Raw genomic sequence first — 51,303 nt, forward strand, 5'->3', positions numbered from 1 at the left:
TGACGTCATCAAAAGACATAAGGCCCTTCTTCTGAAGGTAGTAAAAGAACTGCGTTGCTTTTGATGCTGAACTGCGAATTGAGGAATCGGATAACCTTTCCGCATCTTCTTCGGAAGAACAGAAAAAATCCACAATCTCGGCGAATTGGGGATTCAATTTGGAGTAGTTGCCTCTTTTAGCCCCTACCGGTTGAATGTGTCTTGCTTCATTAGCCATATTTAATGACCCTCCTTCGTTTTTTAACGAAGCATAACACACCCAAAATAAAATCCGAACCTTTAAAGATACAATTCTTCCTTCAGAGAGGAATGTACGTCAAGGGTTCGGATTTTTCAAAGGTTCGGATAATCATAAAAGGCCTGTCTATATGCTCTCTCATATTGTCCAAGTGTCCATGTTCCTTTCAGCCGGTCACTCTTAGAAACGCTTAACTGATATCTCGTGAAAACCTCTGAGCGTCTTGTTGTATCTCCGTTTCCCACGCCGTTTTCCTGCAGGAAATGCCTCTTTGTCTCGTCAAACATATCCTGCCTTGACTTTTCGGAAACACTGATGATTTTGTGCCTCTGCGACTGTGGAATCCCTGTTGCATCCATGCCGGCCACACCAAAAGCATTGATGCGATCCCCATCCTTATCAAACCCTGACATTACATTCTTAATAGCCTGGGGATTAGTGTAACCAACTCCGCCTCCTGCGCTCTGAGACATCTGTTTCATGGCAGCCTTATACTGGGCGCTGTTGGTATCTATGCCGTATTTTTTCAGCATAGCCTTTCCACCCTTGCTGTTTATTGGCATACCGGACATCTGCTGGAACATGTTGCTAAAATCCCTAATCATTATCATGATCTATACCTCCTTGTATCAAGCGGCTTTCAACAGAAACCGTCCCTATCACGTTCTCTTCATCAGGCATAACCTTCATCTGTGTCTCAAATGTTTCCCATTTGAAATCAGACCATTCCACTCCATATAGCATATCTTCCTTTGTCCGTTTCTTTTCAGCATCATCTGACGAATCCAGTAATTTCATTAGCGGATCATTTGTACTGTCAAAAGCATGACTTAGTGCTTCAGCCTGCTGCCTAGCAACAGCCGCCTCATGCTCCATCACATACTGCTGATATGCTGCAATTCTTTTCTTTTCCGCCTCCTTATCTGCCATGCTAAGTGCTTCTTTTTGATTATCAGACAGTTCAAGTTTCTTTCCATTCACGGTAAGATGCCCATGGGAAACTGTACGATTCACCATAGCCGAATCAGAGAAATGTATGATGTATTCTCCTTCCTTATCACCCAGGCTGATTCCCAATTCATCTTTTCCAGATGACGCGCTTAATTTCTGTTGCTTCTGCATTGCATATCCTTCTTTTGAAATCTGAAGAATGTCATTTTTTGCTGACACCTTCTGACTATTATCTGATGCATGTCCAGCTACAGGCTTGATATTTTTAGCTTCCCAGGATTTGTTTGTCTGCTGATATGCAGACACTCCATACATTCCAGCCATGTTTCCTATCTCCTTGTAGTTTTGATCTGTGCTATCCTCCCTGATAAGCACAAAAAGATATAGTTATAGTTATCTCAATCTTATTATCGCCATTACCTCATGATAACTTTATGCCCTTTCCATTTTTTCAATCTCTTTTTTAATCTTGAATTACTTAATGCTTACCGTTCTCGCTATTTTTTCTGCCTCTTCCTGCGTAAATTCCTTTGCTGAAAGTGTGAGGAGATAATACGTATCCTCTCCCTCTTTCACAAACCAGAAGCTCCAATAGTCACTGGTTAGTTCCTTTCTCGTAAGATCAATGCCCTCGTCTTTCATCTCTGACAACTGCGAAGCCGTATAAAGATCATGGTTCTCCTTAAGCATAACCGCAGACCATTGTGTGTTTGATCGTTCAAGCCCTATTGTTTTCAAATATTCAGCATCCGTATGATTATCGCGAGGCATACTTGAGGGATCCGGTATCCCATTGTCGAATGTAACAGTTGCCATTCCACTATCTGCTGGAAGTCTGCTGATAAGCCCGGAATACTGCCATTCCAGCGGACCATATTCGGAATCCTCTGCATAATATGACCTTGGAAGGATAAGGGAGCCTCCCATATACCCTATGGCATCGTCAAAACTGCTGATGCTGTATCCACTGGGAAGTGTGATATCCATCCAATCCGTAACACTTTCAGTAGATGTTGTGTTGTCTCCGATATCGAATTCAGCATAGACATCATACTCGTCATAATCCCCGGCTCCCCGGAAATCTGTTATAGTTTTATGAATCCTGTAATGACCATCCTGTAACGATCCATATATTGATTCCCACTCAAGCGGCAACTCAGTAATTCCTTCTTTATTGATCTTATATGCAATATCTATCCATTCGACTATCGCATAGGATTTATTGATCCATTCTTCATTTTTTATTTGTATTTCGTAAAATGCACCGGTTTGAAGCTCACCTGTTACATCGCCGCCAGTTTGAGAAAAAACTAAGGTGCATCCAGTAGGTGTAACATCCTTAACATACATCTGTAGTCCGATTGGATTATCAACTTCTCCCCGACCAAGTGCTGGTATGTCCGTCATACTGACAATATTCCCCTGTTCATCGATCAGATGCATTCCTATCACAATAGTATCTCTTAAGAAATCCGCCGAATTACTGCTATAGAAGCTTCTGTCTACCTGCTCAAATGTGATATCCTCATTATTTGTAAGCACAATATATTTGGTATCATATGCTGCATTGGGAGTTCTCCCGGACAACTCCTTTTTATACGCAAAAACCATATCTCCTTCAACAACATAACTGCCACCAACGTATTCATATTCAATACCCAGATTCTCTACCGATTCATCTGTATTGGTATTCTCTGTAGTGATATTTTCATTTGCCAGAAAAGATACCTTCTCTTCTGAATCAATTACAGAAAAGGTTATGCTTCCGAGATTTCCAATTGATTCAAATGCCCTGTTCGCCGCCGTTTGAAACTGCGTGGCATCAATAGAAGGTTTTCCTTTTAGAAATACCGTCAATCCATATGGCTCTTCACCGGACTGTATTTCAATATGATCATACTGGTAATCGTCAGGATACGGAAGACGTCTTGCAATTTCTGTGACCGTAGGTACATCACCAACATAATCCGTATATGGTATATTCCACTCATACTCCGACTCCCATCCCTCCGGCACCTTCTTTACATTGATCTCTCTCATGATCATGCCGGCCGTATGACCATTCACTGTTTCAGAAGAGACATCGCATATCCATTCCGTTTCCGATAATCCCTTCACCTTGCATACATAGCTTTCAAGTTCACCCTCAAGCTCATCATATCCTATACAGTCGCCTGCAAGTTCCGGATCAAGAGGCATATACGGAACATACACAAGCCCCTTCTCTTCCCAATGATATTCAATATATCCATCCGGATTGTCATGGACGGAAAAAACAACCGGGTCGTCCGGCAATGTTATTCTCTTCGCGGGGTTAGTCATAAAACATACCACCACAACAATACAGGCAATAACGGCTACAATGATCACCCAAAAAGCCGGCTTCTTATAATTCAGCACTCCCCTGACCCGCTCTTTTACTCCTGTTTCACCAAATGCCAAAGGGCACGCAGTGATGATCCTGCGATTAACACTGCAATCGAGCAATGCCTGTGAATACGCTACCATATACTCCCTGTCCTTATCCTTTATGACCTTTTCATCACAGGCAGCTTCTATATCCCGGCAAAGCAGAATATACGCCACCCAGCACAAAGGATTGAACCAATACACCGCCAGCAATACAAATCCAAAAGGCTTCCACCAGTGATCGTGCCTTTTCAGATGTGCCTCCTCATGGGCTATCACAAGCTCAAGAGTATTTTCGTCTATACCTGACGGCACATAGATTTCCGGTCTGAATATCCCAAGGATAAAGGGCGAATCCACCTCATCGCATTCCTTAACACTGCCGTTCAGAGAAACGGAAGCCCGCACTTTTCTCCTTAATAAAATGTAGCTGATAAGCGCATACAAAAGCATCACCACCATCCCGGTCAGCCAAAGGATACTGCCCACAAATACAACTACCTGCATCGGGTTCACGCTTGAAGCAGCATCCGGCGAAAAAGATTTCTCAATAACCGGATTCACTGCATTATCAATGATCCTGACTCCGGAATCAATATGCGGATTCTGCACCATCTCGATATTATCCGGAACTACTTTTGCACTTGGTAAGATGCTGAGCACACTCTCCAATGAGATAGGACAAAGGAGTCTCACAGCAACAAGCCCCCATAACAGGCACGATATCCATCTGGGAGCTTTTTTAAGCAGCAGTCTGGCTGCGATCACAGCCAATATCAGCCAGGATGCGTTTATGGAAAGATTCAGGATTTTTAAGAATAAAGCACTCATGGCTCTTACCCCTCCTTCTTAAAGGCATCTATCATCTTCTGGATCTCATCAACCTCTTTTTTTGACAGTTTCTTGTGTGAGGTGAAGGCCGCAATAAACGCCGGAAGCGATCCCTCATAAGAATCTTCGATGATCTGTTCGCTCTTAGCCGAGTAAAACTCTTCTTTACTGATACGGGAAGAAACGATACCGTCCACATTCTGAAGCAGACCTTTCTCACATAGCTTCCTAAGAACTGTGTATGTGGTTGGCTTCTTCCAACTCAGCTCTTTCTCGCATACCTTCACCAGATCTCCCGAAGATATCGGTTCATTCGCCCAGACGATATCGGCAAAACGCTCCTGTACTGCCGCTAATTCAATGCTCTTCATCTATTGTTTCCTCCTTGGTTTATAGCTATAAACTCACATTTAGTTTATAGCTATAAACCAAGCTTGTCAAGAAACATTTAATAAAAGTGTCAGATTTCCATGCCGATATTCGTTTTATAAGTGAAGGCCTTCAAAAAGAAGCGGGGTAAAGTCAATGCCTTATATGAACAGAGACAACGCAGATTACTTGGTAAACAAATATGCAGACACGATCTTAAGGATGTCGGCATCTGAAATCAAGTGGAAATTGTGATTATCATTTTTATATATCTTATCCTAAAACAAACGGAGACTACCAATGACTGGCAGTCTCCTTCTTCTTTTGAAATTACACTCTAATGAAGTATTATTATTTTGATGAAGCTTTCTTATTTGTGGTTTTTTTAGATGTTGCAGACTTTGATGCTGTTGCAGGCTTTTTTGCCTCCGAAGACTTTTTATTGACTGTTGCTTTTAAAACATCCGAAAGAACCAGAGCCTTTTCTATATCTCCATCAACGCTGATCTTTCCATCCTCAAGTGCCTTTACGGCATCAATCTTTCCGGTTACAAGATCTATGAGCGTTTCTGCGCCTGTGCGTATCCGGCAGTCATTGTCATAATACTCGTAAGGTTCTACTGCGACTTTATCCTTATCGAGTTCAACATAGAACGCCCCTTCGCCCTCTCCTTCAATGTCGATCTCAATGGCAGCGTGTTCCTTTACAGCTCCCTTATCAATCTTTTCAACCACCTTTTTTACTTTCTTGACTAACTCTTCGTAAGTCATGTTCGTTGCCTCCTTTAAATTCTTTGTTAATATGTATCATTAAATTTTGCGTATCTTTGTTAACCTTTGCCCTTCATTTTTTTCATTCCTCCTAGCAAGTAAATGTTTGCTCTTTATTTTCAAAACCCGCTTTTACGGATTTTTAAAGCACATCTCTCCCAATTCCGATTTCAAACCGGAAATAATTGTCCCCAACTCAACCGGCTTGGAATAAAAGTACCCCTGAAAACTATGTATGCTCATCTCCTTCAGTATATTTCGCATTCCGGATGTCTCTATCCCCTCCACGCAGACATCGGAGCCAAAAATACTGGCTGCATCGGTGAAATTATAAACAAGTCTTCGTTCCCTATCATCTTCCTCAATTTTCTGTACAAAGCCCCTATCAACCTTTATCGTGTCAAACGGCAGATTCTTAAGAAGTCCTATTGAAGAAAATCCCGTGCCGAAATCATCAAGTGCTATGCGAATCCCACCTGCGCGCAGCGTTGTCATGACATTATTTAAAAGCTTCATGTCAAGCAGTCTGCATCTTTCCGTTATTTCAAGACAGAGCCTTTGCGGATCAAATCCCGTATTCTTAACTATATTCCAAACGCTGTCCGTAAAATCAGGCCGTTCAAGCTGCGCATAGGATAGGTTGACATTGATAATAAAATCGGGCAGGATCTCCTGTATCTTTTTTGCATCAGTCATTGCCGTATGAAGTATCCACTCTCCAAGCACCGGAAACAATGGATCTTTTTCCAATACCGGGATGAACTCATCCGGAGGGACCATGCCATACTTATCATTTTTCCAGCGAAGAAGTGCCTCCGCTCCTATCAGTTTTTCTGTTTTGGCATCAACCACAGGCTGATACAAAAGATAAAACCCATCAAACTCATTATTGATCGAATTACGTATGGAATGCAGTTTTGCCGTGCTCTTTATGTTATCAGCCCTTAGATTATTGCAGAATTCCACGATATCGCCCTGCTTATTGAACTTTGATTCATCATAAGCATATGTCAGACAGGAATACACCGTCTGATCATCCGTCGTAAAATCATCTAAGGCAAAAGTTCCTGCGTGTAATTCTAAAGGAGCATACTCATCTCCAAGCTTTATGCCTTCCCGAAAGTGTGCTCTGAGACCTTCATATGTACTCTCCATATCTTCATATGTCTGAGTCTCGGTAATGATGGCAAATTTAGAACCATCCATGCGGAAGGTGCCGCCTCTGTTGCCTACGTGATCCATCAGGTAACGACCTACACCCTGAAGGACAGAGTTCCCTGCAGCATATCCATATAGCTCATTGATCTCTGCAAACTTGCTGATTCCTATCAAGCAGACCCTCATAGGTACCTTACTATCTATATGGCTACGAATGTCCTCGAAAAAACCGTACTGATTCCTTAAACCTGTCAATCGGTCTATATGGCTCTGCTGACTGTGGTTTCTTATTGCACCGCCGAAATACTCAGGCTGACCGGATACATCCTTGATCACAATCCCCCGGCAGGTGCATACATCGTACTCGCCATCTTTTCTTCTAGCACGGTACTGCATATCATGTCCGCCTGATTTCCCGCTGAATATGTCATCTATTCCATGATGGAATGCATTTCTGTCTTCGGGATGTATGTGTTCCTCCCATATGGCTCCTGCTCCATACATATATTCACCGGGCAATCCAAAAGCATCTGTCAGCACCTTTGACCATCTTGAAAAATCATACTGCATGTCACACAGATACACATAGGTGTCATCACCTATTACGGAAAATGCTTCAAACAGCTCATCCAGCCGCCTCTTCCTTTCCTCGGGGATCTTGTCGAATCCGTTCATATCATTCCTCCAATGCTGATAGATCCTTTTTATACTACGGGTTTCATTCTACTTCCGCCTTTACTACGCTGTATATGTTCTCAATGGCCTGATTTGTGTTCTGCACATGCAGAAAGTGAAACGGTATCTCTTTACTTCTGACAGTTCCCAACATCTTGTAATACATGGCATAGTCTGCCTTTTCCAAGGTTTACTCCACCATTTTAATTGTAATACACATATCAAAAAAACTGTTAAATATTAACGAAAAATTATTTATTTTTTATTATTTATAAATAATAAAAGAGTAGACAATTAGCCTACTCTTTGCAAAAAAAATATAATATTCGTTTATTTCTGAACTGCTGTTACTCTTTATCCATGTCTTTATGGCAAAAGCCAAGTCCTCCTGGGTCAGATTCAATCTCTCACGATATTTTCTTATACGCTTTCCAACCTCTTTATAATCGATTTGCATTGTGCCGCTCCTGATATGACCGGTTAATTGCAACTATCAACATTTACAATAAAATCGTATTTTCCTTTTCACTTTAAAACAAGGATGTCAAAATTATATGTATTTCAGGCTGCTGGATAAGCAGCCTTTGTTCTCATCATGAATTTTTATTCCAGCGCTTTCTGTTCATCTCCTTCATTCTCCTACTGGCATCTTTCCTTGCTTTGCAGGAATTTTGATCAGGATTATGAAACCTGACGTAGCCCTTCGGAATCTGATAGTACTTATCAATATCGGTTTCTTTTGTAAGCTCATAGGTATCCGGATACCTCCTGCACATCTGATCCAGCTTTTTCATAACATCTTTGTCCCTGGTATAGACCACTGCAAAAGGCTCTTCCTTATTCCAGTTCACAATGGTCTCACATTCTATCTTCTCAAGCTTACCCATAGTCCCTCCAATTCGTATTTTTCGAGTATAAACAATCATCAGCTGACGATGAAAATGAACACAGAAATTTATGGACATAATAGATATCCATGTCATAACCAGTGTCTCAAAAGCATCATCAGCTGATGATAAAATCATATTGCCATTTCCATCGAGTGCTTGGCTTTCACAGCCTTATCGGTCGATATGTCTTTATGCTCCGCAGCGTGCCTTTCCACAAAATTCTGCTTTTCCTTGCCTATCTCCTCTATGCCAAGCTCAGAGTTAAGCTCTTTGATCATGGTTGAAGCAGTTTTTCTGATTGTCTCCATAGATGCCTTGAGCTCTTTTGTATCCTTACCCTCACTCCAGGACGCTATATAGCCGAAGGAATAGTCAGATGTGTCGATGCCATAATGCTGGCATACAGTAAAAGCCACAGACTCCGCAATCTGTTCAGAGTCATTTCGCGATCTCTTTTCAAGACCTTCTGCTGAGATTTTGTCCCGGTCGTCGAGCCTGCTGTGGACCTGCTCATGGATCAGAGTTTTGATTGTCTGGACCTCTGACATATTATCCTGAACAACTATTTTTTTATCGGTCATGCTGTAAAGACCTTTGGCACCGCTATCTATGTTTCCAAATTCGACCGGAACTATAGATATAGCCTTGAGAGCATCAATCATCTTTTCGTAATTTTCAACCTGGCCGCCGAGTTCTTTAACGCCAATTGCAGGAAGTTCTTTCCCATCAGTATCAGACACATCGAATACGGTCGATACCTTAAAGCCCGCAGAAACATATTCCGGCTTTTTATCAGGATGCAGGATTTTGTAATCCTCCATGGTCTGCCCGGAAGCCAGTACAGGAATCATATTATCCTTTTCCGGTTCCTCTTTCTTTTTGACCACAGGAGAAATAATCTTTATACCCTTAGCGCCCTTCTTAACATATCTTCCAAAATTTCTGTTCCAGGCATGATATCCGGCGACCAGCGTCGCATCAGGCCTCTGCAAGGCTATAAGCAAAGTGTTATTAAAACTGTAGGTGTGGAACTTCGCCATGGTACTGAGATAGTTCTTATAATTCTCGGAATTAAAAAGATCATGGACACCCTTCTCAAGTTTATCCATGACCGCATCCATTTTGGACTTCTCAAATTCTTCGTTCATAAACGCTCCTCCCAATATCGCTGTTCTTTACGCCTCAAATGAAACATCCATTCCACTCTCATAGCTCTGAAGAATGATTTTCTGGAGCTTCTCCCTGAATTCCTTTGTCACAGGATAAGCAATGTCCTTAAACTGCGCCTTTCCATTTTCATCAACAGTCTTCGTCTTGTAACTGGGCATGGACATGAAAAGGTTACCGGCCTTGCTCTCTACAATAGAAATATTCCTGACAGCAAAGCTGTTTCCAAAAGTTACTGTTGCAACTCCCTTTACTCCGTTATTTGAGTTCTCAAGTGCTTTTGTTCTTACATCGATCCTCATAATTGTTATCCCCCTCTTTGTTGAAAAATATAGTTTTTGTGTTTTTTGTTTTTTCTCCGGGTAACATCCCGGGACGACCTCAGCCTTTGGCTGGGTCGCATGCAAGCAGTGCATTTGTCAGACAAATGCATTTTGTGGCTTTTACAACGAGGTCTCCGACCTCGAGTCTCGGCTTGTCTTCGACTTCGCCTTTTCTCGCTCTTCTGTTTCCCTATCAGTAATCAGAAGTTCGAGGTTCTTCCTTGCAACAAGGTAATCTCTGGTGTCTTTCTTAAGCTTTACATATTCGGCAAAATCAGTTTTATTCTCTGCAAGGAGCTCTCCGTACTGATCTCTTAGGTCTTTCATTTTTGGAGGTTCCCCATCTGCATACATCCTGTAGATTCCTCTGGCCCACTCATGTTCCTTTATGGCATCTTCATGTTCTTTGTAGTAATCACTGCTGTATTTGCTATTCTTATAGCCGGTATAGGTTTCTTTCGTCTTGGCATAGACCATGATAGCTTTCTGCATTTCTTTGTTAGATGCCATCTGTTCTTGACGCTTTTTTATCCTTGCATTCAGATCATCAAGTTTGGGTTGCATCTCATCTGTGATTTTCACAAGTTCCTCAAAAGATGAAATGCCATGTTCTTCCAAAAACAGCAGAACCTTTGCACGCTGTTTTAAGTTAAACTCCCTGGCCCAGTTCTCATAACCTCTGCCTTTTCCTTCACGCATTTTCTTTTCGACATCCACAAGGAACTTTAAGCTGTCCGGTGATCTGTCTTTCCATTTCGGCTTGTTATTTTTTGCTTTAAGCTTTTCTTCATAACGACTCTGAATGACAGAGAGGTTGTTCTCAATACATAAAGTGTCTGAAATCCTGCCAAGAGCAAGTCCAGAGAAATAAAAATTCCTGAATCGGCTCTTTCCATCAATCGATACAGAGTTGAACACCACATGATTGTGAATATGATGCCTGTCGGTATGTGTGGTAACGATAAATGCATGCTTTCCTTTGGTAAACCTCATGGCAAGCTCATACCCTATCTCATTTGCCTTTTCCGGTGTTATCTCTCCGGGCTTAAAAGCCTGCCTGATCTGATAAGCGACCACATCATTTTTATGTGGTCTTCGGATATTGTCCTCATAGTCTCTGCGTGAAAGAAGGAACTCACCAAGTATGGTATTGGGATCACAGCCGTAGGTACTGACATACTTTTCATCCTCAGTCTTGCGGGAGTCCCTCACATAATCGATGCTTCGTTTAAGGCACTCTGCCACAGTTTTTGTTTTCACATGATGCAGTGCTATCAGTCTTGTTGCAGCCATGACTCTCCTCCGTTTTTATTTTTGGGCACTTTAAAAGCAGCCCATATTTCAAAATACAGACTGCTCTCATACGCCATATTTTAGTTGTCACCTCATATCAGAAATCCTGATAAAGCTCAACCGCCATATCAAGAAGATGCTCTCCAAATCCAATTGCAAGCATTACCGCCGACACTATAACACCGGCAACGAATACCATCAGGATTCCAAAATATATGTGAGATGCAATGCAGTAGATTATAAGGCCGGCTCCTATAAGGAACATAAGTCCTGCTACAACTCCTGATATGTTCATGAACATCTTAGCAAACATATTTGCAGTAAATACTATCAGAAATAACGGAAAAAGCATGATCTTAAGTGCGATTTTTATTATAGTCATATGATGCCTCCAATCCCCTGTTACTCAGGTTTACGTTTCCTTTGCCATAATGATATGTCTGCAAAAAATATCTGCCAAGTTTGCCGATTGTAAAGCTACCTGATCTGAGAAAAAGCTATCATCATGTTTTTGGTATGCTCCCATATCTCATCGAGCCTCATCTTTAAGTCTTCCATATCTGCAGCATATACATCACCAAAAGCATTGGCTTTTTTTGCATACTGATTCAGATTGTTGGAGCACATCCTCAGAAGATAAACGATTTCACTAAAGTCGTCTGTCTTTAGTCTCACGCAGTAGCCATCTAGGATCATCTTGCGGATATACATGCTCATACAGCTGACACCAACCTCATCCATCTTGGCAAGAAGCCTTGCGTACTCCTCATCTGTCAATCTCACGGTGACTTTGTGTGTGCGCTCTTGCATGCTTTCTCTCCTTTGCTGCATTCTCTTCCTCAATTGCCCTGTCTCTGGCTTCCTCATATTCCCTTGCCTTAGTACTGGACAGCTCTGTGGTTGTATTTCCATCACCATCACTGTCATTAGTCGCTGCATTGATCATGCCATCGAAGTTATTGTCATTGCCTTCAACGATATCCTCCACAGATTTCAGGTAATTCTTTTTTGAATGAATACTGTGCTGTTCCAGGATAGATTCCTCTTTTTCTGTGAGTTCTTCTTCCTTATGAAGTCTGTCGTTCGCTATATCAAGTCCGCTCATGCAAATACCCCCTTTGCCTTCTTATAGTTCTCGAGTTTCTGAAGGACAGAATCCCTGCCGTCTGTTTTCCCGCGCTTTATGAGCTGTTTCTTTTTCTTTGCCTCTTTCTTTTTGGCATCTACCACCTCGCCCATTCTGAAGCTATAGCTGGAAAGACGGTTTGTGATTATGTCCACCTTTTCTTCTGCGGTCAGATTCTCATTTACTTCTGCTTCAATCATGGTTATTTCCCCCTTTCTGAAAACAGCTGCAGACATAGAATCTGCAGCTGTCGATTGTGTTTCATTCCTCAGGATTTTCATTCTCCTCAGGAACATTATCGAGAACATTTTTCTCTTCATCCTCCTGGAAGTCCTTATCAGGATCTTCTTTTTCCTTATGGATGAACTCATCCCTGTTGGAATAAATATAAAAACCTCCGGCACCTGCAAGCAGCAAGATTATTACTATAAGAGCCACCTTTGAGCCGCCCTTCTTTTCAGGTTCGGGTTCAGGCTCCGGTTCTTCTTTTGGTTCTTCGACAACAGGAGCAGGCATCTCTTCCTCGTCAGTTTCTCCCTTAAGCTCTTTTATCTCATCCTCATCAAGAAGAGATAGGATATCCCTTTCATCCACAAGATTCAGGAAATGAACTGTGCTCTCTCCTTCATCATCCCTGTCGATGATGATATAAAAGATATTCCCGTTCTTGGTGGTTACAGTGATGAACTGCTTGCCACTCTTATCAGGATCACCATAGTCATCAACAATTGTAAGATTCCCGTCCGGAGTGAGTGGTCCCATCTTCTCCGTCTCATCATATGCCGGTGGTTCAGGCTCAGTCTCCTCAGCTTCTATATCAGCCGGATCAACATGGGCATAAGCAGTAATAGATGGTCCCGCCATACCAAAAATGGTTGCTGTAATTATCGCTGTTCTTAAAAGTAATGCCTTAATCTTCTGTTTCATCTGTGATTCCCTCCTCATTTACTATTTCCCCTACACTTTTGTCACCGGGCATGTTCCCTTTTATCCTTGTGTAGGTTATGAGCTTTTGAAGCTCCTCAGGAGTAATGTCTGCAGCCTTCATCATGTCATGGACTGCAGTTTTTTCTTCCTCCTGACATTTCTTTTCAAGTGCCCTAACCCTTGCATCGATCTCAGCCTTTCTTTCCCTGGCTTTTGCAAGTTCAGCCTTATATCTGTCTAACCTTTCAAACATTTTTCTCCCCCTCTCATGAAACGTTACTGCTCCGGAAGCCTGCCATAGCAGAGGAAGTGATTCCTCCAGTACTTGGTATTGACCGATGTGTAGGAAATAGGATTTCCGCAATGGATCATCATTCCATTTCCAACATATATCCCCACATGACTTGCCCCTGGAGTGTCATAGGTTCCCTGGAAAAAAATAAGATCTCCCGGCTTCGCTTCATCCGGTGAGATCCTGGTACATATCTTCCTAAGTCCCTGTGCAGTTGTCCTTCCTACATGCCATCCGCTGTGGTTTATCACCCAGCATACAAAACCGGAACAGTCAAAACCTGTTGAAGGACTGCTCCCTCCCCAGACATACTCTCTGCCAAGATACTTCTCCGCCTCAGCTATCATTGCTGCAAACTGCTGATCTGTAAGTGCATCCCCGGGGATACTGTAATCCTCATCATCCCCATCACCGTAAACATCCTCGAAAAGATATTCTTTGTTGCCACGGGTATACATGAGAAGCTCGTAATGGTCTTTCTGCTTATCAGTTAAGCCGGAATGCTCAATAACATAATCAAGGCCCTTGTTATCCAGTTTTACTTTTAGAATGCTTACAGTATACGTATTTGAACCGGTCGTACCGTCATCATTTACCCAGGTATCTGTTCTCGTTTCTTCTCTTGATGAATACGTGAGCTTATACTGCTTTTTGAAAAGTTCCTTTATGATGTTCTTCATGTCCCTGCGTTTGTAGTCATCATATTTTGCTGTAAGAAACGCAGCTAACTGAAATGGATCATGCCCTATCTCATCAAGCTCGTACTCATACTCATCGTAATCAGGATAAAGAGTTTCAGTATCTTCTATGGTATCGCTGAGTTCTTTTTCCAGCTTCCGGTAATCTTTCTCTACTCCGGTTATGTCTTCATCATAGGCAGAATAAGAAGAGACTGCTCCGCCATCTGTCATAGCGGGCATGACCAGAGAACAGCTGCTGAGCATTGTGGACAGCATGATAATGATAAGCACCACGATTATGATGGCTACGATGAGCTTTGGATTGTCCCTGACAAAGTTGGCAATCGCTGCAGCAAGGTCACTTATTTTTTCAGACAAGCTGTTTACAAGGTCTTCGAGCCTTGTGATTCCTCCCCGGGCTGCCTGCCTTTCCTTCTCTCTTTCGTAGTATGACTTCCTGACTCTCTTTTTCTGTGCTGCTCTGGACTTTGGATTTGATCCGTCCTTGGGATTCTGCTCATTTGCATGTTTCTTTTCTTCTTTATACTCACGCTTAAGCTTCTGTCTGTAGGAGCTCTCCTTTAACATGTGAGCGGCTTCTTCTGAGCCATGAGCAGCATCATTTATGATGTCTTCAGAAATGCTGTTATCACCATCATCAGAAGACTGGCTTTTCCCGGCCACATCAGATGCTGTGCTTGCAGCTATAAATGCAGCCCTTCCTGAGCCGATAGATGACTGCACTAGTCTCTTTCTGCCGGCCTCTCTCTGGGCTTCCTGCGCTTTCATCTGTGCCTTTATTCCCAGCAGTTCTTTTGACTGCTCTCTTCCCTTAAGAACTTTCTTACTGACTGAAGTGTCCTCTGCAGATGTTTCAGCTGAACTACCTGAAACAGAAGAACTTCCCCTGCCATGTCTTAGCTTCTTTCCAAACTCCTCCTTCATGGAGGACTTCGTCCGAAGCTTACTTTTCTTGCGCTTTCTGTCATCCAAATCTTTATGCTCCCTTCTCTTCTTTGTACTGGGCAAGCTCATTAGGCTTGGTCGTAAGGATCCTGTATAGCTCTATGTCTTTAGGGAAATGATCTGCAAAAGGAAGTATCACGTTTCCAAAGAACAAAAGGCCTTCTCCTTCACCTGCCTGTGTCACATATGAAAGCTGATGGTCACTGATTCCAAGTTTCTGAGCCAGGATATTTCTGTCCCCGGTCGCCTGGTTGAGCATATAGATGAATTCACAGTTTTCAAGGATATTTTCAATCTCAGGAGATGAAAGCAGGTCTTTGACGTTCTGCGTTAAGGCGGTCGGAATGCCGCCCCACTTACGGAAACGCTTGTATATTTCCACACTGTAGCTGGCTGTCTGCTTCTCTCTTAGGAGCAGATGGAACTCATCCATATAGTAACGGGTACTCTTTCCGCAGTCCCTGTTTGCAGAGACTCTTCCCCAGACCTGATCCTCAACTATGAGCATTCCCAGCTTTTTGAGCTGCTTTCCCAGCTCTTTTATGTCATAACAGACAAATCTGTTATGGACATCCACGTTTGTCCTGTGGTTAAAAAGATTCAGAGACCCCTTTACATATATTTCAAGGGCTGTAGCAAGGTTCCGTGCTTCTGACTCGCCCTGTTTTAGGAGCTCATTGTACAGGTCTTCCAAGATAGGCATGTTCTCAGGTCTTGGATCATCAAAATATCTGTTATAGATCTTATGGACACACCTGTCTATTACAGTTATCTCAATGGGCATGAGGCCTTCTCTTCCGCCAAGGACAAGCTCGCATAGTGAAAGGATTAACTCTGCCTTAAGAGCTATTGGGTTGTCATCATCGGAATAGTTCTGGTTGATGTCCATAGGATTGATATACTGGGTGGAATTGGCACTGATCTTTATAACCTGGCCATTGAACTTCTGCACAAGAGGGGCGTACTCGCCTTCCGGATCACAGACTATGATGTCATCATCTGTTGCCAGCATAACATTGGCCATCTCACGTTTTGCAGAGAATGACTTGCCGGATCCCGGTGTTCCAAGGATAAGCCCGTTGGGGTTCTTAAGCTTTTTTCTATCAGCCATGATCAGGTTATTGGATAATGCGTTGAGCCCATAATACAGCGACTCATCACCCTCCTGGAAAAGCTCCTGCGTGGTAAAAGGTATCATGATGGCTGAGCTTGAAGTTGTCATGCCCCTTTGTATCTCGATATGGTTATGAGCCAAAGGAAGGCTGCTCATAAGCCCCATTTCCTGCTGATAATCAAGTGGAACGAGGATACAGTTATGCTTCTGGGCTATACTTTTTGCCTGGAAAACATTTGCTTCAAGTTCACGCTCTGTCCTTCCGGTATTCATGATAAGGAATGTCATAAGGAACATCCTCTCATTCTGACTCTGCAGCTCCCTTAGAAGTGCCTTGGCATCTGTGCCGTATGTTGCAAGATCTGATGGAATGATGTCCATATCATACCCGGAACGCACAGCCTTTTTCTGCTCTTCGATCTTGTTTCTATCCAGCTCAGTGATCTTGTGTTTTACATTCTTTATGGCTGTATTCTGGTCAATTGACTGCATGTTGATATTAAGGATCTGTGACGAATCCATGGAAAGAAAATCCGCCAGCATCTCATCATTTATCTCTGATGCAGTAATTGAAAGAAAACTCATTGAACAGTACATGTTTCCCATCTCAAACATTCTCTTTTTAGGGAAAGCCAGGCTGCTCGGTACAATAAAGTCCTTAGGTCCGAGGCCTCTTTCAGCGCACCACTTCCAGTCAAACATGAACCTGTCATCATCACCCATATGAAAGATGTCATGCATGAGCTTAAGACGCTCTTTTCCGGTCAGCGGATCTGCCATGACTCCAAGGTGCTTGAAGTTGTTCAGTATATCTATTTCTATGTGATTGAGTCTTGGCTTCGCCTCCTTTATTGAAGAAGCGTGGATGCCAAAAGTAAGGTACTTGGTCTTTGTATGGCCGTTGTTACCTTTTTCGAGCTGTCTTTTCAGGACTCCTGAATACTCATCCCTTGTAATATTAAAGCCATCCTTCTTAAGCGGGATCCTTATGCTCTTTTCAAAGCTCGTGGCATCAGTGCTGACATTCATGAAAGTCAGTGAAAACTCTACTGAGCTGTCAAAAAAGTTAAGAAAACTGCACCACTCCTCAAACATGATGGTCTTATCCTCATCCTGGGCCAGCTTGTAGTTGATGTCCTGAAACTGGATGGTCTTTGAATAAAAATCCCCCTCTTCCCTGCAGATACCACTGGGGAACATCCTCTCGAAAGTCACGGATTCCTGCGCTGAATGAGGCATGTTGTCGGACTTCTTTGCCTCATCAATGACTTTCTTTATCTGCTTCTTTTCCTCAGATGAGAGGCGGGCCGGGATCTTAAGATTTCTTTTCTTTTTCTTTCTGAACATAGGAAATAACAATGTCCTCTACCTCCTCTTCAAGTTCTTTCTGCCTCATGAGGGCAGCATAATAATTCTGTGTCCTGTAAGGTCTTATCTTTGGTCTTTTGAATCGCCAGGTGATCATGTGGCGAAGTATGGTCTCGCAGTTCATCCCATCTTTTTCATATAAGGCGACAAAGAAAAAAGGCAGCATCACTGCCATCATGGCAAGTGTGGATGCGCTTATGTTCTCTGTTATCTGTTTGGTAATAAAAAAGAGCGGAACTCCTACGAGCGCCGCCAGTGAAAAGCAGATGACCTGTCTTTTTGTGAGACCAAATACTATCTTATCTTTGACCCTTGTAAGATCCCTGGGCACTGATACAAAATTTGCCATACTCCTGTAACCCCCTGTTTATCTGGCATTGAAGATACTCTTTGAGAGTGAGCTGGTCTTTAATAGCGAATAGCACAAAAGAACTGTGTACCCCAGGACTGCCCACATAGATCCGACAATATCAGACGAAAATGCTACAGACTGTATCATCACTGCGTAGATGGCAAGACATACCATGATAAGAAATCCCTGGAAGCCAAGTGCAAACAGCCCTCTTAGATAGTTCTGCCCTATCTGGCTCTGTTCCCTGTTTCCAAATGTCGCAAACGGAATAGGTGCAAGGCTGATTGACAGATATATTTCCAGCATTCTCCCATATATGACCACGAAGATGAATGCCGATATGATCTGCGTTGCAATGCTCACAAACAGTACCTGAAAGAACAGTCCAAATATGGCTGCCATGTCCATGGCCTCAACAGTAGCTCTCATGGATGAAAGAGCTGAATCATCTATCGCAGTTGAGGCAGATATAAGGCCTCCGCTGTTATTTACAACATGCTGGGCAACATCAAATACCGCCATGGTTATATCAAAGCAGTGAGTTATCATCATTACTGCCACATATGTCTTAAAGATCCATTTAAAGAATATCCACGTTTCAAAGTTAGCTAGGTTATTATGTGCTATGACAAGCTGAATGAGCTCATAGCAGGCAATGAATGTAAGTATCATTCCCGCTATTGGCATTATCACCGTCTCTGACAGGTTCCTGATCATGTTAAAGACTGCAGGCTGAAATGCAGATGGTGTTGTTGCCACCTGAGATGTGATATCACCGACCTGGTTATTAACACTCTGGAACATGCCTTCTATAACACTCATAACCCCATCAACAAGTAAAGACTTAAGCCAGGAGGTCAATTCTTCTATAACTCTGTCCATAAATCTTGCTCCTTTGCTTTAATAATGGGGCTGGTGTGAAGCCAGCCCCGGACAATATGAAGTTTTCAGTCCTGCTACTTGCTATCGCGCGGCAGGTCGCGCTTTTTTCTCAGATCAAAAAAGACCAGAAAGAAGAGGAATGAGCTGTGTTCCGATGAGGGCAACTCCACCTCCCGCCATCAGCTGCTTCATTCCCTGGCTCTTAGCTCCAGGGTTGTCATTACCATACCCCTCCATGAGGTTGATGACTCCCCATACGCCAAGACCGGCGCCAAGTGCTACTACAAGTGTCTGTAAAACTCCGACTGCTGAATTAAAGAATGCCATGATGTCACTGGGTACCCATGCGATAAAGCAGCAGAAATGGCCATAACCGCGAGGCAGTAGCCTCCTGAATACAGCATCAGCGGATAGCTGATTCCTTCTCTGACATACTCTATAGGGTAACCCACGCCCGAAACCTGCAGCTCATACTCTACCTTCATATTCTTACCTTCATCCTTACCTCTGTCTTCATCTACCTTCCTTCATCCAAAAACCGCATAATTTTCGGACTACTCTCCTTTCTCTGATTTAAAATGATTGATAGTTTCGTTATGCCCCTTCTTCATGTGCACCTGATTTTAGGCATAGAAATAGACCAGTAAGTACCGGACGTCTCCGGCCTTTGCTGGCCTATGTAAATAATCTGTGAAATCTATGAAATTTCCCAAAGTCATATTGACATAAATACGATTTATGATAATCTAAACTTAGCAGTGAACCCTACTGTGAGTGGGAGCTATAAAAGCAGTGAACCCTACTGTTGAGTGGGAGCTATTAAAGTGGTGAATCCTACCGTTAAGTGGAAGCGAATGAGGGCTGCATTTGTTGCAGCCTTCTTATATTTTGGAGGAATATGAATCAAGAAAAGCTTTATCTTTACACCATGGATATGAAATATGTCCGTAATCTCCATTCTGCCGATGACAGAGTACAATCAGTTTCACCACAAATCCATAAAAGCAACAGACCATTTGTTGGTGTAGTAGTAATATGTGGTGAACATCAATACTGTATCCCTTTAGATCATCCCAAACCAAAGCACCTCACTATGAAAAACGATATTGATTTTACAAGGATTTTTCATGACGAGAAACTTATCGGTGTTATGAACTTCAATAATATGATTCCAGTCGATAATACCTTAGTCAAGAAAATGAATATAAAAATCAACAAAAACGATTCTCCAGAAACAAAAGCCTATAAAAACCTTTGTGCCAACGAACTTGATTGGATTCAAAAGAATCAGGATGCAATTGTCAAAAAGGCTAATAAGCTATATCAAATGATAAATTCTGACAAAGCCAATAACAATCTCCGTAAAAGATGTTTAGACTTTAAAAAACTTGAGGATGTTTTGACAAAATGGCAGGCGAATAAAAAGAAATGAGTGTTTGGCAGAGTAAGTTTTTTACTCTGCCATATTTGTCATATCTCAACAACATCATATATTTCCTCGTCTTTAAGAGAAATCTTTGGATTAAGGTTCTTTTCAATGTCATATAGATTCTTTTTGTTATATTCCGCAGTTTCCTTGTAGTGAGGATGCTGAGTAACATCATACTTATCAGAAAGAAATGGTCTTACACCTCTAAGCTGCAAGATACACTTACCACCGTCCATAACAGCAAGTTCATCCATTGTCATGAGATCCTTCCCTGTCTTCTGATAGTTCATTGAATAAGATGGATTATTTCCTTTACTCTCTCCGGTGTTATACGTGTCTATAGTCTCCTTCCCCAAAATCTGACTAAGGTCTTTTAGCGTTGTCTGCTCTGTACCTCCAAGAAATAGCTGTGAATCCATATTGCCAACTATAGTGTCTGCATTATCCTTATAAATTGCCTTGAGCTGAGACTTTGCCTGCAGGATAAGGCATGCACTTATTTCACGGCTTCGGATTGTTGCAACCAGCTTCTCCAGATTGGGAATTTGGCCGATATTTGCCATCTCATCAATAAGGCAGCGCACATGAACCGGGAGCTTTCCGCCATAGACATCATCTGCTTTCTCACACAGGAGATTAAACATCTGACTGTAGATAAGTGCTATCAGAAAATTGAAAGTGCTGTCAGTATCACTCATGATAAGGAAAAGCGCTGTCTTCCTGTCTCCCAAAGTATCAAGATCAAGCTCATCATAAGCAGTAATCTCTCGAAGTTCTGCTATATCAAAAGCAGCCAGTCTTGCGCCGCAGCTTATGAGCACTGATTTCATGGTCTTACCGGCAGCTATCTTGAACTTTTTATATTGCCTCACAGCAAAATGATTTGGATCTTTTCTTTCAAGGTCCCTAAAGAGCATATCCACAGGACTCATATAGTCTTCATCATCTTCCCTGACATCGGAAGCATTTATAAGCTCAAGTAGAGTGTTGAAGTTCTGCTCCTCATATGGAGCAACATAATAAATATAGCCAATATAGGCAGTATAAAGAAGTGTCTCGGCTTTAGTCCAAAATTCATCACCTGATTTTCCCTCCCCTTTGGTGTTCGATATAAGTGCATTCACAAGCTTTAGGATATCCTTCTCAGAATGGATATAGCGCAGCGGATTGTAATGCATACTTTTTCTGAAGTTAATGGTATTGAAGACTTTTACATCATAACCATGCTTTTTTAACATTGTCCCTGTCTTAAGGACAAGGTCCCCTTTAGGATCTGTTATTACATAGGAACTGTGCATCTGTAACAGGTTTGGCAAGAGAAAGAACCTCGTTTTACCTGATCCGGAACCTCCGACAACAAGTACGTTCTTGTTTCTGGCATACTTCGGTTCCTTTGGCCTGCTCTCCATTGTAAGCCGCTCTGTCTGAGTCAGGATAACGTTATCCTGAAATATAGGATTGATAAATGGTTCTATGTCCTGCGTTTTTCCCCAACGGGCTGTTCCATACTCAGCACCATGCCTAAATTTTTTAGCGTTCTTTCCTTTGAGAACCACTGCCAGTTTAAATATGACACCTATTACAATGCCAACTATAAGATCAAAAGGCTTAAAGCTGGGAAGAAAATTGGATAAAGCTACAGGAATTGTGTTCATCAGGGAACCTATCTTTGCGCTCACATCTGCTCCCGATGCCAGCCGCCACGCTTCTCCAAAATTGGTTCCGACAAGCCCCGCTACTACATACGGAATGTTGAGAATGATAAGACGTTTGTGGTTGTTTGTCATCTGACCATCTCCTTTACTCGTATTTTTGCCTTTACAATCTGCTCTTTCGCTTTTTCCTTGTATATATCAAGCTGATGAAGAACACTTGGACGTTCTTTCTTAAAAGCTTTTCTCTCCTCAAACTCATTCATGACTGCTTCCAGTGCATCAAGATCTTTTGCCTTAAAAAATACCGTGTACTTTGGAGGGTCCACAGATTTATCTTTTGTAATAGCAAAATCCACACCATATCTTTTTGCAATGCGCTGAAAATCCTTTATACCCTCGTCCCCGACAAGCATACTGGTTGCACCCTGGTCCTGACTGAGAAGCTGTTTGACTGTTTGCTTACCTCTATAACGCTTTGGCCCCATCATCTGTTTTTGTCTTCTGTGATTTATATATGCTCTGACAGCCCCTACTATAAGCCTCCATGATAACTTAGTTGAAGAAACTGCCAGATTTATGGCCTCTCTTTCTACCTCCTCCTGCATAAGAATCCCCCCTTTCAAAGCAAAAAGCAGTAGACTTTTAATCTACTGCCATGCCTTTTAACTAAGATTTTGTTCTCGAGTACGCTTTTTTTGCCACTGCTCCAAAAGTTTCACAATTGTTTCCTCCATCTGTTTAGGAGTATATGACTTCGGGAAATACTTCCTGAGAACATCATTCTTTATTGTTACTCTGTCCACATCTGACTTCTTCTCTTCTGACATGATCACGTTCATAGTCTCCTGTGTTATCCCTTCATCAACTGCCAATTTCTTAATTCTCTGAGCCTGCGACAAAGACGGTATCGACTGAGAAAAGTCCATTGCTTCAAGAAGCTGTCTTTGTTGTGACTCATCAAGATATGACAACTCCACGGCAGGGTTAAATCCTATCTGCCTGTTATCGACCATATCCAGGATTTCCGGGATCAGATTAGTAAGACTGATATATCTCTGAACTTGTCTGGCACTTTCCCCTGCCTCCTGAGCAACAATCTGATCCGATCTTAAATGTGTGCCAATTTGGCACGAATTTTCTTTTGCCGGTCTCCCAGCTTTTCTTCTCACTGCATCAAGCTTCATTTTAAAGGCTTTTGCCTTCTCGCTTGGCAGAAGCTCCTCCCTCTGTAAATTAGCATCCACCATCAAAATCACCGCGGAATCATCATCAAGATCTCTTACAATGCATTGGAGCGTTTCTTTGCCAGCAATCTTCGAAGCATGACATCTTCTGTTACCTGACACAATTTCATATCCACCCTCATCTCTCGGTCGTACAATTGCCGGAGTGAGTACCCCAAACTCTTTGATGCTCTCCACAGTTTTATCCATCGCCTCATCATCCACAACCTTAAAGGGATGGTCCTTAAATGGATGCAGATTAGATATGGGAATATCCTGAACTTGTTCTGCTCCTTCTTCCAGTGACTGTGCGGACGATGCCGTAGTCCCGCCAAAAATATCATCATAACTCGAAAGCTGAATGTTTCCGCGCAACTTCGGCATTTTTCAGCACCTCCTTCGTGAGTTTTCTATATGCATCAGCTACTTTTCCTTTGGGATCGTGGATATATATACTCCTTCCGGCTGCACTTATCTCAGCAGCACGTACCGACTGTGGTATCTCAGTGTCATACACTTTGATTTTTCCTCCATAAACATTTCTTATAAGCTCACTTATTTCCTTGGAATAATTGGTCCTGCCATCAACCATAGTCAGAAGAACCCCATCGATCTTCAGACCTGGGTTCAACTGTTTCTTGACTTTGCTGACAGTTTGAAGAAGTGCCTCCAGTCCTTTAGCAGATAAATACTGTGCCTGCATGGGTACAATAAGTCTGTCTGCTGCTGTCATGGCATTTATGGTCAGCATACCCAGTGAAGGATTACAATCCACAAGAACTGCATCATATCTGTGTTTTATCCCATCAAGGTATTCTTTCAGGATTCTCTCCCTTCCAAGGGCATTTACAAGTGATACCTCCATTGCAGCCAATGATATATTGGCCGGAAGCAGATCTATTCCTTCAGCATGGTGAATGATACCTTCTTCAGGGCCATTCGGTATCTCCTGAAGCACATTGCTCATGATATCTGTCACAGTAACAAAAATGTCATCTGTCATGGGATAGCCAAGGCTTATGGTCAGACTTGCCTGCGGGTCGAGGTCCACCAGGAGTACCTTTCTCCCTTCATTCGCCATCCCAATTCCTATATTCTCTGTACTCTGAGTCTTCCCTGTCCCGCCTTTCTGGTTGACAAGGGCGTAAACTGTTCCTTTGCTCATCTGTCTCTTCCTCACAATTTAAAAAGATGCCGCTTTTCAAGTCATGGTTTACCTGTGACTCGTAGTGGGCATCTATGGTTAACGGTGCGTTATAAAGTGCTGTGATCAGATACTGTCTTACATTGCGTATCTCTGTGGTATTTCGTTTTAATGAATCGATGACATATGCTACATGGCTGTAATTGATATTTCTGAACTGTTCCTTCACAAGTTCCGGATTCTTTTTGACTCCACCTATGACATAGTATCCGGCATCGCCCGATATTACATCAGTTATCAGCGCAGCTATCTGATCTACCAGCTCTGCGTTATGGGGGAATCTCTGATATAGTGATCCTGCCTCAATGTTTGACAGGACTTCATTTTTGGTTTTTGCAATATCAGACAATGAATCATTTCTTCTCTCATCTCTTCTCATCCCATCGTCTTTGCTCATGGATGCAGGTGGATATATCCTGATAAGATTAGATGAGATATTATTTATGTCAGTATTACTAAAATCAGTATTATTATTCTCAGTATTAATACATTCCGATTTTGAGATCTCTACGGTTCTGCTTTCTGGAATTCTAGAGCTATCATTGTGAGAATTCTGCTTTTCAGAATTCTGGTTTTGAGAATTCTTATAATTAGAATGCTTTTCTCTGTGACCTGAGTAGTCTTTCAGGATCTTTTTTACATATATCAGCTGAGCTTTTCCCTGACCTTTGTTCTCTTTTTCAACAAGGCCAGCCTCTATAAGCTGTTTCAACGTGTTGCAAGCCTTTGTGTTTGCACATCCTAAAGTGCTGACAATCTCAGCAATCGTATATATGATGAACACCCTGCCATATTTATCAAACCAGCGCTTCTCCACTGAAAGGCTCATCCTGTCGAGCAGAAGACCATACAGAATTTTGGCATCGCTACTCAGGTCTTTAAACCTTTCATCCGTAAACAATAGCTTGGGCACTCTTATAAAACTGAACAGATCAGCTTCCTGTCCATAGAAATATTCAAAATCAGCCATGGTATATCAATTCCTCTTTCCCTCAAGTAACTTACGGGTGCACCAGCCAATACATGGCCAGTGCGATCCGTAAGGACAGTCATCTTTACACTTAAAACGCGGCTTTTTCTCTTCTTTTATCAGGTAATAGCACTCATCTCTGGTACATTCCCCTTTCTTAGTTCCCCAGAAACAATATTTACAGTTCCAGGGCTTATCCTCCGCATATTTTTCCATCAGATTGCTTCGCCTCCACGATCTTTGTGAGGCTTGGAGATTTCCTTTGCCTTGGTTCCCTTGGATATATCTGCTTCCTTTGCAGCTACTCTGTCCTCAAACTTTTCCGCAAGTTCAAAAACCTTCTCCTCTGCATCATAATGGTATACGTTGTCAGTGAGCTGATCAGCAATATCTACTGTTGTGGCATTGACCTCTCTGACCATCTGCTCAAGGCTTGCTGTATCAAATTTGCCATTGTCTGGAATTATAAGGACCTCATGAATGCTGCTGGGCAATATAAAAAAGCTTCCTCCGGCTCTTTCAGCAGCCTTATCCATAAAGTCCTGGTAAGCGAGTACACCTGCACCATGAATATTGCCTTCAACAGAAGCCACAAACATCTGCTCCTGTTCAGGTGGAATATTAAAGCCAAGCATTTCAAGATCTTCAATGCCCATCTGCTTGGCAAGAACCTCTGCCATTCCCTCTATCACCAGAGGTCTGATCTCAGGAGCATTTCTGATAGCATCATGATGAAGCTGATCTGCTGAAACACCATAGTTATCAAGCATCTGATTTGTCACAAGGATTGATCCAACTCCTGCAGGACCATTTTCTCCAACAATAAATCTGTAAACTACAGCCATGTCCTCTATTTCTTTATGAGGAACAGTCTCAAGCATTCCCTTGTTTCTTTCAGCTGAAACCACTTCTATGGCAAGTTTATCCTTCATCATGTCATAGTTACTAATAGCATCCAGGTTGAAGTCAGGCTTGTTGCTAAGCGCATTCTCTGCTACCTCCGCAGCTCCGTTCACTAGGCTGTCAAAGTCCTTTCCATCCTCATACTCCTTATAAAGATTTGTAATATTGAGATTCACCCCGATAATGCTATCCTCAGGTTTTACTGTGAGTGCATCGTAAGTCTCATTCATCTTCTCAACTGTTCTGGTTTCAACCGTGACCTCAGAGCCAAATTTTGACTCCATCTGCTCTTTTACATCATTTGCAAGATTTTCCTTGAACTCTTCGTAATTCATCATGTGTCCTCCTATGAATTGAATAATGGTCGTGCCCGGTTTTGGGCGTAGAAAAAGAGCAGTCATTCTCTTTAAGAACAACTGCTCTTTATGTAAAATCCATATTCAAATATCCTGCGTGATGATGTCCGGTTAACAGTATCTACACCAACGCTACACCAGGCCTACACCAACTGCCATTTTCTAATGTGAATTTATGTAGCGAAACGTGTAATTTAAGTTTCCAAACTATCGCGAAATAACGGCTCGCGTGACCTTATGTAATTATACGTGATTAAGGAGAAGTCTTTCGATTCCTAGTTTCATATAAATTTCCTTCTTTCCTCTAAATATCAGTATTTCAAAGTTGCCAACATTCGTTTTGCAACTATTATTGCAACTTTTCTACTATTCTTTTCGTGTCCTAATATATCTTATCGTAAATCAATCAAAATTCAAGCATTTCATATAAGAAGAAAACTTTTCTGTTACTTCAACAATTGTCTCCTCACTTTCATGCACATAAGTATCAACAGTGACCTTAATACTGCTATGTCCAAGGATTTTAGAAAGCCTCTTATAATCTTTGCTCATCTCACAAAATCTCGTAGCAAATGTATGCCTCAAATCATGCATTGAGAGAACTTTTATTCCCGCCTTTTCACACATCTTCTGCAAAAGCTGCATCATATGTGCTATTTTTAGTAGGAAAGCCCGTTCTATTCAAAAATACAATATCTTTAAATTCTTCAGGTGTTCTGTCATTAATATTGCTGTGTCCATTTTTAACAGCCATTAAGATTTCATATGCCTTTTCAGTCATCTTAATTATGCGGATTCCATGATTTGTTTTTGGCGGCCCCCATGTCCATTTTTTCAAGCTATAACGGTATTCAAGTGTCCTTCTAATATGTATCTCTTTCTTTTCAAAATCGACATTTTTCCACTGAAGCCCAATCAGTTCAGACGTTCTCATCCCCGTCTCCAGAATCAGTCTAAACTGCGGATAATTTGCATAGTCCTTTGCAACACTTATAAATGCTCTTTGCTCATCAATAGTAAAGAAATCTATTTCTTTTTTTACCTGTATCGGCATCTTAACACCATTCTTTGTAACTGGTGTGCGAGTAATATATTGATTTTCAAAAGCCCACCAAAAGAATGTAAGGTTTTAATTTGTCTGAATATGATTTAATAAGCAGATATGCTGATTCTATTCTATTTCACATAAATCCTATTATCGAAATGTATCAAGCCCAGGATAAAACGTGCAAATGGCTAATCTCTGGTTCTGACAAAGAAAAAGATATTTTGTCTGCTTACTATCTATATCGCATTCTGTTCCCACAGTTATTTACTTGTATCTTTTCTGATAGCTTATCCGAAGAAAGTATGCTCAATAAGTATCACGGACATTTCAATTATGATTTGTGTAATGAGCAAATAAAAATAATATTCAAACTCGGGAGGAGGGCATCTTGAATGTGGTTAAAATACAGTTTAGACAAAGATTTTTTGCCAGCACATATTCACATCATGCCCAGCGTAGGAGAAGCCCCAACCAATCTCCATAATATCTCATCTCGACTGATTATTGATAACCCCGCAGTTCAATTTACCACTGATGCGAAAGCTGGATTATATAATCAGTATAGCGATGAGGATTATGCAAAAATGCTTCAAGCATATTCATCATCCAAAAACCTTCATCTGCCATCTATCTTTTCCGGCCCACTTCCATCCTTAGCCGATCTTCTTCTCCATTAGGTAGAATCTGCCTTTTCTCCAGTCTGCGTGACCGCGCTTCTCGTAGCCATTATTTTCATAGAGCCTTAAGGCAAAGGGATTTTCTGAAAAAACATCGAGCCTTACTGAATCAAAGCCCATGTCTGCCAGCTGATCCTCGATTTTATTAAGGAGCTTTTTTCCAATGCCCTTATTCTGATAATCCGGTGACACGCATAGTCTATGGATTATGCACGCGTTATCGTACTCCCAGCTGCCATTCTCGTAGGCATCATCGCACTCTGTGCTGATCACATAAATCGCTGCAAGGTTGGTCTCTGTCACATCGCCGTCAGATTCAGTAAATCCGCTTTCTGTATTAGAATCATCATCCATCACTACATATAACGTCTTTTTCTCAATATCGTCCTCAAAATCTTCCTTTGCAGGATATATCTCATCCCACTGCTCAATCCCCTGAGAGGACATCAGCACCTTGGCTGAATCCACCATCTTACTGATTTCTTCTACATCTTCAAGTCTTCCTAATCTGTAATTCATAATTTTTCTCACCTCGTAATTATCATCATGTCATCATCTTCATCCAGCATGCTCCAAGGCACCATTAAAAATCATTATACCTAACAAAAATCCCCGCAATCAACTATATTCGTGTTGATTACGGGGATAACAGCCAGCATTTATCTAATTTTCCTACTTACATAAAATCTAAAGCCATATCCAATCAGTACTCATACCTTGCTCTGAAACGCTTTAGCGTAAGCATAGTAACAATAAGGCTTATAACCTCTGAAGCAGGCCACGCTATCCACAAGCCTGTTCCTCCAAGAAGTGCTGTCAGTCCATACAGACACGCTACCAGAATGAGAAATGTTCTTACGAATGAAAGCATTCCGGATACAAGGCCATTTGAAAAAGCGGTAAAAAGACCTGATCCAAAGACATTTATTCCTACAAACAGGCAGCCGGGAAGTGAAAGTAAATATCCTGCCTGACAAATCTCATAGAGCTCTGTCCCGGGTTCAAAGAACACCGATATCACCGGATTTTTCACAGCAAATAACAATACGCAGCAGGCCACTCCGATCAGAATGCACCAGGTCATGCTGAGTTTATAAACCTTCTTTCTCATCTCAGTATTTCCGCTTCCGTAGTGAAATGAAAAAACAGGTTCAACTGCCGATGTCAGACCCATGAACACCATCATGATAAGTGTTTGCAGGTAGGTAATTATTGTAAGAGCACTGATTCCTATCTCACCATAGCATCGAAAGGCCAGGTGATTACTAATAAGCACTGTGACACCCTGCGCCAGGTTGGATACCATATCGGAGGAACCGTTAAAGCAGATTTCTCCCATTTCTTTCAGGTCAGGCTTTGCCAGCTCCAGCTTGTATGAGCTCTGCTTGGTAATAATATAAAACCATACAGCATATACGATAGTGATGCAGTAACCGATCACCGTAGCTATGGCAGCACCATGTATGCCCATGTTAAACCATTTCATGAACACATAGTCAAGAACGCAGTTTAATACTCCGCCTACCATGATAACAACTGCTGCTACAACGGTTTTACCCTCGCCAATAATAAGAATGCCCAGCTCTGTCTGCATGATAATTGCAATTGAAAAAGTGCTAAGCCCTATGTAATACGGGCGAAGATATTCAATAGTTCCTTCTGTTGCTCCGCAGAGCCTCATGATCGGGTCAGCAAAAACAAGACTTATTACTGTAAAAATAACACCTATAAGAATTGTAAAGACCATTACTCTTGAAAAGGTCTCGCCTGCCTCTTTTCGTTTACCCTCTCCTACCTTCTTAACTATCATGGCATTGCCACCGGTGCCGATCATGACTCCGGCTGCAATAACCAGCGAAATAATAGGATAATACAGATTGATGGCTGATATAGCCAGCTCTCCGATAAACATCTTAATGAAAAGACCATCAACCGTCTGATAAACAGCTATAAACACAAATACAAAAATACTGGGCGCAATAAATTTCAGAAAAGACCATAAAGTAAAGTCCTGAGAGAGTTCCTGTTCCTGATCCATAAATTATACCTTTCTACTGAAGATACCCTTTACGATATCGAAGATATTCTTCTCGTCCTTAATCTTAGCCTTAATCTCACGGATAGTGATATCCTGCTGAGAATTATGGGTCACCATGGTCTGAGCCAGTTTAATGTATATCTGCTCAAATTTTTCAATACTCTCATTTTCATAGCGGCTTGCTGCATAGTCTATCATAAGCTGAAGACCATCTGAGCCATCCAGAATCTCCATATCAAGAATGGTCTGAGATGCAGCCTGGTTCTGTCGCACGTCAACTGTCTCGATATTAAATCCGTCCATTCCACTCATATCACGGATATCCTGCTGATACAGCAAATATGCAGATTCACCGTTAGCTACCTGATTATGAAGATCTACATAAGGATAGCAGCTGTATTCTATTCCCTTTTGAACCTGCTCGTGGACATCAGCAAAAACATTACGCAGAGTTTCGTCGTCATTGAAGCGGATACCTATAGGCAGATCTCTGAACAACAGACCAACTGTGGTCATATTCTGCATATCCTCACGTCCGTTATATATCCAGCTAAGCTTAACATTCGGAGCGTTGTTGTAAATTGAAATTGCAAGAGCCGCAACAGTTATGAAGAACTCATTTCTGCTGATCTTGTACTCTCTCTCAACGGCGCTCATCTGAGGCTGCTCAATTTCCAAAGAAGCCATCAGTTCGCCCATTTCATTTTCACGGCTGTTCTGATCAATATTGGGATAACATGACCATTCCACATTGTCATATTTATCCTCAAAATATTTCCTTGCCTCCTCATAGAACGGATTATTAACAGCATCCTCTCTGCGTTTGAGCATCAGGTAATAGTAATCAGGATCTATGGGTATTTCCATAAATGCTTTTCCTACACCTTCAAGGAAAACTTTAAGACTTGTTCCATCAAAAAGTGAATGGTGAACATCGAAGAAAGAATACAGCGCTTTCTCTGTCTCAAAGATACGGGCTCTGTACATTTTACCGCCTATAAGCTTGAAGGGATAAACCAAGGAATCCCTGACATACTTAAACTCAAACTCGGAAAGCTTCTCCACTGTAATAGGCTGGAAAATATCAGGCGTATATCTCTGAATAAAATCACCATCTTCGTTGTAGTCAAATGTAGTAAGAAGAGCAGGATGAGCCTTGATCGCAGTCTCCATGACTTCACAGAGCTTTTCTGCTTCTATCATCTCCTTATCAAGCTTCATAAGAGAGAACAGATTATACATGGTAGAATCCGGAGTATAGAGCTGATAGTCGATCATGTACAGCTGCTCAGCTGTAAGAAGATGCGGGCTTTCCATGGAAAGTGCATTAAGCTCATCGGGGTTACCCTCTTCATTGTTAAACTGATCCTCATAGAGCTTAGCAATTTTCTCAGGAGTTCTTCCTCTGAATACCATGCCCGCATTCAGTCCCGGAAGGACTTCCTCACATGCTGTAATAAGCTCGATAGATGTCAGGGAATCTCCACCCATCTCGTAAAAGTCGTCATTTATGCCCACACGGGATAGCTTAAGTACCTGTGCCATCTTTTCACAGAGATTCTTCTCAACTTCATTATTAGGCTCAACATAATCACTCATGAAGTCGCTGATATCCGGAGCAGGCAGACCATTTCTGTCCATCTTGCCGTTTGCCTTCATGGGTACAGAATCAATCTTCATGTAATATGCAGGAATCATGTAATAAGGCAGACGCTTCATAAGCTCCTGTCTGAGACTCTCTGTATCTACCTGAATATCTGCTGTATAGTATGCGCACAGGAAGCTCTTGTCATTCAAATCAAATCCGCGGGCAGCTACCCAGTCGATGCCAAGCACCTGCTTGATGGCCGCTTCTATTTCCGCAGGCTCGATTCTGTTGCCGTTAATCTTGATCATGTCGCCGCTTCTGCCAAGCAGAATAAGGTTACCGTTTTCATCTTTTCTTGCCAGATCGCCTGAGTGATAGAAACCATTTACAAAGTGCTTTTCAGTCTCTTCGGGCAAATTGATATATCCTCGAACATAAGGATCTTCAAAGCAAAGCTCACCGGTTTCTCCCTCAGCAACCTCATTGCCATCTTCGTCAAGGAGAACAATCTTGGTATCTACCATAGGCTGACCGATGGGGCATGTTTCATATGACTTGTCGATAGGGAAGAAACCTACCGCATAGCCACTTTCACTTGCTGCGTAGATATTGATAACATCAAGATTTTTAAGATAAAGGTTATTGGCAGGCTCACTTCCTACAAACAGCATTCGAAGGAAAGGTCCTGTCTGTCCACCAAGCTTCCTTGCATAGGACGGTGTAAGGAAGGTTATTGTTATACGCTTTGTCAGGAAAAACTTTGCGAGAGCCGTAGGATTTTTAATTACAGCATAAGAAACGATATAGTTTTTGCCGCAGAATACGTTCAGGCAGGCCAGAATAACTATGACCGTGGCAACAAAGTTCATAGGCGCAAGAGTTGCAAGCCTGTCATTTTCATTGAAAGAAGCTTTGCCATCAACTTTAATTGAATCAATTGCTCTCTGCAGATTACCATACTCATGAATAACGCCCTTAGGATTTCCTGTTGTACCTGAGGTGTAAATAGCATATGCAATATCATGGGGATCAGGATCAACGTGGCCGGGAATCGGATTTTCTGTCATAATCTCTTCCCAGTTGCTGCCATTTATCTCTGCCTTACAGCCGCAGTCCTTTTTAATATACTCGATTCTTTCAGGGGCATAGGTATCTTCAACAAGCGCCCATGCTGCGCCTGCCTTCCATACACCCACCATGGCTATTACAGGTTGAACACCTCTGGGGAGGTTTATCAATACAAAATCCTCTTTTCCCAGTCCCTTCTTCTTCATCCAGGCATATACACGACCTGTCATGTCATCAAACATGGCATAGGTCAAACCCTTTGAATAGACATCATCAAAAAGAATCGCAGCGTTAGGTTTCTTTTCAGTAAACTCCTGCAATCTATCAATTATTGTACTCATGTTTTACCCCTCATATCGAAATACTACGAAACAATACAACATCTAATTATATCATTCACAATTTTTCGTATTTATTAAATAACCATTAAAATCGTGCAAAATAGGGGGATTTTCCCTACTTAGTCGCTTCTCTGATAATCTAAATTCGTTATTTAAAATTTACTAAAACCCATTCACCTTTTTTATTTGAGCCCACTCTCTTTACTACGCCCTTTTCAATCAGCTTTTGTAGTTCTCTTTTAACAGTAGCTTCAGAGCAGCCAAGTTTATCTCCCATCTCTTTTCTTGTCATATCAGATCTCTGACGAAGCAAATCTATAATTTGCTGCTCCCTTCTTTCCAATTTTATCGGGTCATTTATCGGGTCATCGTGACCCTGTAAAAACTTGCCACTGATATGCATCTCTCTATTATGGAGTTCATGTTTCTCATCAAGTAAAAGATAAAGAGGCGTCATTCTTGTTTAAGAACAACTGCTCTTTATGTAAAAAAGTTGGTGAAATTAGTAGCCCTAGGACTACCCGCGTGATGATGCCGAATTTTTAGTTTCTACGCCCCAAAAACGCCTGTCTTACACCAATTGGTGTAAATCTATGTGATTTTATGTTAAATTACGTGAAATAGGCAATTTCGGAGATGCGCTAAATAACTGGTTATGTAACGATATGTGACGAAACGTGACAATCGAGGGGCGTCTCGATTCCTAGTTTCATTTTATATATATCTCCTTCTAAAAGTATTGATTTTACTGTGTTTTCAACAAAAATACAAAAGGTCTGTCACAATTTCGTCACCAATTTGTTTTCTTCACACTGGAAAATTCCTGTGTTTACAGTACTTTCCGCGTTTTCAAAAATTGGTGATGCATTGGTGAAAACCTTTTGTATATTACCACATTTCTATTTATTTCTCTACCCTGGGTATTCTATTTGTCTTCCATCTCGAAAATCTGCATTCCCTCTCTCAAAAAAACATCTGAGACATGTATTCATCCAGAACTCAAACCATTCATCCACTGTGATTTGTTCTACATCGATGTCAACAAAACCTCTTTTCTCAAGATTGCCATTTTTACATACTCTCTTGCATCCCTAAGCTTTTCGCAGACGTGCTCATGGCGCTTGCCATCTGCTCCTGTGTATCGTAAGCGCTAAATAATTAGGTGGGTAGCAATATCCCGCCGGATTATTTTGCGCTTACGACCCGTCCAAACATATGAACAGGCACTTATATTTTTTGCTGTTTTGTTTTAGGTCTCATATATAGATTTTATAACTAAGTCTCATAAAGTCTCATTTACGTATGAGACTTAGTGAGACTATGGTGAGACTGCAATGAGACTTTCCTATATAAATCCCACCATTTCAGCATTTTTCAATTAATACATAGTCTCATTTTGATGAAACTGATATGAGACTCAGTATTATAATTTCCACACAGATTCATTTTTATCATAAACAGCACCTGTGATTTTCTTTATCTTAGCATAGTCTCTAAATACTGTTGCCCTTGAAATATCAAACTCAGCCATAACCTGCTCTACAGTCAAATGTTTATTCTCACATATCAAATTATAAATGGCCTGTTCTCTATCTGATAACTTCTTTTCATCGCTAGCCTCTTTAGCCGCTTCCTTATTCAAAGGAATAGTAATCTTAAAAACATCGTCTTCAAACAGCTCAGGCTTTCCGCCATCGGAAAAAATCGGAGTATATTTATATAAATTAATCACGCCGGAACCAATCGTATCAGTTCTACCTATATTAGCAAAAAATCTTTGAATAATAGGGTTCTTCGGATACGGCTGAAACTCGTCCTGCATAATATTTCCGTGTCTTCTTGGAATACACCAATTTTCCGTTTTTAGCCAATCCTTTTCAATAATTACCTTTGCCGGATAAGCGCTGGAATAATCTCTGTGTACAAGAATATTGCCAATCACCTCTCTAGCTATCAAATCTCTAACGCTTGTATTAACGTTATTTATTAAGTGAAATTTATCCGAGGTATGCTTTGCTACAAATTCCATTAAAAGATCATAAGCTTCTATAAGATTAGTTGTGACTAACAGCCTGTCATCATAACGATCCATATTCTCTACTCTGTAAAGAGCATCAGTAACATACCCAGGGCAACAAGAATTAATCACCTCATCTTTACCTAAAAGCAACACTGCGGCAAGATTGTATCCTTCCATACCTGAAGAAAAATCCTTTTCCCATAATCCAGCACTTTTAAGTAAATCTTCATCTGATAACTCAAGCCAATGATGATCCGGCTTTTTACTCTTTGCCAGATTTCTTACCTTTTCTAGCAAATCCAATCTTAAATCTGCTGTTGTAACATAAGGAAATATTTTTCTCTCAGCATAAGTGTTACTTTTTCTGTTATACAAATTCTGCAACTGAATAGGCGAATCCGTAATATCCATATCGCCATCTTCATTACGATCGTAAATTCTGTTTGCACATTTTTCCACAGTTGATGTTGGTGGCACAAAAACCCATAGCAAAGTCATTCCCTCGTATTCAATCTCTTCTATAGACAGATACAAGGTGGGTGACATTTTATCTGGGTTATTAAGCTGATTAACAAAGTTCTTCTTCATATCCTTAATCAGCTTCTTGTTAATACCTATCGGCTTTCCACCATCCTCAACACCCATGATAATATAGCCACCATACCTGTTAGAAAATGAACACACAGTCTCGTACACATCATCATGTATCCCGTTCTGGCAAGCCTTATATTCGACTGTAATTTTCTCATCCTTCGTAAGAAGCTCTTTCATTTCTTCAATTGTCATATATAAACCAGCTCCTTCCATATTTTCGGTATTTGTAATCTATATGTTATTGATTCATAGCCATAATAATTTGAATTGCTGATACAATCCTTGCAGCATCTTCTGCTGTTTTTATACATGTTATTATTTAAAAAATAAATAATCTCACAACCGATAATAAAATTCTTTCTTGCTAAGTAGATTTTATGTATCATTTGTAAAATTCATAGTAATAAAGTTCATAACTGTCAATACAATCATCAAAACCCATTTTATAAATTTTAGCTTCATGCTCGTCTGCTATATCAAACAAACAATCAGCATTCTTATCAGAACAATCTCTTCCAATATAAATCGCTTTTGGCTTTGCATCAATGAAAGGCATCCCATTTGCAGTCGAAGCAATGATACACCTATACTCCTTTTCATATGACCATGATGAATATTTAATATTGTAAAGCAACTGCGGAAGATATATAAGAGTTTTATCCTCCAACATCGTCACTAAATTTCCCTTTTGATGCGTTTCATCCATAGTCACTATTTGCTATGCTATAACTCCATGTTTATCTATGAAATCCCTAATCTCATTAACATATACTTCAGGAATTGCAAAATACTTTTCAGGATTCAATTGGAAAACATAATCATTTTCAATATGATTTGTCTCATTTAAAAACTTGCAAGCTCCAGGATATTCTTTTTTCAACTGCTGAAGTAGAGTTTTTTCCCTTTCAAATAACAACCTAATAGCAAGGATTCTATAATACATATTACTATTTTCACTTACTTCTTTAATCAGATTGGAACTCTTAAGTTCTTCAATCATTTTTTCATATGTATATCCAGGCATATATTTACTAATTTCTAGCATTCCCTGATCAATTAGATTCTGTGGCATAGGTTGTTTCTGCCCATCTTCCGGAATACTTCTTCCATGGATAAGATTGGATAAAATATCATAACAAGCTGACTCTTTGAATCCGCTTGTAGTAAGCTCATAATATTTACGATAATTTACAATTCTTACAAACAACGGTTTGTCTTCGTCTTTTGCAAAATGCTCTGTTAAAACAACAGTATTTAACAAATCAATATCTTCTATAGCTTGTTCTTTAATTACTCCATTTTCATTTGAGATGAAATCAGCTCTAACGGGAGTGGTTAATCCATATGCCTTAAAAAAGCTTCCATGTATATAATCAATTACAGGCTGTAAATCATGGGTAAGCATTAAAACTGTTTTATCTCTAAAAGTAACCTCCTGTTGATTATCAAACATTCTTCTGACAACAGCGAATTTTTTATTATTATCAAAAGCCGCTATAGGATCATCCAATACTATTAAGTCAGCATTTTCACTAATTGCATCAAAGATAAACATAACAAGAGCAAATGCATTTCTTTCGCCCCAACTCAAATGACTGTCAGGTTCAGAAACAGCTTTTTCTTTTCCAAAGGGAATTAAATATGTATTCGCCTTTCTTTCACCATCTTCTTTGATTTCAAACTTATAAGGAAATCCTGCAAGCGTAAAGAAGGCATTGATATCATCTTTTCTATCATCAATCAATTTTTTAAGTTTAGATTCATGTTGAAAAAACAACCCTTTTAATTGTCCTGATTTACTAAGTAATTCCTCTATTTTTGCATTAATAGCATCAACTGAGTTACCCATCAAATCAGTCGTATAGTATTTTTGCAAGATATTTCTATCTATCTGCATACTCTTTAAACTCTTTTCTATTTCCGTCAACTGATCATGAGTAACATTCATTGGTCTAAAAATAGAAATAGCCCTTAGTTTTTTTTGCAAATATTCTGTTTCAGCCGCTAATTGCGACAATTCAGCATAAAGCTCATCAGCTTTATCTTCATCACCCAGATATTCCAGTAACCCCTTCTCCGCATCTTTAGAGATATAACCTTTTTCAATACCCTTTTTTAGATATTCTAAAACTTGTGTTGCTGTTTTGATTGCTGATTTTTTAAATACTTTTTTTATTGTCTCATTCTGTTTTTGAATAACTGGCATATCCATGTTACTCGTACAAAAAGGACAAGAATCACCATTCATATGATTAATGCCAGAAGTTCTCCAATCTGCCCATTTTGAGACACTTGCAATGTCAGACTCATAAAATGGTTTATAAGCATCAAGTTCTTGGTGCTTCTCAAACCCCGCACCATTTCCCTTTAAAAATTCACCGAGTCCACCTCGTTTAGCAATACTTCCTGAAGCATAATTAACTACAGACATATACTCGGATAACATATTACTTAAATCAGAAATTGAATCCTCCTCATTAAAGCTACTCTGAAGCTCATTTAATAAATCTGAAATCTTTTTTGCTAATTCTTCACATTCTTTTGATTGTAATAAAACACTATACGAATCTGCAAATATCCCTTCGGATTTGAACAGATATTTCTTAATGTAATCCTCATTAAAAACTTTAACCTTTGTAAACGGAATATCATTAACAACCGGATTTATGTCATTGTTTTCTTCATCCGTAAATGGTCTTAAGCCTTCTAAGCTGTTCCCTTCCGACTTTAATCTAATTGCCTCACTAATTGTAGACTTTCCTGTACCATTGCATCCGTATTTAATATTAAGTGTATTCTCTGTTATTGAAATTTTTGCTTCAGCTATATTATTACAGTTACTAATTTCAATCATCGTTTCAGCCACAATAACCCTCCAATCGCAATATTTTTTAAGCCTTTGAACTTAGTATATTTCTACTTATTATTCATCCGCTTGCGCTTTATATGACTGCTCTATAATCTCCATAACCTGATCTATATCAGATGTATGTTCCATATAAAGCTCAACATCGCCATTTCCCCATCTGCCCAAATTTGTAATGTCTCTGCAGATACCATTTGGATCATAAATATCTGCAAATTTCATATTCACAGAAATACGAAGTCTCTGTTTCTGTATAACAACATCAACAAAATTTGTATCCAATTTATATGCCACATAAAGTTTTTTAAATTCACGTGTAACGTCAGGAGAAAGGTTCCTTATACGCTTATCTAATGCTTCAAAAAGCATTCTTGTAAATGCATTTATATCATAAGTGTCCAATGAATACTTTGGGATCTGTTTATCTTTTGACTTATATGGTTCAAGTTCTGCATCTGTCAATACAGGATAAGGCCATATCTTTTCAGCCTCATCGCATAAGATCTTAGCCCTCTCCTTAATGTGTTTCTCATTCCATTCTGAAAGAAGAACAACATATTTATTAAGTCTAAGCGCACTTTGCTTAAACCCACCCTCCATATTTAATTTCTCTATGAATGGTTTATCACTCATTTCTGAGTTATACGCAGTCAATGTAAGATTTCCTATAGTATGCAGATACTTTTTTTGCACTTCCTTCCAATCACTTCCAAGATCATTCTGCCACTCTACAGAAAGGTTCTTATTCTGAGGCATAATATGTTCAATAGTATAATTTTCAATAGTAATTGGAGCCTTATTCTCATGATTCTCCAATCTGCTTAATATATAATTCCTTGCACGCATATTATAGATATCACGTGCAACAAATGCTTCAGCAAATTTATCATCATCTGGATATTCCTTGTACGTTTCCTGAAGCATAAAAAATGCCTTCACAGAATTCATGTAATCATCCATACGAATTGAATTCCTAAAGGTTGCAAACGTCTTATTCAGCGAATTTGTAGGTATATCACATATACTTCTTCTGAATACATAACTTATGCAATATCTTAATATTTCATAAAGTTCCTCATCACTAATGATTCCTTCTGCATGGTCATGGTGAATCTTGAGCAAAAAGGGATATGAAACCTCCATTCGTAGATCAACAATATCTTCATACAAATGTTTCAGCTTAGAATCTGTACTTCTCTTGAATACTATATTTGTGTAATATTTTGCATACTCAAATAAATCCTGACACAGTTCTCGGATTGTTGCAAACTCACAATTTAAATGATATAACTTAAACTCCTCATAAACACGCTCCTGCTTTGGAATTCTTGCTATTTTCATAGTCAAATAATTACGGAAAAATGCATCCATAACCGTATCTTGTGTTTCATACACAAATAATTGCTCCATAGGGCGCCACAAATGCTCATATACATATGTCTGTTCTACAGGTTCTAATCCCATCAACACATAATTTCTAATAAGATCAGATTCCGATAGCTCTTTACCAGTAGAATTTAGACTTTCAAAAATAGCCTGCGCATCATCGACAGATCTATCTAATGTAATATTCACAATCTGCAATTTACCAATTGATTCATATATCTCTGCCGGAGACAATTCTTTCTCTGCAATTCTCTTTGAAAAATAAGCATAGTTATCCAATATTCTCGATCTAACACCATCTGCAATAGGTTTGCTTTCAACAAGATTAATCAAAACATCCCTATCGGTTTCTGTCAGTAACAACTTATATCTCTCATCTCCTGTTTCGAATTCATTTTTCAAAAGCATTCCATCTATTCGATGAGCATTAATCGTCTGATCTTCTGGATTTTCAACAGCGTAATTTCTTAAAGCCAACAGCAATAACGTCAGCGTTGTCATTCTCTGCTGACCATCAATAATCATATATTTTTGTACACCTGTTGGCATTGCTTGTTCAGCTATATTTACAATAGAACCAACAAAATGTCCTGTTTTGTTTTTTTTCTGCATCTCAACAATATCATTCCAAAGACGCTTACACTGTTCCACATCCCAACTATAAAATCTTTGATAAACTGGAATCAAAAACTGCTTGTTTCCATTTAGTATCTCGTATATATTTCCTTTACGTGCGTCCATTTCCCCCGCTTCACTCCTTTACACCATATGGAATAGATTCCTCTGCAACCATACTTACTACCTCAGGCTCTGATCGAAAGGAATATATATTATTCTTTTCTTCAGAACTGGTCATATCTCCATTGTCTGTCCAGAGTTCGCACTGACTAATCACTGTACTTATTGCAAACTCATAATCATCTGGTGGATAATCATACTTTTTAAGAAGTCTCTTAACCATCTTTCTCATAGATGCTCTTGCTGTTTCCTTCTTCTGCCAGTCTATCGTTCTATTTTTACGAAGCATCTCTGTTAATTCTTTGGTGAGATTAATTAGCTTATCATTCTCATAAAAGTCTTTAATATTTTCTGGCTTAGTCAAAGCATCATAAAATGCTAACTCTTCCTGTGATAGACCAAGTTTTTGTCCATTTTTGTATAAATCAGCGATCTCCTGTGCTGTCTTCAACAATTCCTTTATAACCTCTTCGTTAGTAATAAGACCGTTATAATAAGAATTCATTAATTGAGCAATTTTCTCGGAAAACTTTTGTGACTGTACTACATTAGTTCTCTTATATAATGCCACTTGCTCAGCCATTAGTTTTTTCAAAATCTCAACAGCAATATTTTTCTCTTTCATTCTAGAAATTTCGTCTAATACTGCTGGATCGAATAAGCTAAAATTTTCTCCTCCAGACTTACTGCTATCAAATAAATTAATTACACCTTCACTCTGCACTGCAGCCTTGAGCAAATCATTTATTTGATCATTAATCTCATTAAGTGACAAAGCCTTTCCACCAGTACCACCATAAGTAATTTTAATTACCGTTGAGCGAATAGCCTCCATAAAGGCAGCCTCGTGACGTTCTGTTTCAGAGGTCATACTAGAGCATAATGAATGAGACTGTTTAAGAAGCATTGCTTCTTTTAAAAATAAATCTTTACGCTCTGGAGCACCTGCATCCAATACAAAGTTAACTCCGCCACTGATTAATTTTGCCATCGTAAGCGGTGAGCCACCGATAAAACCACTAAAATCAAAGCCATATAACAGATCCTTACATACCTGTAATTTTTCCTGGAATTTCGGATATGCTACCTTTGCAATATTCATATCCCCATATCTAGACTGATCGCGCTTAGTGTATTCCTTCATAGCAGCTTTCAATGCAGAAGCAATACCAACGTAATCTACTATCAATCCGCCTTCTTTATCTTTAAAAACGCGGTTCACACGTGCAATCGCCTGCATCAGGTTATACCCATGCATTGGCTTATAAACATACATCGTAGCAAGGGAAGGCACATCAAATCCTGTAAGCCACATATCAACAACAATAGCTATTTTCATAGGATCATCATTGTCCTTGAATTTTCTTGCCAACTCTTCTTTATGTGACTTAGTACCTATGATTTCTTTCCAATCCTCAGGATCGTTATTACCGCCTGTCATTACAACACCGACTTTTTCAGTCCAGTTAGGTCTCATTTCTAAAATACGACGGTAGATCTTCATCGCTATCGGTCTAGAATATGCGACAATCATGGCCTTTCCTGTAAGAAGATTTGCTCTATACTTTTCATAGTGTTCAACAATATCATTACAAAGTGATTCTATGGTTGAGTCTGCGCCAAGCACACTCTCCATCTGCCCAAGCATCTTTTTACTTTTTTCAATAGTTGTGGTATCTGATTGCTGTTCTAAAACATCATATGTCTGATCTATAAGAGCCAAAGTATTCTCATCAAGCTTTAACTGAACAACACGGCTTTCATAATACACCGGACGAGTCGCACCATCTTCAACTGCTTGAGTCATATCATAAATATCAATATAATCACCAAAAACTTCTCTTGTATTTCTATCTTTTGCAGAAATTGGTGTTCCCGTAAATCCGATGAAAGTAGCATTTGGTAGTGCATCATGAATTACACGTGCATTACCAACTACTGTACGTGCTTCCTTTTCTCCGTCTTCATTTTCAGAAATAACAATTTTTTCATCAAATCCATACTGACCACGATGCGCTTCATCAGCCATAACTACAATATTTCTTCGTTCTGATAAAGGCTTTTCACCACGTTCAAACTTAAACATAGTTGTAAAGATAATTCCATTTGCACTTCTACCATCGAGAAGCGTCTTTAAATGCTCTTTACTTTCCGCTTGAACTGGAGTCTGACGCAAAAAGTCGGCACACTGCGAAAACTGAGAGTAAAGCTGATCATCTAAATCAATACGGTCTGTCATAACTACTAATGTTGGACTATCTAAGGCTTCCTGCAATAAATGCGCATAAAAAACCATAGACAAAGATTTGCCTGATCCCTGAGTATGCCAGAAAACTCCACCTTTACCATCTGTCTTTGTAGCTACTTTTGCCTTCTCAATAGCCTTTCGAACTGCAAAATACTGATGATAACCAGCAAGAACCTTAAATCTTTTCGTACTTGTTCCAGAAAAAAGAATAAAGTTCTTTAAAATATCAAGCAAACGCTCTTTTTGAAACATTCCTTCGTAGAAAATATCAAATCCTGCAAAACCTGTATCTTCATAATTACCATCTTTTGTCTTCCACTCCATAAAGCGATCCATTCCAGAAGTAATTGTTCCAGCTTTATTAGTAGATAAATCACTTATTACACATATTGCGTTGTAATAGAAAATTGAAGGAATGTCCTTCATATAATTACGAATCTGATTATATGCGTTCTCAGCTCCAACCTCATCTTTGGCCGGACTCTTAAGTTCCATCAATACCAAAGGTAATCCATTTATAAACAGAATAACATCTGGTCTACGGTTATTTCCGTTCTCAAGAAATGTAAACTGATTTACTACATAAAAAGAGTTCTTCTTATCATCTTCGAAATCAACTAAGCGTACTATCGATGAACGTTCTTCACCTTTCACAAAAAACTTAACTGTTATGCCATTCTGCAGATAATCCATAAATATCATATTCTTCTGCAATAAGCTTCCAGTATCAAAATTCTTTAGTTTAACTAATGCTTCATCTATAGCTTCAACAGGCAGACCACGGTTGATACGCACCAAACTATCCCTAAGAATAGAATCTAACAATGGACTGGAATAGTCCCTATCCAAATCAGGAGCGTAGAGGTGATCATAGCCCATATTTTCGAACAATTCTATAATTGCCTGTTCGTATGTATCCTCTGTAAATAAGTTTGGCATATTCAACCTCCTGTAATTTATAGTTTTAAATAAGAATTTAGTGGCTTAAATATCTATGTCTGAAACATCAAGTTCACCAGACATGAGACGTGGAAGCAAACTGTCGCGGATATTTGTAAGATGGCATATTTCCGCATAATTATTACGAATGGCATTATCCATAGGTGCTACGATTTCTCCAAAAGTATCTATAACTTTTATCGGAGGAATGACTATTGGCATTGTATTTAATGAATCTTTGTTAATAGATCCAAACACAGTACCTTCGCCGTTAAAAATATGGAGCTGTTTACGTAAATTAAACATTGTATAAAGTACGTAAGATTGGTGATTATCTTTTGAATGGATTGAAGCGAGGCCACGACCAATACAACAATCTTCGTAGGCAACATTTATATCACCAACAGGCGCTCTAACACTCATAAGAGTGTCATTAGCCAGAGCCATTCGCTTCGGAGCAGTCGTATAGAGTCTTCTGGTTGGGAATCGGAAACCGAATTCTGCACGTCCCTGAAAGAAGACAGTACCAACCCCATCTTCGTTATAGGTATCGCCTTTTGGAGATTGACCCATTGTAATATCTGCGATATCAGACAATACACCTGGCGTCCAAGTGTTATCAGCATTATCGATAATTATTTGGGAATAAAGAGCAAATGCTTGCGCCTGTAAATTCTTATTTACCTCATTATTAATTGCTATTTTTTCTTCAATATTATCCAATAATCCAGCTATCTTTTTTTGTTCAATCAACTCTGGCAAATCTATTTCAATATCCATAATTCTATCTGGAGATGTATGATGTACTGTGGAGCCTGTCGATGTCGATGCAATTGTCCTTTGGTAATATGGACTTCTCATAAACCAATAAAGATAATGCTTATCTAAGCTATCTGTTTCAATAGATATCAATCCAATACGTTGATTATGTAAATATATCCTATTTCCTTTTGATTTTGGAACCAAAGCACTATATCCCAATGTATCAATAGCCTTACTTAAATCTGTCATTGTAACAATCAAATCATCCTCTTTTAATACATAATCATCAGGATATTCCGCATCAAAATACTTACATTTTTCTTCTTTAAATCCTCCTCCAATCGCAAAATTTCCTGGAGTTACTAGGACAATATTATTATCAATTGTACTTATATTTTTTCCCTTAAAGGCATAACCATGCTTTATTTTGATATAATCACGTAATGTTGCCAAAAAATCACCTTCCTAACTTATATATTTTTTGTGAGCAATTTTCACATTGCTTTGTTTAACCATTGCATAATGCAATGTTGTATCTATTCGTTTATGACCAAGCAACTGTTGGAGTTGCTCAATCGGCATTCCTTTATCAATCGCCATCGTTGCAAGAGTTCTACGGAACTTGTGAGGATGAACTTTTTCAATACCAAGTTCCTTACCGATATCTCTAAGTCTAGATTCCACACCACCTATCTTAATTCGTTTGAATGGTGCTCTTAACGAAACAAAAAGTGCTGGATTGTCATCAGATCTACGTTCCAAGTAATTCTTAAGATGAATCTTTGTTCGTGCATCAAAATAGACAATTCGTTCCTTATCGCCTTTACCAAAAACAATGCACTCTCTTTCATTAAAATTAATATCTGCTCTATTTAAAAGAACTAATTCACCAATTCGCATTCCTGTCGATGCTAGCATATCTATCAATGCAAGATCTCGCATTTCTTTGCAACCATCGCGCATTTTTTCTAGTTCTTCATCTGTATATGTTTCTTTTATAACTGAACCCGTCTTAACTTTATGTATTCGTCTAACAGGGCTCTTAAGAATGTAATCTTCATCTTCCAGCCACGAATAAAAGCTCGACAAAATTCTTCTTATATTATCAATAGTCACCTTGCTTGAACCATTTTTCTCCTGATATCCAGTGAGATATTTTCTAAGATCGTCCGTCTGTATATGCCTTACACCTTTTGCCACAACATCCAACATATTCTCAATTGTAGTACGGTAATAATTTAAAGTTTTCTCTGAACACCCTTCTATTCTTTTAGCCGCTACAAATGCATCAAGTAACTCTATACTTTCGTCATTATCTTCTATTATTTCATTCTTCATAAAGTCATAATTATGAAAAACATACTCCATTACATCATGCAACTTACCTAATTGAACATTGTCCAAACAGCCCTGCATTTGCTGCATGATCTCATCTATAATCATTTGTTTCATAATTCATTCTCCTTTTAAACTTATTTCAGAGAACGAATTAAAAGAAATCAAACAAACTTACTAATCAAACTAAATAAGAATTTAGAGCAGCAAGCTGAGGCATATTTTAATCACCTGTTTATAGCTAATGCTGATCCTTCTTGGCCTGAAGGTACAATCAGCGATATTGGCACAGTTGTAGGTGGTAGTACGCCTTCAAAATCTAAGCCGGAATATTATACTGATAACGGTATCGCTTGGATTACCCCCAAGGACTTATCTGTCGATAAGTCCAAATTCATTTCACATGGCGCTGACGATATTACCGAGCTTGGCCTAAAAAACAGCAGTGCTTCTATAATGCCGGCAGGAACAGTGTTGTTTAGCTCTCGTGCACCAATCGGGTATATTGCTATCGCCGATGGGAAGGTTACAACAAATCAAGGTTTTAAATCTGTTGTGCCTAATAGCAATGTTGGTACTGCCTTTGTTTATTTCTTCCTGAAGAATGCTTTACCTACTATAGAAAACATGGCTTCAGGTTCAACCTTCAAAGAAATATCTGGCAGTACAATGCGTACAGTTCCGGCTATTATTCCTGATGATAAAAACCTTCAGAAATTTGCCAATTTCTGTGAACCTTTATTTCAGCAACAGCGGATTTTAGAAGCGGAGAATCGTTGCCTGGCATCGTTACGAGACACATTGCTCCCTCACCTGATGTCTGGTGAGCTGGATATCTCTGTCATTGACATTTAAGCTGCTAAATTCTTATTTATCTCCTTATTTATCTCCTTATTTATCTGAATCTTGTCATCTAATGATCGTAAAATCTTTGCAATCTTAACCTGTTCATCATACGGTGGCAACACAATCGGCAGTTTATGTTGAGCAGTTATTCCCAAATATGCTCTTGTACTTCCTGAGCCCGCCCAATTACTTAATGTCATTTGGAATTCGTTTGAATCAAAATAGTATTTCAAATAACGATTGTCTATCCCTTTTTTCACTCTGTAATAAGTCACTTGTGGTGTCAGGATAATCGTATCATACTGATCAGAAACTATAGCTGTTCTTCCGATTGTTGCTTTATGTGTTAACAATACATCACCTGGTTTTGCAAAACCTTTTCTCAAAGTTTTTGCTTGTTCTTCTGTAATAAATGCACAATTATCAAAATCTACATGCCCGCCTATCAGATTATTCGCCATGATAAACGGAACTCCTTCAGACACATAATCAGATGCTTTAGGGTGAATATTGCCATGATTACCATCTAATGGTTCTTCAAGCATATCTAAATTTATCAATTCTTGAACGGTATACTCTTTCCAATTAGATTTCATACCCAATCGCTCCTAACTTATTTCTTATTTCGTTCTCTAATTCATGACTTTTTTCAAACATTTCGGATAATTCTGATGTTAGACGGTCCATCTTTTCTTCGAAAGGTTCTCCATCATCTTCCTGCTCCTCAATGCCTACATAACGTCCTGGGGTAAGTATATAATCCTGCTTCTCGATTTCGGAAGTCTCAACAGCAGCACAATAACCTTTTTCATCATCTAAGCTTCCTTCCACAAACGATGTATAAGTGTCTGCTAGTTTCTGTATATCCTCATCAGTAAGTTCACGTAATTTACGGCTTACCATTGTGCCCATCTTACGTGCATCAATAAACAAAGTCTTTCCCGCCTGTTTCTTCTGTTTATTAATAAACCATAGTGATACTGGAATCTGAGTCGTATAGAATAACTGAGTAGGCATAGCAATAATACATTCAACCAAATCAGCATCCACAATATTTTTACGAATATCACCTTCTCCACCAGTTTGTGATGAAAGAGATCCATTTGCAAGGACCATACCAATACGTCCTGCTGGCGCAAGGTGATAGATCATATGCTGTAACCATGCAAAGTTTGCATTTCCTGCTGGTGGCATACCATACTGCCAACGAACATCATCTTTTAATTTATCCGCTCCCCAATCTGAAAGATTAAAAGGTGGATTTGCCATAATATAATCTGCACGCAATGTCGGATGGCGATCATCCATAAATGTGTCTGCAGAAAATTCTCCAAGATCCGGTTCAATACCTCTTATTGCAAGGTTCATCTGCGCCATTTTCCATGTTGTAGGATTTGAATCTTGACCATAAATTGAAATGTTGCTTATGTTTCCACTATGATTCTCAACAAATCTTGCAGACTGAACAAACATACCACCTGACCCACAACACGGATCATAAACACGTCCCTTGAATGGTTTCAATATCTCTACCAACGTACGAACAACACAGGAAGGTGTAAAGAACTCTCCACCTCTTTTTCCCTCTTGTTCAGCAAACATTGATAAACAATATTCATAAGTACGCCCAAGAATATCTTTTTCACTTCCATGTTCAATCATTTGAATATTAGTAAAAAGATCTACAACATCTCCAAGTCTTCTTTTATCAAGTTCTGGACGAGCAAAGTTCTTTGGTAAAATATCTTTCAATCTTTTATTCTCTTTTTCAATTGCTCGCATTGCATCATCAATGACTGTTCCAATTTCAGATGTATGTGCTTTTGCTGCTATTTCGCTCCAACGTGCTCCGGCTGGTACAAAGAAAATTCCTTCTGATGTATATTCATCAATATCTTCTTCAAAGCCATCTCCTTCTTCAACAAGTGCTTTATACTTCTCATCAAATCTATCAGAAATGTATTTAAGGAAAATCAAACCCAAAACAACACTCTTATACTCGGATGCATCTAAATTTCCTCTCAGAACACATGCGGCATCCCAAATTTGTTTTTCAAATCCAATTTCAGCTGTATTATTATCTGCCATGATTACTATTTCCTTTCTGTTAGTAGTATTCTTACTACTCATTATTTATTTTTGCTTCTGTCTATACTTATTATGTCTCCAAAATCGCAATCTAATTCCAAACAAATTTTTTCAAGAACACTCATAGATACAATTTCTCCTCTACTCATCTTCGCAAGAGTACTACTACTTATGCCAATGTTCTCATTCTCGACAAGATCCATTTTTTTCATTTCCTTATCGATCAGTAATTTCCATAATCCATTATAAGATATAGCCATATAATTCCTTTCTTATGGGGATTATCCACTTGGAGCTAAAGGACCTTTTCCCCTCATGAATAGTCCTAGATTACATTATACTCGCCCGTCACTATTTACAAATAGAATTTTCGACTTATCGAAAGTCTAATTCGATTTTATGCGTTAGTCTTTTAACTTTTACTTTTCAAACAATAATTTCGTGAAAATTGTATTTACTACATCTATAAATAACCACATCAATTGGCCAACCAAACTAATTGACACTGAATCAGGATTGATAGTCCAGTGCGCTAACGAATTTCTATAATTATAGCCAATAATCCTTTCTCGCTCTCCATCCTTACTTAAAAAGTAAGCTAAATGTCTTATATGCTTTTCACCTAAATAAGCTCTCATAAATGTATCATTTGGATTCAATGTCTGTCCCAAAGTAACCTTATCGATAGATATATATTTCTCGACACCCACTACATATAAGTACAACGACTTCATAAATTTATCTATCAACGCACAAATAAACATAGACGCTCCATAACATAACGCAATCTGCGTATCAGCATCATAATCATTAGCTTGCATACTCATTTGTAAATGCTTGTCTAGAATTTTTATATCCTTTTCAAAATTCTCTATACCACAATTGAAACGATCAGATATTAACTCCATTACACTCATAAGCATTCCCATCAACTCACTATACATATTTGCATCTTGCATAATAGAAAGAATAGTACCCGTTTCTATCGCACTTACAATGCTGAGTTTATCTTGCAAAGATCTTGTATAATAATCATCGCAGTTACTATTAGAACATATTTCATCAAAGAATCTTTTTTTACCATTCGCATCAACTTCTAAACGACTTTTAAACATTATTTTCCCATCGTCCTGAACTAACCAATCATGAGAAAGAGATATAAATCTTTTTTCCCATTCTTTCTGCTTTTTCCACAAATCTACGATTTCATCTGTCGGTATTTTTAATTTAGTATGATGTCCATTTTCTTTAACACTCTCATCCAGTAGCGATTCAATTATCTTTAATGGTTCATTAAACTGATTTACATATGGACTTTTAATATCATTTAAGCATTTTACAAATCTTTTCACAGTGCGCTCAACAAAGAAAACATTGTCCTTTGTTGCCTTACTACATAATTGAAGAATATCTTCTACTAAAATGGGAACAACACGATCAACCGTCTTTCTTAAAGGGCTTTTTTCTTTTCTATACACCCTAGAAAAAATATCAAAAACTGTTTCTTCTCTAAGACTCCTTACTTCTTCGTAATGACCAGTTTTAAAAATTTGTCCAAATAGATATGGATATTTTTCAAATATAGTTTCAAAACTCTCAAAACGATCCAGTAATAAATAATCATAATGAAATACTAACCACTTATAGGCCTCTTCGCTTATTCCATTTTTATATTTTTCTATATAATTCAAAGTAACTTCTTCAATTCCAATAACCTCTACTTCAGATTCAAATATTTCATTAATATTAGTATTGATGAATTTAATAACTTCGCCATTATTTATCTTTTGAACAACTGTACTTGCTTCAATTGAAAGATCCTTAATTATCTTTTTAAATTCATCTGTAGCAAGCATAGGTACCAACAATGCCATTTAGCTAACTGTTCCGTTTCTGTTTGATTATAACAATTGACATTATTATACCATTTTAGAGCCTTTGGTTAAGCGTTTTCTGCATAGCAAACAGACAGATGCAAGATCTGCCTGCTACTACATATCAGGTTGAGGAACTAAGCTACTCTATACAAGAAACTACAGGCACCTATACCTCGTAGATTACGGATAAAATGCCGCTCATCTGTTTTATCTACTCTTAGATTACGTTCTATCCATGCTATTACATCAGGTATCGGCAAAGATTTAGCCATTTTAAGAAATTTATGGCAAATTTTCGCTGCCATAGAGAAGTTGATTTTAT

At 39.4% G+C, this 51,303-nt stretch carries 52 protein-coding genes; 3 read left to right on the forward strand and 49 right to left on the reverse strand.

Features of this window, described 5'->3' with window-relative positions; genetic code table 11:
- The 24 genes from BM146_RS13995 to BM146_RS14105 form a co-directional block, all read right to left on the reverse strand.
- Positions 1-217, reverse strand: a 217-nt coding sequence (locus tag BM146_RS13995) for a hypothetical protein (protein WP_143087492.1), incomplete at its 3' end; no start/stop codon positions are given.
- A 116-nt stretch (positions 218-333) separates the two neighbouring features.
- Positions 334-849: a DUF3879 family protein gene (locus tag BM146_RS14000; protein WP_074890358.1), complete on the reverse strand. Its 516-nt coding sequence runs from the start codon at positions 847-849 to the stop codon at positions 334-336.
- On the reverse strand, positions 836-1,513 hold the full coding sequence (locus BM146_RS14005) for a hypothetical protein (RefSeq protein ID WP_074890361.1): 678 nt from the start codon (positions 1,511-1,513) through the stop codon (positions 836-838). The genes BM146_RS14000 and BM146_RS14005 overlap by 14 nt, the downstream gene beginning before the upstream one ends.
- A gap of 150 nt (positions 1,514-1,663) precedes the next feature.
- A complete protein-coding gene (locus BM146_RS14010; protein WP_074890364.1) occupies positions 1,664-4,429 on the reverse strand; it encodes a M56 family metallopeptidase in 2,766 nt (921 codons plus the stop codon).
- Positions 4,430-4,434: 5 nt separating this feature from the next.
- Positions 4,435-4,800, reverse strand: coding sequence for a BlaI/MecI/CopY family transcriptional regulator (locus BM146_RS14015; protein ID WP_074890366.1), 366 nt, complete (start codon positions 4,798-4,800; stop codon positions 4,435-4,437).
- Positions 4,801-5,149: 349 nt separating this feature from the next.
- On the reverse strand, positions 5,150-5,569 hold the full coding sequence (locus tag BM146_RS14020; protein ID WP_074890369.1) for an SCP2 sterol-binding domain-containing protein: 420 nt from the start codon (positions 5,567-5,569) through the stop codon (positions 5,150-5,152).
- Positions 5,570-5,701: 132 nt separating this feature from the next.
- Positions 5,702-7,402 carry an EAL domain-containing protein gene (locus BM146_RS14025; protein ID WP_074890371.1) on the reverse strand — a complete coding sequence of 567 codons (1,701 nt, stop codon included), beginning with the start codon at positions 7,400-7,402 and terminating at the stop codon, positions 5,702-5,704.
- A gap of 43 nt (positions 7,403-7,445) precedes the next feature.
- On the reverse strand, positions 7,446-7,589 hold the full coding sequence (locus BM146_RS19575; RefSeq protein ID WP_177201677.1) for a hypothetical protein: 144 nt from the start codon (positions 7,587-7,589) through the stop codon (positions 7,446-7,448).
- Between the two features lie 78 nt (positions 7,590-7,667).
- Positions 7,668-7,859, reverse strand: a complete 192-nt coding sequence (locus BM146_RS14030) for a helix-turn-helix domain-containing protein (RefSeq protein ID WP_074890373.1) — start codon at positions 7,857-7,859, stop codon at positions 7,668-7,670.
- Positions 7,860-7,995: 136 nt separating this feature from the next.
- Complete coding sequence (locus BM146_RS14035) at positions 7,996-8,427, reverse strand: hypothetical protein (protein ID WP_083413564.1); 432 nt, start codon at positions 8,425-8,427, stop codon at positions 7,996-7,998.
- Complete coding sequence (locus tag BM146_RS14040; RefSeq protein WP_074890375.1) at positions 8,424-9,440, reverse strand: ArdC family protein; 1,017 nt, start codon at positions 9,438-9,440, stop codon at positions 8,424-8,426. Before BM146_RS14040 ends, BM146_RS14035 begins: the two co-directional genes overlap by 4 nt.
- A 27-nt stretch (positions 9,441-9,467) precedes the next feature.
- A complete protein-coding gene (locus BM146_RS14045) occupies positions 9,468-9,761 on the reverse strand; it encodes a SpoVG family protein (protein ID WP_074890377.1) in 294 nt (97 codons plus the stop codon).
- Between the two features lie 141 nt (positions 9,762-9,902).
- Positions 9,903-11,075 carry a relaxase/mobilization nuclease domain-containing protein gene (locus tag BM146_RS14050; protein ID WP_074890380.1) on the reverse strand — a complete coding sequence of 391 codons (1,173 nt, stop codon included), beginning with the start codon at positions 11,073-11,075 and terminating at the stop codon, positions 9,903-9,905.
- Between the two features lie 97 nt (positions 11,076-11,172).
- Positions 11,173-11,457 carry a hypothetical protein gene (locus tag BM146_RS14055; protein WP_074890382.1) on the reverse strand — a complete coding sequence of 95 codons (285 nt, stop codon included), beginning with the start codon at positions 11,455-11,457 and terminating at the stop codon, positions 11,173-11,175.
- A gap of 95 nt (positions 11,458-11,552) precedes the next feature.
- A complete protein-coding gene (locus tag BM146_RS14060) occupies positions 11,553-11,858 on the reverse strand; it encodes a plasmid mobilization protein (protein ID WP_242949408.1) in 306 nt (101 codons plus the stop codon).
- Positions 11,842-12,180 (reverse strand): DUF4316 domain-containing protein, encoded by a 339-nt coding sequence (locus BM146_RS14065; RefSeq protein WP_074890387.1) that lies wholly within the window; start codon positions 12,178-12,180, stop codon positions 11,842-11,844. Before BM146_RS14065 ends, BM146_RS14060 begins: the two co-directional genes overlap by 17 nt.
- Complete coding sequence (locus BM146_RS14070; RefSeq protein ID WP_143087493.1) at positions 12,177-12,401, reverse strand: hypothetical protein; 225 nt, start codon at positions 12,399-12,401, stop codon at positions 12,177-12,179. Before BM146_RS14070 ends, BM146_RS14065 begins: the two co-directional genes overlap by 4 nt.
- Positions 12,402-12,462: 61 nt before the next feature.
- The gene (locus BM146_RS14075) at positions 12,463-13,128 is read right to left on the reverse strand and encodes a DUF4366 domain-containing protein (RefSeq protein ID WP_074890393.1); all 666 of its coding nucleotides are present in this window, start codon (positions 13,126-13,128) and stop codon (positions 12,463-12,465) included.
- Positions 13,112-13,381 carry a DUF4315 family protein gene (locus BM146_RS14080; RefSeq protein ID WP_022766163.1) on the reverse strand — a complete coding sequence of 90 codons (270 nt, stop codon included), beginning with the start codon at positions 13,379-13,381 and terminating at the stop codon, positions 13,112-13,114. The genes BM146_RS14075 and BM146_RS14080 overlap by 17 nt, the downstream gene beginning before the upstream one ends.
- A 23-nt stretch (positions 13,382-13,404) precedes the next feature.
- Positions 13,405-15,093, reverse strand: coding sequence for a C40 family peptidase (locus tag BM146_RS14085; protein WP_177201678.1), 1,689 nt, complete (start codon positions 15,091-15,093; stop codon positions 13,405-13,407).
- Between the two features lie 4 nt (positions 15,094-15,097).
- Positions 15,098-17,527, reverse strand: a complete 2,430-nt coding sequence (locus tag BM146_RS14090; protein ID WP_074890397.1) for a VirB4-like conjugal transfer ATPase, CD1110 family — start codon at positions 17,525-17,527, stop codon at positions 15,098-15,100.
- On the reverse strand, positions 17,496-17,897 hold the full coding sequence (locus tag BM146_RS14095) for a PrgI family protein (protein WP_074890399.1): 402 nt from the start codon (positions 17,895-17,897) through the stop codon (positions 17,496-17,498). The genes BM146_RS14090 and BM146_RS14095 overlap by 32 nt, the downstream gene beginning before the upstream one ends.
- A gap of 18 nt (positions 17,898-17,915) precedes the next feature.
- A complete protein-coding gene (locus BM146_RS14100) occupies positions 17,916-18,782 on the reverse strand; it encodes a VirB6/TrbL-like conjugal transfer protein, CD1112 family (RefSeq protein WP_074890401.1) in 867 nt (288 codons plus the stop codon).
- A gap of 114 nt (positions 18,783-18,896) precedes the next feature.
- On the reverse strand, positions 18,897-19,109 hold the full coding sequence (locus BM146_RS14105; RefSeq protein ID WP_026494149.1) for a Maff2 family mobile element protein: 213 nt from the start codon (positions 19,107-19,109) through the stop codon (positions 18,897-18,899).
- Positions 19,110-19,680: 571 nt separating this feature from the next.
- Here BM146_RS14105 and BM146_RS14110 point away from each other — a divergent pair.
- Complete coding sequence (locus BM146_RS14110) at positions 19,681-20,214, forward strand: type III toxin-antitoxin system ToxN/AbiQ family toxin (protein WP_074890403.1); 534 nt, start codon at positions 19,681-19,683, stop codon at positions 20,212-20,214.
- Between the two features lie 38 nt (positions 20,215-20,252).
- Here BM146_RS14110 and BM146_RS14115 read toward each other — a convergent pair whose 3' ends face one another.
- From BM146_RS14115 to BM146_RS14155, 9 genes are all read right to left on the reverse strand, one after another.
- Positions 20,253-21,998, reverse strand: a complete 1,746-nt coding sequence (locus tag BM146_RS14115; RefSeq protein WP_074890405.1) for a VirD4-like conjugal transfer protein, CD1115 family — start codon at positions 21,996-21,998, stop codon at positions 20,253-20,255.
- Positions 21,995-22,471, reverse strand: a complete 477-nt coding sequence (locus BM146_RS14120; RefSeq protein ID WP_074890408.1) for a PcfB family protein — start codon at positions 22,469-22,471, stop codon at positions 21,995-21,997. The genes BM146_RS14115 and BM146_RS14120 overlap by 4 nt, the downstream gene beginning before the upstream one ends.
- A 57-nt stretch (positions 22,472-22,528) precedes the next feature.
- On the reverse strand, positions 22,529-23,473 hold the full coding sequence (locus BM146_RS14125) for a ParB/RepB/Spo0J family partition protein (protein WP_074890410.1): 945 nt from the start codon (positions 23,471-23,473) through the stop codon (positions 22,529-22,531).
- Positions 23,433-24,254, reverse strand: coding sequence for a ParA family protein (locus tag BM146_RS14130; RefSeq protein WP_074890412.1), 822 nt, complete (start codon positions 24,252-24,254; stop codon positions 23,433-23,435). The genes BM146_RS14125 and BM146_RS14130 overlap by 41 nt, the downstream gene beginning before the upstream one ends.
- The gene (locus tag BM146_RS14135; RefSeq protein WP_074890414.1) at positions 24,160-25,263 is read right to left on the reverse strand and encodes a replication initiator protein A; all 1,104 of its coding nucleotides are present in this window, start codon (positions 25,261-25,263) and stop codon (positions 24,160-24,162) included. The genes BM146_RS14130 and BM146_RS14135 overlap by 95 nt, the downstream gene beginning before the upstream one ends.
- A 6-nt stretch (positions 25,264-25,269) precedes the next feature.
- On the reverse strand, positions 25,270-25,479 hold the full coding sequence (locus BM146_RS14140) for a hypothetical protein (RefSeq protein ID WP_074890417.1): 210 nt from the start codon (positions 25,477-25,479) through the stop codon (positions 25,270-25,272).
- The gene (locus BM146_RS14145) at positions 25,479-26,504 is read right to left on the reverse strand and encodes a DUF5688 family protein (protein WP_177201679.1); all 1,026 of its coding nucleotides are present in this window, start codon (positions 26,502-26,504) and stop codon (positions 25,479-25,481) included. The genes BM146_RS14140 and BM146_RS14145 overlap by 1 nt, the downstream gene beginning before the upstream one ends.
- 420 nt (positions 26,505-26,924) lie before the next feature.
- A complete protein-coding gene (locus tag BM146_RS14150) occupies positions 26,925-27,170 on the reverse strand; it encodes a tyrosine-type recombinase/integrase (RefSeq protein WP_083413568.1) in 246 nt (81 codons plus the stop codon).
- On the reverse strand, positions 27,142-27,576 hold the full coding sequence (locus BM146_RS14155) for a site-specific integrase (protein WP_074890424.1): 435 nt from the start codon (positions 27,574-27,576) through the stop codon (positions 27,142-27,144). The genes BM146_RS14150 and BM146_RS14155 overlap by 29 nt, the downstream gene beginning before the upstream one ends.
- A gap of 386 nt (positions 27,577-27,962) precedes the next feature.
- Here BM146_RS14155 and BM146_RS14160 point away from each other — a divergent pair, with 386 nt between their 5' ends.
- Positions 27,963-28,247 (forward strand): hypothetical protein, encoded by a 285-nt coding sequence (locus BM146_RS14160; protein ID WP_074890426.1) that lies wholly within the window; start codon positions 27,963-27,965, stop codon positions 28,245-28,247.
- On the opposite strand, the gene BM146_RS14165 is transcribed toward BM146_RS14160, so the two are convergent.
- The 11 genes from BM146_RS14165 to xerA all read right to left on the reverse strand — a co-directional run bounded on the left by BM146_RS14165 (position 28,224) and on the right by xerA (position 46,287).
- Complete coding sequence (locus tag BM146_RS14165; protein ID WP_074890428.1) at positions 28,224-28,766, reverse strand: GNAT family N-acetyltransferase; 543 nt, start codon at positions 28,764-28,766, stop codon at positions 28,224-28,226. The two genes, BM146_RS14160 and BM146_RS14165, sit on opposite strands and share 24 nt — an antisense overlap.
- Before the next feature lie 184 nt (positions 28,767-28,950).
- Entirely contained in the window at positions 28,951-30,285 is a 1,335-nt protein-coding gene (locus BM146_RS14170; protein ID WP_074890431.1) for an MATE family efflux transporter, read from the reverse strand.
- A gap of 3 nt (positions 30,286-30,288) precedes the next feature.
- Positions 30,289-33,282: an AMP-binding protein gene (locus tag BM146_RS14175; protein ID WP_074890434.1), complete on the reverse strand. Its 2,994-nt coding sequence runs from the start codon at positions 33,280-33,282 to the stop codon at positions 30,289-30,291.
- A gap of 148 nt (positions 33,283-33,430) precedes the next feature.
- A complete protein-coding gene (locus BM146_RS19040) occupies positions 33,431-33,739 on the reverse strand; it encodes an HTH domain-containing protein (protein WP_083413569.1) in 309 nt (102 codons plus the stop codon).
- A 966-nt stretch (positions 33,740-34,705) separates the two neighbouring features.
- Positions 34,706-36,088 carry an AlbA family DNA-binding domain-containing protein gene (locus BM146_RS14185; RefSeq protein ID WP_074890437.1) on the reverse strand — a complete coding sequence of 461 codons (1,383 nt, stop codon included), beginning with the start codon at positions 36,086-36,088 and terminating at the stop codon, positions 34,706-34,708.
- 190 nt (positions 36,089-36,278) lie between these two features.
- Positions 36,279-36,602, reverse strand: a complete 324-nt coding sequence (locus BM146_RS14195) for a hypothetical protein (RefSeq protein WP_143087494.1) — start codon at positions 36,600-36,602, stop codon at positions 36,279-36,281.
- A gap of 12 nt (positions 36,603-36,614) precedes the next feature.
- Entirely contained in the window at positions 36,615-38,762 is a 2,148-nt protein-coding gene (locus BM146_RS14200; protein WP_074890443.1) for an ATP-binding protein, read from the reverse strand.
- Between the two features lie 57 nt (positions 38,763-38,819).
- Entirely contained in the window at positions 38,820-40,889 is a 2,070-nt protein-coding gene (locus tag BM146_RS14205; RefSeq protein ID WP_074890445.1) for a DUF262 and DUF1524 domain-containing protein, read from the reverse strand.
- 10 nt (positions 40,890-40,899) lie between these two features.
- Entirely contained in the window at positions 40,900-44,073 is a 3,174-nt protein-coding gene (locus tag BM146_RS14210) for a type I restriction endonuclease subunit R (RefSeq protein ID WP_074890447.1), read from the reverse strand.
- Positions 44,074-44,118: 45 nt separating this feature from the next.
- The gene (locus BM146_RS20050; protein WP_083413570.1) at positions 44,119-45,288 is read right to left on the reverse strand and encodes a restriction endonuclease subunit S; all 1,170 of its coding nucleotides are present in this window, start codon (positions 45,286-45,288) and stop codon (positions 44,119-44,121) included.
- 12 nt (positions 45,289-45,300) lie between these two features.
- Positions 45,301-46,287: a site-specific tyrosine recombinase/integron integrase gene (gene xerA, locus BM146_RS14220; protein ID WP_074890449.1), complete on the reverse strand. Its 987-nt coding sequence runs from the start codon at positions 46,285-46,287 to the stop codon at positions 45,301-45,303.
- Between the two features lie 120 nt (positions 46,288-46,407).
- Between xerA and BM146_RS14225 the strand changes: the two genes are divergently transcribed.
- Positions 46,408-47,025 carry a restriction endonuclease subunit S gene (locus tag BM146_RS14225; protein WP_278308517.1) on the forward strand — a complete coding sequence of 206 codons (618 nt, stop codon included), beginning with the start codon at positions 46,408-46,410 and terminating at the stop codon, positions 47,023-47,025.
- Here the strand turns inward: BM146_RS14225 and BM146_RS14230 are convergent.
- The 5 genes from BM146_RS14230 to BM146_RS19870 all read right to left on the reverse strand — a co-directional run.
- On the reverse strand, positions 47,022-47,612 hold the full coding sequence (locus tag BM146_RS14230; protein ID WP_083413571.1) for a restriction endonuclease subunit S: 591 nt from the start codon (positions 47,610-47,612) through the stop codon (positions 47,022-47,024). The genes BM146_RS14225 and BM146_RS14230 overlap by 4 nt on opposite strands.
- Positions 47,602-49,104 carry a class I SAM-dependent DNA methyltransferase gene (locus BM146_RS14235; protein WP_074890465.1) on the reverse strand — a complete coding sequence of 501 codons (1,503 nt, stop codon included), beginning with the start codon at positions 49,102-49,104 and terminating at the stop codon, positions 47,602-47,604. Before BM146_RS14235 ends, BM146_RS14230 begins: the two co-directional genes overlap by 11 nt.
- Positions 49,105-49,145: 41 nt before the next feature.
- Positions 49,146-49,364 (reverse strand): helix-turn-helix domain-containing protein, encoded by a 219-nt coding sequence (locus BM146_RS14240; RefSeq protein WP_074890453.1) that lies wholly within the window; start codon positions 49,362-49,364, stop codon positions 49,146-49,148.
- Between the two features lie 159 nt (positions 49,365-49,523).
- Positions 49,524-50,960: a hypothetical protein gene (locus BM146_RS14245; protein WP_207649932.1), complete on the reverse strand. Its 1,437-nt coding sequence runs from the start codon at positions 50,958-50,960 to the stop codon at positions 49,524-49,526.
- Between the two features lie 155 nt (positions 50,961-51,115).
- Positions 51,116-51,303, reverse strand: a 188-nt coding sequence (locus tag BM146_RS19870; protein ID WP_207649933.1) for a hypothetical protein, incomplete at its 5' end; no start/stop codon positions are given.

The organism is Butyrivibrio proteoclasticus (assembly GCF_900115735.1).
Taxonomy (GTDB): domain Bacteria; phylum Bacillota; class Clostridia; order Lachnospirales; family Lachnospiraceae; genus Butyrivibrio; species Butyrivibrio proteoclasticus_B.

Excerpts from the sequence above, each read along its gene's own strand:
- BM146_RS14005 (WP_074890361.1), bottom strand. The coding sequence starts at position 1,513 with ATGGCTGGAATGTATGGAGTGTCTGCATATCAGCAGACAAACAAATCC.
- BM146_RS14160 (WP_074890426.1), top strand. The coding sequence starts at position 27,963 with ATGTGGTTAAAATACAGTTTAGACAAAGATTTTTTGCCAGCACATATT.
- BM146_RS14115 (WP_074890405.1), bottom strand. The coding sequence starts at position 21,998 with ATGACAAACAACCACAAACGTCTTATCATTCTCAACATTCCGTATGTA.
- BM146_RS14150 (WP_083413568.1), bottom strand. The coding sequence starts at position 27,170 with ATGATGCAGCTTTTGCAGAAGATGTGTGAAAAGGCGGGAATAAAAGTT.
- BM146_RS14195 (WP_143087494.1), bottom strand. The coding sequence starts at position 36,602 with ATGGATGAAACGCATCAAAAGGGAAATTTAGTGACGATGTTGGAGGAT.
- BM146_RS14155 (WP_074890424.1), bottom strand. The coding sequence starts at position 27,576 with ATGCCGATACAGGTAAAAAAAGAAATAGATTTCTTTACTATTGATGAG.
- BM146_RS14020 (WP_074890369.1), bottom strand. The coding sequence starts at position 5,569 with ATGACTTACGAAGAGTTAGTCAAGAAAGTAAAAAAGGTGGTTGAAAAG.
- BM146_RS14125 (WP_074890410.1), bottom strand. The coding sequence starts at position 23,473 with ATGCCGAAGTTGCGCGGAAACATTCAGCTTTCGAGTTATGATGATATT.
- BM146_RS14140 (WP_074890417.1), bottom strand. The coding sequence starts at position 25,479 with ATGGAAAAATATGCGGAGGATAAGCCCTGGAACTGTAAATATTGTTTC.
- BM146_RS14100 (WP_074890401.1), bottom strand. The coding sequence starts at position 18,782 with ATGGACAGAGTTATAGAAGAATTGACCTCCTGGCTTAAGTCTTTACTT.
- BM146_RS14185 (WP_074890437.1), bottom strand. The coding sequence starts at position 36,088 with ATGACAATTGAAGAAATGAAAGAGCTTCTTACGAAGGATGAGAAAATT.
- BM146_RS14070 (WP_143087493.1), bottom strand. The coding sequence starts at position 12,401 with ATGATTGAAGCAGAAGTAAATGAGAATCTGACCGCAGAAGAAAAGGTG.
- BM146_RS14240 (WP_074890453.1), bottom strand. The coding sequence starts at position 49,364 with ATGGCTATATCTTATAATGGATTATGGAAATTACTGATCGATAAGGAA.
- BM146_RS14120 (WP_074890408.1), bottom strand. The coding sequence starts at position 22,471 with ATGCAGGAGGAGGTAGAAAGAGAGGCCATAAATCTGGCAGTTTCTTCA.
- BM146_RS14170 (WP_074890431.1), bottom strand. The coding sequence starts at position 30,285 with ATGGATCAGGAACAGGAACTCTCTCAGGACTTTACTTTATGGTCTTTT.
- BM146_RS14040 (WP_074890375.1), bottom strand. The coding sequence starts at position 9,440 with ATGAACGAAGAATTTGAGAAGTCCAAAATGGATGCGGTCATGGATAAA.
- BM146_RS14205 (WP_074890445.1), bottom strand. The coding sequence starts at position 40,889 with ATGGACGCACGTAAAGGAAATATATACGAGATACTAAATGGAAACAAG.
- BM146_RS14080 (WP_022766163.1), bottom strand. The coding sequence starts at position 13,381 with ATGTTTGAAAGGTTAGACAGATATAAGGCTGAACTTGCAAAAGCCAGG.
- BM146_RS14010 (WP_074890364.1), bottom strand. The coding sequence starts at position 4,429 with ATGAGTGCTTTATTCTTAAAAATCCTGAATCTTTCCATAAACGCATCC.
- BM146_RS14230 (WP_083413571.1), bottom strand. The coding sequence starts at position 47,612 with ATGAAATCTAATTGGAAAGAGTATACCGTTCAAGAATTGATAAATTTA.
- BM146_RS14235 (WP_074890465.1), bottom strand. The coding sequence starts at position 49,104 with ATGGCAGATAATAATACAGCTGAAATTGGATTTGAAAAACAAATTTGG.
- BM146_RS14035 (WP_083413564.1), bottom strand. The coding sequence starts at position 8,427 with ATGATTTTATCATCAGCTGATGATGCTTTTGAGACACTGGTTATGACA.
- BM146_RS14000 (WP_074890358.1), bottom strand. The coding sequence starts at position 849 with ATGATAATGATTAGGGATTTTAGCAACATGTTCCAGCAGATGTCCGGT.
- BM146_RS14245 (WP_207649932.1), bottom strand. The coding sequence starts at position 50,960 with ATGCTTGCTACAGATGAATTTAAAAAGATAATTAAGGATCTTTCAATT.
- xerA (WP_074890449.1), bottom strand. The coding sequence starts at position 46,287 with ATGAAACAAATGATTATAGATGAGATCATGCAGCAAATGCAGGGCTGT.
- BM146_RS14135 (WP_074890414.1), bottom strand. The coding sequence starts at position 25,263 with ATGGCTGATTTTGAATATTTCTATGGACAGGAAGCTGATCTGTTCAGT.
- BM146_RS14065 (WP_074890387.1), bottom strand. The coding sequence starts at position 12,180 with ATGAGCGGACTTGATATAGCGAACGACAGACTTCATAAGGAAGAAGAA.
- BM146_RS14210 (WP_074890447.1), bottom strand. The coding sequence starts at position 44,073 with ATGCCAAACTTATTTACAGAGGATACATACGAACAGGCAATTATAGAA.
- BM146_RS14015 (WP_074890366.1), bottom strand. The coding sequence starts at position 4,800 with ATGAAGAGCATTGAATTAGCGGCAGTACAGGAGCGTTTTGCCGATATC.
- BM146_RS14110 (WP_074890403.1), top strand. The coding sequence starts at position 19,681 with ATGAATCAAGAAAAGCTTTATCTTTACACCATGGATATGAAATATGTC.
- BM146_RS14075 (WP_074890393.1), bottom strand. The coding sequence starts at position 13,128 with ATGAAACAGAAGATTAAGGCATTACTTTTAAGAACAGCGATAATTACA.
- BM146_RS14055 (WP_074890382.1), bottom strand. The coding sequence starts at position 11,457 with ATGACTATAATAAAAATCGCACTTAAGATCATGCTTTTTCCGTTATTT.
- BM146_RS14030 (WP_074890373.1), bottom strand. The coding sequence starts at position 7,859 with ATGCAAATCGATTATAAAGAGGTTGGAAAGCGTATAAGAAAATATCGT.
- BM146_RS14130 (WP_074890412.1), bottom strand. The coding sequence starts at position 24,254 with ATGAGCAAAGGAACAGTTTACGCCCTTGTCAACCAGAAAGGCGGGACA.
- BM146_RS14165 (WP_074890428.1), bottom strand. The coding sequence starts at position 28,766 with ATGAATTACAGATTAGGAAGACTTGAAGATGTAGAAGAAATCAGTAAG.
- BM146_RS14090 (WP_074890397.1), bottom strand. The coding sequence starts at position 17,527 with ATGTTCAGAAAGAAAAAGAAAAGAAATCTTAAGATCCCGGCCCGCCTC.
- BM146_RS14045 (WP_074890377.1), bottom strand. The coding sequence starts at position 9,761 with ATGAGGATCGATGTAAGAACAAAAGCACTTGAGAACTCAAATAACGGA.
- BM146_RS14025 (WP_074890371.1), bottom strand. The coding sequence starts at position 7,402 with ATGAACGGATTCGACAAGATCCCCGAGGAAAGGAAGAGGCGGCTGGAT.
- BM146_RS14175 (WP_074890434.1), bottom strand. The coding sequence starts at position 33,282 with ATGAGTACAATAATTGATAGATTGCAGGAGTTTACTGAAAAGAAACCT.
- BM146_RS19040 (WP_083413569.1), bottom strand. The coding sequence starts at position 33,739 with ATGACGCCTCTTTATCTTTTACTTGATGAGAAACATGAACTCCATAAT.
- BM146_RS14145 (WP_177201679.1), bottom strand. The coding sequence starts at position 26,504 with ATGATGAATTACGAAGAGTTCAAGGAAAATCTTGCAAATGATGTAAAA.
- BM146_RS14105 (WP_026494149.1), bottom strand. The coding sequence starts at position 19,109 with ATGGCATTCTTTAATTCAGCAGTCGGAGTTTTACAGACACTTGTAGTA.
- BM146_RS14050 (WP_074890380.1), bottom strand. The coding sequence starts at position 11,075 with ATGGCTGCAACAAGACTGATAGCACTGCATCATGTGAAAACAAAAACT.
- BM146_RS14095 (WP_074890399.1), bottom strand. The coding sequence starts at position 17,897 with ATGGCAAATTTTGTATCAGTGCCCAGGGATCTTACAAGGGTCAAAGAT.